The sequence below is a fragment of the Vibrio sp. 1641 genome, from assembly GCF_033339995.1.
Classification (GTDB): Bacteria; Pseudomonadota; Gammaproteobacteria; order Enterobacterales; family Vibrionaceae; genus Vibrio; species Vibrio alginolyticus.
The window spans coordinates 1-57671 of record NZ_JAWOVP010000017.1 but is presented as its reverse complement, the minus strand read 5'-3'; the positions used below and the strand labels follow the sequence as shown (position 1 = coordinate 57671).

The following is a 57671-nucleotide window of genomic DNA, read 5'->3' as shown; positions in this document are numbered from 1 at the left end:
GCGAAGCTGAAGCGTAATTCACGTTTTATAAGTGACGAATAGCCACAGTGCTGACGTCACCGAATCAAATAAAATGCACAGAGCGTCTACCATCCGATGCAATGTGCATTTTTTATTTCTGACAAAAGTTCCTAGTTCCTAATCGCCAGAAGGCGTAAAATTTGACGATTAGGAACTAGATTCTACTAGTAGCAAGACAATTAGGCGGTAGCATGACACAAGCAAATACAAACAATGCTTACGGTAAAGACATCGCAATGACTGTGATTGGCGCAGGCTCATACGGCACCTCTTTGGCAATCTCACTCGCTCGTAACGGCGCGAACGTTGTCCTTTGGGGACACGAGCCAGAGCACATGGCTCGCCTAGAAGCAGACCGAGCTAACCATGCCTTTTTACCAGGTGTTGATTTCCCTGAAAGCTTGATCATTGAATCGGATTTAGAAAAAGCCGTTCAAGCAAGCCGAGATTTGTTGGTTGTGGTTCCAAGCCATGTCTTTGGCATCGTGCTAAACAGCTGTAAACCATTCTTGCGCGAAGACTCTCGCATCTGTTGGGCAACCAAAGGGCTTGAACCTGAAACGGGGCGCCTACTGAAAGACGTCGCTTATGACATTATCGGTGAAAACTACTCACTAGCAGTATTGTCTGGCCCAACGTTTGCGAAAGAGCTCGCAATGGGTATGCCGACTGCAATCTCTGTTGCGTCTCCAGATTCTGAATTTGTTGCGGATCTACAAGAAAAAATCCACTGTAGCAAAACCTTCCGCGTATATGCCAATAGTGACTTTATTGGTATGCAATTGGGTGGCGCTGTGAAAAACGTTATTGCGATTGGTGCGGGTATGTCTGATGGTATCGGTTTTGGCGCCAATGCCCGTACTGCATTAATTACTCGTGGCTTGGCTGAAATGAGTCGCCTTGGTGCTGCGCTGGGTGCACAGCCAGAAACCTTTATGGGCATGGCGGGTTTAGGCGATCTTGTCCTGACATGTACCGATAACCAATCACGTAACCGACGCTTTGGCTTGGCATTAGGCCAAGGTAAAGACGTTGATACGGCTCAAGAAGAAATTGGTCAAGTGGTTGAAGGTTACCGCAATACAAAAGAAGTATGGCTACTTTCTCAACGTATGGGTGTTGAGATGCCGATAGTTGATCAAATTTATCAAGTATTGTATCAAGGAAAAGATGCGCGCTTAGCAGCGCAAGATTTACTTGCTCGTGACAAAAAAGCCGAAGGAAAGTAGCAATCTACCGCCCTTTGCAGCTCATCTGAGAAAAATTGAAGTTGTCGGGTCACGGAAGAACCACTCTGGATATTGAGAATGAAACACTGCGAAAAACAAAAAGTCTGGAACAAAATTGTCTCAGAAGCCCGTGAAATGTCAGAACAAGAGCCTATGCTGGCGAGCTTCTATCATGCCACCATTATCAAGCATGAAAGTTTGTGTGCCGCTCTGAGTTATATTCTGGCTAACAAATTGAACACCGCTTCCATGCCAGCGATGGCTGTGCGTGAAGTGGTTGAAGAAGCCTTTGCGGCTGATCCAACCATCACTGACGGCGCGGCTTGTGATATTTGTGCCACGGTCAATCGCGACCCTGCTGTTTCAATGTACTCAATGCCATTGCTGTACCTAAAAGGCTATCACGCACTGCAAGGCTACCGAGTAGCAAACTGGCTATGGAAGCAAGGTCGTCACGCTCTTGCGACTTACCTACAAAATCAGATTTCGGTAGCATGTCAGGTCGATATCCACCCTGCAGCGCGCATTGGTAGTGGCATCATGCTCGACCATGCAACAGGCATCGTGATTGGTGAAACTGCCGTGGTCGAAAACGACGTGTCTATACTGCAAGATGTCACCCTTGGTGGTACTGGTAAAGAATGCGGTGATCGTCACCCGAAAATTCGCGAGGGTGTGATGATCGGAGCTGGTGCAAAGATTCTTGGCAATATCGAAGTCGGTGAAGGCGCGAAAATCGGATCTTGCTCTGTGGTATTGCAAGCCGTGCCTCCTCACACAACGGTGGCTGGCGTGCCTGCAAAAATCGTCGGACGTCCAAAAACGGACAAACCCTCTCTCGATATGGATCAAGGCTTTAACGGCAAGTCGCAAAGCTTTATCCATGGAGATGGTATTTAATCGTCAACAAACCTTTTTGACAACAACGTGGTAGGTAACTCTCAAGTGCGAAAACAAAATCACCCTGTTCTACGCTCGGCTATTTTATTAACTTGTGCTTTATCTGCCACTTATCCCATTACCTCCTCTGCTGTGAGTCAGCAAGAGCTCAAAGGCGTATCCAGTGAGATAAGCCGTCAGCGCAAATCGCTCTCTTCCCAAGAAAAGCAGCTCAATGAGTTACAGAAATCATTAAAAGATCAAGAGCTTGGAATTTCTAAGCTTGAGCGTGAAATACGACAAACCAAGTCTAACCTCGCACAAGCAGACAAAAACATAGAAAATCTAGAAGAGAAAATTGCCTTGCAAGAAGCACAGCGTCAAGAGCAAGAAGAAGAACTCAAACAGCTGCTGCAAACGTATTACGTAACCGAGCGAGCGAAGGCCAATGGTCACTTGTTAAATCAAGGTGTGGAAGAAGACCGCATGAGCCAATACTTCCAGCATTTAGCTAAAGCACGTGCTGAAGTGATTGATGCGATCACCAAAATAACCCAAGAATTAGCGCACAACAAAAACCAGCTCGAGCTAGAAAAAGAGCAAATCGAGACTCTGCTCAAGCAGCAATCCGAAAAACGTACAGCGCTAGCGAGTACACAATCCAAGCGTAAGCAAACCCTGAATAAAATTCAGAGCAGTATCAAGAATGACAAACGCTACTTAGCCGAGCTGCAACGCAACGAAACCCGTTTAAAAGCAGAGATCGCCAAAGCAGCGAAGCGTAATGCGGTGCCAATGGACGGACTCGGCAAACAGCGCGGTAAGTTGCCTTGGCCACTCAAAGGCAGTGTGTTACACAACTTTGGTACGCGACAAACTGGGCAGGTAAACTGGAAGGGTATGGTGTTGTCTGCCAACTATGGTCAACAAGTGAAAGCCGTTTATCCTGGTACTGTCGTATTTGCTGAGTATCTGCGCGGATACGGTTTAGTGGTACTGCTCGACCACGGAAAAGGTGACATGACCCTCTATGGTTACAACCAAGCGTTAACTAAAAAAGAAGGCGATCGAGTCACCGCCGGCGAAGTGATTGCTCTCGCGGGTGATACGGGTGGTCAAGACAGGCCATCGCTGTACTTTGAAATTCGTCGTAATAGTGAAGCGCAGAATCCGAAATCTTGGTTAAAACGCTGATTATCTGACTCATCGACTTATAATAAAAAAGGAGCCACTCGGCTCCTTTTTTGCATTCATATTTTGGAAAATGCTATGCGTAGTAGGTTTCTACCGCATCAATAAAAGCATGCACATCATCTTTGCTTAACGCGTTGATTCCTGCCGCCGCCTCTCGCCCCCCACCTGTCGGGAACTGACCACACACGGCCACGGCACCTTGTTTATTGTTTAACGGGGCACGAAGTGAAACCGTATAAGTCCCATCTGCATTTTCAGTAAGTACCGCATGCGCAGAGTCAGGGTTTTGGTTTGCCAGCCAGTTGCCATAAACACCACTGATTCGGCGTGATGCCGCCGTGTTTGGTAACTCAAACAACTTCAGCTTACCACTCTCATGCATGGCAGGCACTGCGAGAGCCGCCTCCATGTCTTGTTGGTAAGCCGATTGCAATTGGTAGTATGGCGAGGCCTTATCTTCAATAGCTTCAAATGGCGACGTGTACTTCAGCAAAGCTCGGTACAGCTCCGCAGGATGAAAGTGTAAATCTTCGACCTTCGATCCGTAGCCGTTGTAGTTAATTAAAGTACCCAGCTCTTTTAGCTGCTCTTTCTGTTGCTGCGACAAGCCCGCGTTATTCGCTAACTCATCGGCTTTAGCAATCATGTTATCGCCATAAGCCGCCGTAATCGCCCAGTCATGAAAACGCCCATCAAGCAACTTATCGACAATCAACGCCGTGCACATGTTGGCATCGAGATCGATGTGCGCATCCAAATTACCATGCTGAGGAATGTCGCCCGCTTTGTGATGATCGGCGTAAAAGACGTGCGCGCCTTGAGCCAAAGCTTGCTCTAGACCTGCCATGTTCTTTTCCATCGAAATGTCTAACACGGTCAGCTCATCACCCGCTTGCACGTCTACTTTTTCCACCAGCTTGATGTCGCGCTTTACACCGGTTATTAACTGGGCATCGACAGGATCAGCCAAACGCAATTGTAGAAGAGCAATGATGCCATCAGCATCACCATTAAAAATGTCGTAATTCATGGGGCGATAGTTCCTTTATCGAGAATCTTATCCCTGCAAGGGTTTTTAGCGTATGGGACTATTGTGCGTGGCATATTTGACAAGTCAACTCGAGCCACGACTCGAAAATGAGAGTGACTCTCGAAATATTAAGCAGTTTGACGTTTAACTGTGTAGATTGCTAACCGCATCTTCTAATAACAGTAGCTGATCTAAGCCCTGCTCAGTTGCTAATGGCTTAACGACATTAAGCATCTGCAACATCCCTTGCTTCACCATTTGCTCGGTAATGTTGGTTTTTGAAGCCATCGCGGATTGATACGCCAACCAACTACACGCAATCAAGTGCAATGTACATACCAATGACTTCAACTGTTGTTGATCGACATTCAACAGCTTCATCGTTACGAACTCTTGCATAATAGCAATGAGGTTCGCTTGCAGCTTCTCTTGCACATCGATGTACTGTTCGTGTAGCTGTTCATCTCGTGACAAGATTTCTGGTAAGTTTGCGTAGAAAAAGCGGTATTTCCACATCAAGGTAAAAATAGAGTCTAGGTAGCTCTTCAGCATTGTCAGGCTCTCTTGCGAACCTTGAATAGGGGTAAATCTTTCTAAAAGTTCTGCTGAATAAAGCGCAAAGATCTCACGAACGATTTCTTGCTTATTGCGGAAGTGGTAATACAGATTACCAGGGCTAATTTCGATGTGATCGGCAATGTGATTGGTGGTGATGTTGCGCTCACCATGTTGGTTGAACAACTCCAGTGCCGCGTAGACGATTTTGTCGCGCGTTTTCATTGTTATCGTGTTCCCTCTTCATTAACGAATCGAGTATAGCGACTTCACCAACCTAGGTCGATAGAGGCTCCAAATACGGTAACATAACAGACCAGTTAAGATGCCAGTTGAGTTGGCGACAAGGTCTAACCAAGAAGTTTGTCGCCCTACATACCCTTGCAACCACTCAATAACGGCGCTGAATAGCAAAATACTAATCGCCACCGCCCAACGTTGACGCCAACGCCACACACAAAAACAACCTAAAAACGCAAAGCCGCTATACGCCATAGCGTGCTGCATTTTGTCGAGATACGCGATATTGCCCCAGTCTTGCAGTTCACCTGAACTCAGAGATAAAAAAGCGATCAATATGGCGTAGCTAAAGATGACGAAACGTGCAGCCGTCAGGTTCATTGGACGTCCTTATGCAATTGGAAATGGAAAGGCCGTCACTTGATCAATGTGGTCACAGCCTAGCGCCAGCATGATCAAACGATCGATACCCAACGCGACCCCTGCACAATCTGGCAACCCTGCTTCCAGTGCAGAGATCAGATGATAATCGATCGGCTGTGGTTTTAAACCCATTTCGATACGCTTTGCGTTATCTTGTTCAAAGCGCGCTAATTGCTCTTTCGGGTTATCCAGTTCATGAAATCCGTTCGCCAGCTCTATCCCCTTAAAGTACACTTCAAAACGATCCGCGACGCGATGATCTTGAGGATTGATTTTCGCAAGCGCCGCCTGTGATGCAGGGAAGTCGTACACAAAAGCCGGCACGTCCTGACCAATTTTGTTTTCTACTCCCACGCTAAATAGTAGTTGCAGCAGCGTATCGCGATCTTCTTCTGGCTCAGCAATGTCACTCAAACCCAGCTTGCTTGCCGCCGCTTTCAGCTCAGCCATCGAGCCTTCCAGTGGACACACACCCAACACATCAATGAAGGCTTGCTGATACGTCATGCGCTGCGCTGCGCCACACTTCAATACCAGCTGCAACAGGTCATCCATTTCATCCATCAATTTATGATGGTCAAAGCCAACGCGATACCACTCCAACATCGTGAATTCAGGGTTGTGGTAGCGACCATTCTCTTCATTACGAAATGCTTTGTTGATTTGATAAATACAACCGCTACCCGCAGCCAAAAGGCGCTTCATATGGAATTCTGGGCTGGTCATAAAAAACAGCTTACTGCCATCGGCATAGCCTGGGCCAACAAACTCGGTTTGGAAAGTATGCAAATGAATGTCAGTCACGGTTGCGTGACTCATGGCTGGCGTATCGACTTCCATCACCTGTCGGTCAGCGAAGAATTGTCGAATCGACGCGATTAACGTCGCACGTTGACGAAGTTGGTCAATGGAAGCAGTAGGTTGCCAGTTGGTTTGCATAACAAATCTCTCAAACTTTAATTCAGCGAGGAAAGTCTCATTCTACATGCTTTTTACTCTTCAAGAAGAGAGGAATATCCCTTCTTCTTTTTACTAATGAGCTCGCCAATTTGAGGCAAGCATTACTCGTGCCGCAGAACAAAAAACACTCAGTTAAAATCCTATTATCCATGCGGTTAATGTCACGCAACACAGGCTTAACATCCCTAATGTTAATGCTTGAGGGCCAAAACCTCGATGCCGTGATAGCAGTCACATAACCTATAAATTCTATGCCCTTAAGTGCATTACCGAAGCAAAAACCCAATTACATCAATTTTTCTGCCATGTGGCTCATCTACACTAACCCTACTACTTTTGGGGAGTTCTTTTTAAAGAGCGCCTCGTAATGACAATAACAAGCGGATTTCCGCAATCACACACTGGAGGATAACTGTGCAAATTATCACCACAGATATCGCAGTCATCGGCGCAGGCGGCGCTGGTCTTCGTACTGCTATTGCAGCGGCTGAAGCAAACCCAGACTTAGAAGTCGCTCTGATTTCTAAAGTTTATCCAATGCGCTCCCACACGGTCGCTGCAGAGGGTGGCTCAGCAGCAGTTATCAAGGATGAAGATAGCTTAGACAACCACTTCAACGACACTGTTGGCGGTGGTGACTGGCTATGTGAACAGGATGTTGTTGAATACTTTGTAGAGAACGCGACTCGCGAAATGATCCAAATGGAGCAATGGGGTTGCCCATGGAGTCGTAAAGAGAACGGTGAAGTCAACGTACGCCGCTTTGGTGGTATGAAGGTTGAACGTACTTGGTTCGCTGCAGACAAAACTGGCTTCCACATGCTTCATACGCTATTCCAGACATCAATGAAGTACAGCAACATCAAACGTTTTGATGAGTACTTTGTGGTGGATCTACTTGTTGATGAAGGCGAAGTTCAAGGTCTGATTGCTATTCACATGTCTGAAGGCGAGCTTGTTACTATCAAAGCAAAATCGGTTGTTCTAGCAACAGGTGGCGCGGGCCGTGTTTACCACTGTAACACCAACGGCGGTATCGTAACGGGCGATGGTATGGCAATGGCTTACCGTCACGGCGTTCCTCTACGTGATATGGAATTCGTTCAATACCACCCAACAGGTCTTCCTGGTACAGGTATCCTGATGACGGAAGGTTGTCGTGGTGAAGGCGGTATCATCGTTAACAAGAATGGCTACCGTTACCTACAAGATTACGGCATGGGCCCTGAAACTCCAGTTGGCCAACCGAAGAACAAATACATGGAACTGGGTCCTCGTGACAAAGTTTCTCAAGCTTTCTGGCACGAACAACAGAAAGGCAACACCATCAAACACCCACTGGGTGACGTGGTGCACCTAGACCTTCGCCACCTTGGTGAAGAGTACCTACAAGAACGTCTACCGTTCATCTGTGAGCTAGCAAAAGCTTATGTAAACGTGGACCCTGCAAAAGAGCCAATTCCAATTCGTCCAACCGTTCACTACACCATGGGTGGTATTGAAACGGACGGCGGATGTGAAACTCGCATTAAAGGCCTATTCGCGGTGGGTGAATGTGCGTCTGTTGGTCTTCACGGTGCAAACCGTTTAGGGTCTAACTCACTGGCTGAGTTCGTGGTATTTGGCCGCGTAGCGGGTGAAAACGCCGTGAAACGTGCGGCAGAATTCAAAGGCTGGAACGACGCGGCAATTGACGCGCAAGTAAAAGCGGTTGAAGAACGCATCGCTAACCTAATGAACCAAGAAGGCGACGAAAACTGGGCAGAAATCCGCACGGAAATGGGTCACACCATGGAAGCGGGTTGTGGTATCTACCGCCAAGAAGATTTGATGCAAGCGACTATCGACAAGATCACTGAGTTGAAAGAACGCTACAAACGCATCAGCATCAAAGACAAAGGTAAAGTGTTCAACACTGACCTTCTATACGCAATCGAAGTGGGTTACGGCCTAGAAGTCGCAGAAGCGATGGTTCACTCTGCGATTCTACGTAAAGAATCTCGCGGTGCGCACCAACGTCTAGACGACGGTTGTACAGAACGTGATGACGTGAACTTCCTAAAACACTCACTTGCTTTCTACAAGCCAGAGTCAGCACCAAGTATCGATTACAGCAATGTGACCATCACTAAGTCACAACCAAAAGCTCGTCTATACGGTGAAGCAGCAGAAAAAGCCGCGGCTGAAGAGAAGAACGCAGAGGAGCAAGCATAATGTCAGCAAATCGCATTCAAAAAGTAGACATCCTGCGTTACGACCCAGAAAAAGATGCAGAACCATACAAGCAAACATTCGAAGTACCATTCGATGAAACCATGTCTGTGCTTGACGCACTTGGCTACATCAAAGATCACCTAGACAAAGATCTGTCTTACCGTTGGTCTTGCCGTATGGCGATCTGTGGTTCTTGCGGCATCATGGTGAACAACGTACCGAAACTTGCTTGTAAGAGCTTCCTACGTGACTACCCAGACGGTGTGACTATCGAGCCTCTAGCGAACTTCCCAATCGAGAAAGACTTGATTGTTGATATGACGCCATTCATCGAGCGCCTAGAAGCAATCAAACCATACATCATTGGTAACGATCGTAAACCAGAAGACGGTACGAACTTGCAAACGCCAGAACAGATGGCGAAATACAAGCAATTCGCTGGCTGTATCAACTGTGGTCTGTGCTATGCAGCATGTCCTCAGTTTGGTCTTAACCCAGAGTTCATCGGTCCTGCTGCACTAACGCTAGCCCACCGCTACAACCTAGACAGCCGTGACAACGGTAAAGATGAGCGCATGAAGCTTATCAACGGTGAAAACGGTGCTTGGGGTTGTACGTTTGTTGGTTACTGTTCTGAAGTTTGTCCGAAGAACGTTGACCCAGCAGCGGCAGTAAACCAAGGCAAAGTGGAGTCTTCTATGGACTTCGTGATTGCTATGTTGAAACCTGATGGTTCACCAAAGAAAGTGGAGGCATAAGGATGAGCAATCGTAAACCTTACGTTCGTGAAGTAAAACGCACTTGGTGGAAGAACCATCCTTTCTACCGCTTCTACATGCTACGCGAAGCTACGGTGCTTCCGTTAATCCTATTCACTCTGTTCCTAACTTTCGGTTTAGGTTGCTTGGTGAAAGGTCCTGAAGCATGGCAAGGTTGGTTAGCATTCATGGCGAACCCAATCGTAGTCGCAATCAACATCGTTGCACTACTCGGTAGCCTATTCCACGCTCAAACTTTCTTCAGCATGATGCCACAAGTAATGCCAATTCGTTTGAAAGGCAAACCAGTGGACAAGAAGATCATCGTATTGACTCAGTGGGCCGCTGTTGCGTTTATCTCACTGATCGTTCTCATCGTGGTGTAAGGAGCTGAGCAATGAAACCGAATTATAGTGTAAACACATCACCAAAACGTTCTGATGAGCCAATCTGGTGGGGTCTGTTTGGCGCAGGTGGTACTTGGTTCGCGATGATCACGCCAATCACGGTATTGGTGCTGGGCATCTTGGTCCCACTAGGCGTGATTGATGCAGAAGCGATGAGCTACGAGCGTGTCTCCGCATTCGCAACCAGCATCATCGGTGCGCTATTCATCATTGGCACGCTAGCATTGCCAATGTGGCATGCAATGCACCGTGTACACCACGGCATGCACGACCTTAAGTTCCACACTGGTGTGATTGGTAAAATTGCATGCTATGCATTTGCAGGCCTCATCACTGCACTAGCAGTTATCTTTATCTTCATGATTTAAGAGACTGACCAAAAAAAGAAAAAGCTGGCTAAATGCCAGCTTTTTTATTGCTTTGGGTTACCTATGATCTTTTTGCTTTTTAAGCTTTTGACCACCCATGATCTTATTGCTGTGCGACCTTCTTTGTCTGGTCCATAAGACCCAGAGCACCAAAGCCAGTAATCACATCTAGGTTTGTTTTCAAGCCCGTTTCGTCACTTCCACCAATGTAATTTTGTGGCATCTGAACTTGGAAGTTTTGCAAATTGTTGTACAGCGAGTTCGCTACGTCTCGATTCAATTCTGCCAAGTAAACTTCACGGTTTGCTCCTAACGCCGCATACTTACCTTTTAGGACTTCAGATTCTGCGCGACCTTTCGCTAATATCGCTTTCGCTTCAAACTCAGCAGAAAGTGCGTTCGCTTTTTGAATCGCTAAGTTAGCCTCTGCGATAGCTAGCTCTTTCTCCTTCTCTACTTCAGCAAGTCGTTTGGTTTTTTCCACTTCAACGATTTCACGCTCTGCAATCTGACGCGCCACTTCCACTTCTTTTTGTTGAGCAATAATTGCGAGTTCTTTACCACGCTGGGCGTCTTGCACCTCACGTGTTCGTTGAATCTCTTTGCGTAACTGCTCGGTCTCTGCCTGTGCTTTCGACGTTTCTTGTTCCTGAATCGCGCGAATACGATCCGCCACTAAACGCTTTTTATCTGCCAATAGCTGATCTAATTGCTTTTCTGGCTGCGGGTCACCAATGGTCACCTGCGTCACTTGAATACCGTATTGTTGTAACGGATTGTCTTGACGAATTGGTTGCCCGGTTTTGTCTACGACTGGCACAGTTTTCCATACCAGTTGATTGGTGCGCTGTAATTGGTTCGGATTAGCTTGATTCGCCCCAACAGGCGCAAGATCCAACTCTTCCACTTCAACCTGACGTCGCTCTGTTAGATAAATCCCCTCTCGTAACTGATCGCCAAGTTTCGATTTGAACTGGTTCAAACCACCTTGGAAAAACTCTTCACCCGTGTATTGGGTTGCGGTAATCACCGTTACGTTACGTGCGTTCTTTACAAGCAGCGCATCGATCAAGTTACTGTTGTTGCGGAACTCTTTATGCATCTTCTTCACCGCTTCAGGGTCATTACTGAGCTTAAAGCGGAATGTTACGGGGATCTGACCAATATAGGTGTCGGCAAATCGAACCTGAATCGCATCAAGACGTTGATAAAAATCTTCGCCCTTGCTGTTACCGAATGACACGGTGATCACTTGGTCATACTTGGTGATTTTGGACAGAAATGGCATACGAAAATGAATGCCAGGTTCAGTAAACACATCCAACTCACCAGTAATATTATTCTGATGCACGTAGCTGTAACCCGCATCGGTCATCAGCACCGAGCTATTAATCGTTAAGCCTATTGCCAACAGCGGTACGCCAAATACGGCTGCTTTTAATCCTTTATGTAGTAACTGACGTCTTTCTTCCACCTTTAAACCCCTTCCTAAACCTCTGCTTTCCATTTTGTTCTCCTTTTTTGGATTGTTACTGAGTTAAATCGATAAAAATCAGATTGCTATGCAACTCAGCAACAAGTACTAATGTATCAAAATGTTACATTAAGGAATAATCGACAGATTCATGGAATAAATAAGATTTTTACGAATAATACAAAATCATCAAAAATTTGCGGAGGATATCGATGTTTTACGCAGAGGGATTAAAAGAGAAGAATCACAGGCAATAAAAAAGGCCGCCGAAGCGACCTTTCTAACAATCATATAAAGTGCTTACTTCACACGACCTACGTATTCAGCAGTACGAGTATCTACGCGAATCACTTCACCAATTGAGATGAACAGAGGAACACGAACAACAGCGCCAGTTGATAGCGTCGCTGGTTTACCGCCAGTACCTTGAGTATCACCTTTCAGGCCTGGGTCTGTGTCTACAACTTCTAGCTCAACGAAGTTTGGTGGAGTAACAGTAATTGGGTTACCGTTCCAAAGAGTGATCATACAAGTGTTGTTTTCTACCAACCACTTAGCGTTTTCACCTACCGCTTTTGCATCCGCTGCGATCTGTTCAAACGTTTCACTGTTCATAAAGTGGTAGAATTCGCCGTCTGAATATAGATAATCTAGGTCGATATCCATTACGTCTGCCACTTCACAAGTGTCACCAGACTTGAATGTTTTCTCTAGCACTTTACCAGAAAGAAGTTTACGAATTTTAACACGGTTGAACGCTTGGCCTTTACCTGGTTTAACGTATTCGTTTTCCAGAATTACACAAGGCTCGTTATCAAGCATTAACTTAAGACCGCCTTTAAATTCATTGGTGCTAACTGTAGCCATTTTTTCCTCTTACATTCTTAGAGCTAAATTCAATGCCGCACATAATAACCCGAAAAGTCGAATCTGTTGAGCAAAACTGGCTCAAACAGTTGGCGAATGGGATCTCTGATCCTGCAAAATTGCTCGAAATACTGGAAATTGATCCTTCACCGTGGCAAGACGGGTTTGCCGCGCGCAAGCTGTTTGCACAGCGTGTACCGCAAAGTTTTGTCGATAGGATGGAGAAAGGCAACCCTAAAGACCCTCTTTTACGTCAGGTTTTACCACTGAGCGACGAATTTGAGGTGCATCCGGGTTACTCCAATGATCCATTGGAAGAGCAGGACAATGAAGTCCCTGGCCTGCTACACAAGTATCGCAACCGCGCCCTGATGATTGTCAAAGGTGGCTGCGCGGTAAATTGCCGTTACTGTTTTCGTCGTCACTTCCCTTATCAAGAGAACAAAAGCGGGAAACAAGCCTGGACCAAGTGCTTAGAGTACATGGCACAACAACCAGAGTTGAACGAAGTCATCTTCTCAGGTGGTGATCCATTAATGGCAAAAGACGATGAGATTTATTGGCTTTTAGAGCACATTGCTCATATTCCTCACATCAAACGTCTGCGTATTCATAGCCGTTTACCTGTGGTGATTCCAGCTCGAGTCACTGATGAACTATGCCAACTGCTGCAAGCATCAAGGTTACAAATCATCCTCGTCACTCACATCAACCATGCCAACGAAATCAATGACGAATTTGCTGAACAGATGTTCAAGCTCAAAAGAGCGGGCGTTACGCTTCTAAACCAAGGCGTTCTGCTGAAAGGCGTGAATGATTCGGTAGAAGCTCAAGTGGCGTTAAGTGAGGCCTTATTTGACGCGGGTATCTTGCCTTATTACCTCCACGTTCTTGATAAGGTGCAAGGCGCAGCGCACTACTTTATTTCGGACGAAGAAGCGAAAGCTATTATGCGCGGACTCATCACGCGTGTATCGGGTTATCTGGTACCAAAACTCACACGAGAAATTGGTGGCAGGCCAAGTAAAACGCCGTTGGATTTGCATTTAGAGTAAGCTCTGACGCTCAATTAAATTTGTCGTCTAGATTGATTATTTTTGTTCGCTTTGCACGGTAAGTCTATGCATACTCCGCACTTTTGGAGGTCAAGATGCATACAGCATTCGAACAAATTTTCGATCTTGGCCCATTCAGTTGGCCTGCCCTACTATGCTGCGCCATTAATGGGCTCATGATCGGTATAGAGCGCCAAACTCGTGGTAAACCGGTTGGCATTCGCACAGCAATATTAATTATTTCAGGCACCTACCTGTTTATGTCGATGGCAGTGTCGTTATCGCCAAATACACTTGATCAAGCACGAGTGCTTGGTCAGATCATTACTGGCGTCGGCTTCTTAGGCGCTGGCGTTATGATGACACTTGATGGAAAAATCCATGGCGTAACATCCGCGGCTGTAATATGGGTGCTAGCAGGTTTAGGTTTGATGATAGGTTTGGGTTATTTAACGCAGTCGGTGGTTATTACTCTCCTGACACTAACCGTGTTGTTAGGTGTGGATAAAGCAGAAAACCACATCAAAGCATTACGCCGCGGTGTTCATCAAAGAATTCAACAACGCAAAACTTCATCACGATTAATTAAATAGTTAACGCTCCGAGAAACTCACTTCATCTCATCAGTAATTAAAGAGCCCTCGACGAACATCGAGGGCTTTCTGTATATAAAGATTCTGACTTTCTCAGGGATTACTTAGCAAAGTTGATGAGTGGGAAACACTTGAAGAAACCGTTATCCGCACAGTTCAAAAGACCAATTTGCACGCCATCGATTTGATCGGTCATGTTGAAGAAACCAAACTGGAAATTAGACTTCTTAGAGATACTCGCTAAGCCCACATCCGCCATGGTGTAGCCTTCAGAATAGTTCACCGCGCTCCAGTTCAAGCCTTTTACGTTGTTCGTAATGTTAACAGCACCCAAGTTAACACCCGTCGTCTGACCTTGGTTCCAGTTAACTAAACCTAAAGACGCGCCTTTCATTTCTTGATTTACTTTTGCTGCGCCAAAAAACAGACCGAAGTTCACACCTGTCGTACGATCCGTTTCTGACATACCAAGCAGTGAAAAGTCGACACCTTTAACCTCATTTACCTGTCCATGCAACACAGCTAAACGAACACCACCAACTGAAGAATTCGAAGGTGCGTTTGTGTTATCGATAGTAGAGAACATCACAGGTGTACTGTCGGCAAAAGCAACAGGTGATGCGATAGCGGCTGCAACCGCCAATGACGTCATAAGCTTTTTCATTTTCATCTCCATGATGGGAAGCAACAATTTACAACATAGTGTAATGTTCAGATTTTGCTCTGTCCCCGTTCAAAAAGTGTTAGCAATAGGTCAGATTTAACCATCTGACTCAAAAGAAAAAATATTTCTCTTCGATTTTTTGCTTCTGAAATGGCGCTTTTTACGCTCAAAAATCTCATGATAAGCCACTCCAGAACGTCATGTTTCTCAGGTGACACGCATAAAAAAAGTCGAGGCATCTGCCTCGACTTTTAAAGGTTTGGTCGGTTATCTTTCCGCTATAAGGGCTCCCTTAGAGCGATGAGATAAGCTGGCTTACATCATGCCGCCCATACCGCCCATGCCACCCATGCCGCCCATGTCAGGCATCGCTGGCGCGTCTTTTTGCGGTAGGTCAGTAACCATCGCTTCAGTAGTGATCATCAGACCTGCAACCGATGCTGCGAATTGTAGTGCAGAACGAGTAACTTTCGTTGGATCTAGGATACCCATTTCTAGCATGTCGCCGTATTCGCCTGTTGCCGCGTTGTAGCCGTAGCTACCTTCACCCGCTTTCACGTTGTTCGCAACAACTGAGTCTTCCTCACCTGCGTTCTTCGTGATTTGACGGATTGGCGCTTCCATTGCACGTAGTGCAACGCGGATACCAACGTTTTGTTCTTCGTTGTCACCCGTTAGGTGAGCAATCTTAGATGCCGCGCGGATAAGTGCAACACCACCACCAGCAACAACACCTTCTTCAACCGCTGCGCGAGTTGCGGCTAGCGCATCTTCTACACGGTCTTTCTTCTCTTTCATTTCAACTTCAGTCGCAGCACCAACTTTGATTACTGCAACACCGCCAGCCAGTTTAGCTACGCGCTCTTGTAGTTTCTCTTTGTCGTAGTCTGAAGTTGCGTCTTCGATTTGTTGACGAATCTGAGCAACACGGCCAGAGATCATCTCTTCTTCACCGATACCATCGATGATAGTCGTGTTTTCTTTCGTGATAGAAACACGCTTCGCTTGACCTAGATCTTCTAGTGCAACTTTTTCTAGCTCTAGACCGATCTCTTCAGAAATCACAGTACCGCCAGTTAGGATAGCGATGTCTTGTAGCATTGCTTTACGGCGGTCACCGAAACCAGGTGCTTTCACAGCTGCAACTTTTACGATGCCACGCATGTTGTTCACAACCAATGTTGCTAGCGCTTCGCCTTCTACATCTTCTGCAATGATAAGCAGTGGACGAGATGCTTTCGCGACAGCTTCTAGCGTTGGAAGAAGCTCACGAATGTTTGAGATCTTCTTATCAACAAGAAGAATGAATGGGTTTTCTAGATCAACACTGCCTGATTCTTGGTTGTTGATGAAGTAAGGAGACAGGTAACCGCGGTCGAACTGCATACCTTCTACTACGTCTAACTCGTCTTGTAGCGCCTGACCTTCTTCAACCGTGATAACGCCATCACGACCCACACGCTCCATTGCTTCTGCAATGATATTACCTACGCTTGCGTCTGAGTTTGCAGAGATAGTACCAACCTGCGCGATCGCTTTTGTGTCGTTACATTCAACAGAAAGCTCTTTTAGTTGCTCAACTGCCGCAGCAACAGCTTTGTCGATACCACGCTTAAGATCCATTGGGTTCATGCCCGCTGCGACTGCTTTTAGACCTTCGTTAACGATAGATTGTGCTAGTACCGTTGCTGTTGTTGTACCGTCACCCGCTGCGTCGTTTGCTTTAGACGCAACTTCTTTAACCATTTGTGCGCCCATGTTCTGGAATTTATCTTCCAGCTCGATTTCACGCGCTACTGATACACCATCTTTAGTGATAGTCGGTGCACCAAAAGATTTGTCTAGAACGACATTACGTCCTTTAGGACCCAGTGTTACTTTTACTGCGTCAGCCAGAACGTTTACACCTTCCAGCATTTTAACTCGTGCGTCATTACCAAATTTAACGTCTTTAGCAGCCATCTTTGATTTCCTTTCTAAAATTCTTTGTGTGTAATTTCGTAATTGAATCTGAGCAAAAAATTACTCAATGATTGCTATTATTCAACGATCGCCATGATGTCGTTTTCAGACATGACAAGCACTTCTTTACCGTCGATTTTTTCAGTTTTTGTACCGTAACCTTCAGCGAAGATAACGGTATCACCGACTTTAACGTCTAGTGGCAGTACGGTGCCGTTTTCTAGGATGCGGCCTTTACCCACAGCTAGAACAACACCGCGAGTCGATTTTTCTGCAGCAGAACCAGTCAGAACGATGCCACCAGCAGACTTAGATTCAACTTCTTTACGTTCAACGATAACTCGGTCATGTAATGGACGAATGTTCATCGGTCGTCTCTCCTGAAAATTTCCATGTTTATTTGATAATTGTCCTTAGGGACTGTAGCCCCAGACACGTGATCCCTATATAAGGGGTCGAAGCAGCGATCCCAAGGGGGTGGCACAAAATTTTTGTGACTTAGTTAAAATAACGAACAACTAGGCAACGGTTTGCGTTAGAAATGCTCACTCGCTCGGCATCTCGCTTTCTTGTATCCTTGCAGTTTGCTCACCAGATAGTTGTCACACATGCAGGAAAATAACAAGCTGGAACCCCAAGCGACCGATAAGCATGGTTTGTTGACCGCACCCATTCCTGAAACGCTGCGGAAAATGACCGTACCCATGACCATGGGCATGATCGCAATTTTGATGTTTAACTTGGTGGACACGTTTTTTATCTCGTTGCTTGGCACTCAAGCGCTAGCGGCTATCAGCTATACCTTCCCTGTAACCTTTGCGGTTAACTGCATTACGATGGGGATTGGGATGGGACTATCGACCAATATTGGTCGCTTGCTTGGGCAAGGTCATGCACCACAAGCTGCACGGTTCACCACCCACGGTTTGTTATTAGCCGTGTTACTTGTGGCTATCGCGTCTTCTATTGGCTTTACCACCATTGCGCCATTGTTTCGTTTTCTTGGTGCGTCTGATGATCTCACCCCTCTTATTGAGCAGTATATGCAGGTCTGGTATCTCGCCATTCCTCTGCTAGTGATCCCAATGGCGGGCAACAGTGCTATCCGAGCTACTGGCGACACAAAAACACCAGCAAAAGTCATGATGTTGGCTGGTTTGATTAATGGCATGCTCGATCCATTGTTGATTTTCGGTTATGGCCCTTTTCCGGAACTTGGCATTCAAGGCGCAGCCATAGCAAGTGCCTTTAGCTGGTTAGGTGCTTTGTGTGGCTCATTCTATGTGCTAATTAAACGGGAAAAATTGCTTGCTCAACCCCAATGGGCTTTGCTGAAACAAGACTGGCAACAGACACTAAAAATTGGTACCCCTGCAGCGCTATCAAACGCGATGAATCCGTTGTCCGGTGCCATTCTGATGATGCTGTTATCCAACCACGGTACAGCGGCGGTTGCTGCTTACGGGGCAGCGCAGCGTATTGAGTCCATATTGATTTTAGTATTGATGTCGCTGACCTCTGCCCTCACACCGTTTATGGCACAAAATTTAGGAGCCAAACAACCGCAACGAGCCTTTTCCGGTTTATTTATTAGCATGCGTTTTGCAGTGGTATTCCAAGGGTTTATCTTCTTGATGATGGTACCGCTGAGCATTCCTCTGGCTGCGCTGTTTTCTCAGGAAGATGCGGTGAAAAACCTGCTTTGGCATTATTTACTGGTGGTGCCATTTAGTTATGGCTTCCAAGGCATCGTAATGATGTTAGTCAGTGGTTTGAATGCGATGCACAAGCCATTGCGTGCATTCCAGTGGAGCTTTATGCGGCTGTTCATTTTTACCTTGCCTTCGGCGTGGGTCGGGAGCCAAATCTACAGCATTGAAGGCTTGTTTATCGGTATCGCGGTTGGGAATACGTTGGGTGGGCTACTGGGCTACTTGTTTGCGCTGCGCGAGCGAAAATTAACGCTCATAGAGCAGAGCAGCGTGTCTTAACACTCGTCTATCGCTAGTTTCTTTTTGTTGATTCTCAAATACAAAAAAACCGCGGAAAGCCGCGGTTTTGTTTATCTATTTCAAGCTTGCTTAGAACAGTTCTTCAGCAACTTTGTATAGATCGTTGCGTACTGGACGCTTCATGTTTTCGATTGCGTCGATGATATCGTGGTGAACAAGTTGCTCTTTCACGATACCTACACAACGACCACCATGACCTTCGATCAATAGGTGAACAGCGTAGTTACCCATACGAGATGCTAGGACGCGGTCAAATGCAGTTGGACGACCACCACGTTGGATGTGACCAAGTACTGTTGCACGAGTTTCACGACCTGTCGCGGCTTCGATGTCACGTGCTAGTTCATTAGCATCCATCATTAGCTCAGTAAGCGCGATGATCGCGTGTTTCTTACCTTTAGCGATACCATCTTGGATGTTGCTGATCAGCTTGTCTTTGTCTAGACCAGTTTCCGGAGTGATGATGTATTCACAACCGCCCGCAATTGCAGACATCAGAGTCAAATCACCACAGTGACGGCCCATGATTTCTACAATTGAAATGCGTTGGTGAGATGAAGAAGTATCACGTAGACGGTCGATTGCATCGATAACGGTGTTTAGTGCACTTAGGTAGCCCACAGTGTAATCCGTACCTGCGATATCGTTGTCGATTGTGCCCGGAAGACCGATACATGGGTAACCCATTTCAGTCAGTTTCTTCGCACCCATGTACGAACCATCACCACCGATTACCACTAGTGCATCGATACCATGTTTTTTCAGGTTCTCAATCGCTTTTTCACGAACTTCCACTTGTTTAAATTCAGGGAAACGTGCAGAACCTAGGAACGTACCACCTTTGTTGATCACATCTGAAACGCTAGAACGATCTAGCTTCTCGATGCGGCCTTCGTATAGGCCTAGGTAGCCGTCGTACACACCGAATACTTCCAATCCTTCGGATAGTGCTGTACGTACTACGCCGCGTATCGCAGCGTTCATACCAGGTGCGTCACCGCCACTTGTTAAAACACCGATCTTCTTAATCATGCTCACCCTCGATCTTTGGTAATCAATTATTTAATTTTCTTTTAGGCCCCTTGTTACCAAGCAACCTGCATAATCCAGAACTGTGCGTTATGTTACATTTCCTCTACAGGATTACCAATGAAAACGCACTTTTTTATGTAACTTTTCTACTTATGTAAGAGTATTACAGTTTCTCTATGAAACTTTGTTGATTCATATCAGGATCACGAATCTTAATAAGTATTGATGGAAAGATAGTCAATAAGTACCTGTTTGTCGTCGGGCACTGATGGATTTTTCAAGCCTACCAATCTTGTGCTTTCTGCTCTTTCTCTGGTCCGAAAACGACAGACAATGGATCTTGATGGATCAATACATCCGCATCAGGAAACAGAGCCAATAAATTATCTTCCACTTTATCAGCAATGTAATGCGCCTCAATTAATCTTAAGTTATCGTCTAGCTCTAAATGCAACTGGATAAAGCGCGTCGGTCCTGACATTCGCGTTCGTAACTGATGCACGCCCAATACCCCTTTTACGCTCAAACAAGCTTGGTTAATTTGCTCAAGCTCTTCATCGGGCAACTTTCTATCAAGTAAGGTTTGAATCGCTTCGCTGACCATTTTGAAAGCGCTATAAAGAATGAAGACACCAATACCAATCGCAAACACAGCATCCGCTTGAGTCACTCCAAAATAACTGAGCCCCAGAGCAACCATGATCGCAGCATTCATATACAAGTCAGTCTGATAATGCAGAGAATCCGCCGCTATTGCTTGGCTCCCCGTCACGCGAACCACATGTTTTTGGAACATCACCAAGCCAAGTGTGACCACAATCGCAAACAGCGATACATACACACCTAACTCCGGTGCGTGTAAAGCATGTGGGCGGAAAAATCGGTCAATCCCGTTAAGAATCAAAAATACTGCCGAGCCCGAAATAAACATTGCTTGGGCTAGGGCCGCTAAGGACTCAGCTTTACCATGTCCAAACGTATGTTCGCGGTCTGCCGGTTGTAAGGCGTAACGAACCACCACAAGATTCACAACCGAAGCCGCGATATCTAACATGGAGTCAATCAATGACGCCAATAAGCTCACTGAGCCGGTTACCCACCACGTGATGACTTTTACTATCAGAAGAAGCGTCGCCACAATGGTTGCAGTCCAAGCGGCGGTCGTAACTAAACGTGCGTATTGCTGTTTCATAATCAAAGAGTTAACTAAAACCATACGTTGAGTATATTGAATGACCATGAAATAACCAGATCAAAAAGAGGCAACCAATGGCTGCCTCTTTATATAACATCAATTCATGACTTAATTATTGCGCGACTTTTCCATGCGCTTGTGCATTCTGTCGCCACACTCTTGCATACGTTCATTTTGTAGCTCAACAAATTTCGCTTTCTGCTCAGGTGTTAATACACTAAGCATTTGGTGCTTTCTTTCTAGCATTTGCACGCGACGTTCCGTTTGGCGCTCAACCATCTCTTTTGCTAATTCGCTAGCTTGAGCTTCATCAAAGTTATCCGCCAGCAAAAGCGATTGTACTTTTGCGTGATGCGCTTGACGCTCAGCCATACGTGCTTCTTTGCCATCAGCGAATTTTGCTTTCATTTCTGCTTTGTTTGCTTCACGCATTTCTTTTAGCTGATCTTTTTGTGCATCAGTCAGGTCTAGTTGACGCATGACACCTCGGTCCATACCCATGCCGCATTCGTCACGAGGACCTTTATGATGGTTTTTACCACCGTAAGCGAATGCGCTTGCGGCGCCAAGAGTAAGAGGTAGAACAACAGCAGCTAACACAAGTTTTTTTGCAGACTTCATAATACGATTCCTTACACAGGTGAGTGGTTCTTCTGAGCTGTTCTCACAGCGCTTGAGTATAGAATACGACCTACTAGGTAAAGCGACGTATAGGGAGCGTAAAGAATCGTAAAGAGTGATTTTTCTCCTCTTCGTTGCGCATCATTCCAATGTAATATTAGGCTATCGGTAACTTACTATAGGTGCCCCCATGGCAAACATTCTTTTAATCGATGACGATATCGAGCTAACCAGCTTATTAAAAGAAGTACTCAGTTTCGAAGGGTTTGACGTCAGCGAAGCAAATGACGGTGAAGCCGGCTTAGCCGCGGTCAATGATAAGATTGATTTGATTTTGTTGGATGTCATGATGCCAAAACTCAATGGCATGGAAACGCTGAAACGCTTACGTGAAAATTGGGAAACTCCCGTCTTGATGCTGACCGCTAAAGGGGAAGAAATTGATCGCGTGATCGGCTTGGAACTGGGCGCGGATGATTATTTACCAAAACCTTTTAGTGACCGAGAGCTGTTAGCGCGTATCCGCGCGATTTTACGCCGCACTAGCAGCACACAAAAAAATACCAAAAACAGCGATTGCATTGAGTATCAAGAAATCCGCCTCTATCCCGGTAAGCAAGAAGCGTACTGTGAGCAACAGCTACTCGATCTCACGGCAACCGAGTTTGCGCTACTCACCCACTTCGTACAAAACCCAGGACAAGTGCTGACCAAAGAGACACTGAGCTTAGATGTGCTTGGTAAACGACTCGCTGCTTTTGATCGCGCTATCGATATGCATGTCTCGAACTTACGTAAAAAATTACCAGATCAAAGCAATGGCAAGCCGCGAATTAAAACCCTGCGTGGTCGTGGCTACATGCTGCTTGAGGAGGATTAATGCGCCTATCACGCATCAAACTGCCAAACATCAATAGCCTGTATGGACGCATCTTTGCCATTTTTTGGTTCACCATGTTATTAGTATTGATAGCCGTGCTATCACTGCCACATTTGGACCCACGCAAAGCTCGCGATATTCCAGAAGAACACTACAAACGTATGGTAGAAACGCGTGACTCAATCCAACAAAAATACAGCCAGCAAACTGATTTAGGCCGCATACTTTTTCGTATCGAGGGCAACCGCCACGGCAAGCACGACCCTCGCCCACGAGTGTTTTTTTCTGACTACAGCGGTAATGTTCTTACGACAGAAAAACGCAGCAATTTTCAATTGCGTGCCATGCAAAACTTTGTCACCAGTATCGAAGATTACAATAATCCAAAGCAGAAGCTGTATGGTCGATACATGATTGCGGGCCCAATTCCTATCACTTTGGCAGATTCCGATATCTTGATGTACGTGGGCTTCAAGTGGAATGAGCCACCACCTCTACTCCTGCGTCTGTTTGATCACCCATTCCAGCTCTTGCTTGCGGTCATGTTGGTTAGTACACCATTGCTGTTATGGCTTGCTTGGGCTTTGAGTCAGCCTGCACGTCGTCTTGAAGCCGCTGCTCAACGTGTGGCGAAAGGTGAATTTGTCACAGACCCAAATTTAGAAAAAGGCACGGCGGAGTTTCGTCAAGCAGGTAGCAGCTTCAACCAGATGGTCGAAGCGGTTAATCAAATGATTTCAGGACAACAACGTTTGCTATCCGATATCTCTCACGAGCTGCGCTCACCTTTAACTCGTCTGCGCATGGCAAGCGCATTAGCGACGCGTAAACAAGGCGAAAGCCCAGAACTGACTCGTATCGATACCGAAGCGCAGCGCTTGGAACAGATGATCAGCGAACTATTAGAGCTTTCTCGCATGCAGGCGAACAGTCATATGACTCGCGAAACACAGCCACTAGAAAGTTTATGGGAAGAAATCATTAAAGATGCGCAGTTTGAAGCAGAGCAAATGGGCAAACAGCTACACTATTCAGAATTACCTAAGCGCAATATTTCCGGTAACCCTAAACTACTGATGAGTGCGGTGGAAAATATCGTTCGTAACGCCATTTACTACGGAAAAGATGAGGTACAAATCGACATCAAAGCCGATGACGATACGCTTCGTATCACGGTTGACGATAATGGAGAAGGTGTACCAGAAGAGGAACTGGCCGCGATTTTTCGCCCGTTCTATCGCGTTTCCACGGCACGCGATCGCCACTCTGGCGGCACAGGTCTCGGCCTAACCATTACCGAAAGTGCCATTCGCCAGCACAGTGGCACGATCGCAGCCAGCCGAAGTCCTTTAGGCGGATTGCGTATGAGTATCACCTTACCGATCAATTGTTAGTCTCAATTTGATGAACTAACAATAATTCGCACCATATTTCTAGAGTGAGTGATTCACAGCCCCACCCTCACTTTAGAAATTGGCGAGGCTTCTTAGAATACCCTTACAAAGATCAAAGTTGATAATAATTATCGTTAGCATTAAAGTAAATTTTCCAGTTAAGGAGGATTTACTATGTCACATACATTTCCCGCTCTGCCTTACCCGTACGATTCACTAGAGCCGTACATCGACGCGAAAACCATGGAAGTGCATTACAGCAAACACCACAAGACGTACTTTGATAAGTTTGTAAATGCCGTTGAAGGGAGCGAGCTCGAAACTCAGTCATTAGACGAGATCTTTGACAATATCTCTAAGCTCAGTCCAGCAGTACGTAATAATGGTGGCGGCTATTACAACCACATCATTTATTGGAATTGCATGTCACCAAACGGTGGCGGAGAGCCTCAAGGCGCGCTTGCTCAAGCAATTAACGATAAATTTGGTAGCTTTGCGCAATTTAAAGAGGCGTTTGCCCAAGCAGCCATCAATACCTTTGGGTCTGGCTTTGCATGGCTGATCGTAAAAGATGGTGAGATTCACATTACGTCCACCAGCAATCAAGATAACCCTCTGATGGACGTAGTGGATGTGCGCGGTGAACCAATCCTCGCATTAGACGTGTGGGAGCACGCGTATTACATCAGCTACCAAAACCGTCGCCCAGAATATATTGATGCGTGGTGGAACGTCGTCAACTGGCGAGCAGTTGAAGAAAACTATGCTCACGCTCTCTTATAAAGAGCATCGCTACTTACGGTATTAACATCCGCGCTAATGCCTGCTTTCATACCCAGGTCAATCTTGCTTGAATCTCGCATATTTCGGTGACTTGGGTATATACTGCCCCTCTCTTTGACCAACTCTATTTCAATACCATGTTTGATATCGCTTTATACGAACCAGAAATCGCGCCGAACACCGGCAACATCATTCGACTATGCGCCAACTGCGGTGCAAACCTTCACTTAATTGAACCTCTGGGTTTCGATCTTGAAGAGAAAAAAGTCCGCCGCGCTGGTTTGGATTACCATGATTTAGCTCGCGTAACGCGTCATAAAAACTATCAAGCGTTCTTAGAATATTTAGAGAAAGAGAAGCAAGGTAACTACCGATTGTTTGCCTGCACCACCAAAACCACAGGTCACCACGTTGATGCACAATACCAAACGGGTGATGTTTTGATGTTTGGTCCAGAAACTCGTGGTTTGCCTGCTGAAATCATCGATAGCTTGCCAATGGAGCAGCGTATTCGCATTCCAATGATGCCAGATGCGCGCAGCCTAAACCTTTCGAATGCCGTTGCGATCATTGCTTTTGAAGCATGGCGTCAAATGGGCTTTGAAGGCGCATTGTAAGCGGCACGAATTCCAAATACAGAAAAGGGCGCTTGGTGCGCCCTTTTGTTTTCTTTGCTGACTAACTCAATCAGCTGAGCTTGTTGCGATCATCATCGTCTTTACGCTCGTATTCCCCTTCGAAGGTATTGCCATTATCTGACTGGGAATCAAATGGGTCACGACGGAACGGGTCTTGCTCAAATGGCCCCTGGTTAGAGAAACCACCTTGGAAGCCACCGCCATGCATGGTTTTCACCACCATTTTGCTCATCAAGTATTTAGCTATCGCGGCGCGTGGCGCAGGAAGCAATACCAACATACCAAGGGCATCGGTCATAAAGCCCGGGGTTAACAGTAGCACGCCAGCCACCGCTAGCATTACGCCTTCAAAAATTTGCTGGGCTGGAATTTCACCTTGTTCAAGACGCCCCTGTACTGACATCAGTGTTTGTATACCTTGGCTACGAACCAACGATGCACCAACAAATGCCGTGATTAAGACTAGTGCAATGGTCGGCCATAAACCTAAAAAGCCGCCCACCTGAATAAATAAGCCGATTTCAATGATCGGAACAAAAATAAACGCTAATAATAAGATAGGAAACACACGCCCTCCTTTGTTTAATTCAGTGTAATGGTAAAAGCAGACTAAGCTCAAACGAATCGTTGTAAAAAAGCGTGTTCATACTGGTCTCCTTCTCTTTTAGACAAAGTAGCGGGAGCGCGTTTCATTCAATTGCGTACCGATTTTTTCGTGCTTTTAAAGTGCTAATTTCGAACTCTAAAAACTCATGTTTGTCGAGGAAAATCGAGTACCCATAAAGGGTTATTAATAACCCGTTCATACTTTGCAAATTATTGACTCATTAAAAACGAAAAAGGTGATCTAGTTACTATTTTTATGCGCTAGGTGCAGTATCATGTGCCACATAAGTCAGGACGGATTTTCCAGCCAAAAATTCTGATGAATGGATTCTAGATTGCAGAAATGGCTAATAAATAACTTTATTATCAGAATTATCATCTAAGGATCCTGCTATGGCTACCCTATCTGATGCTCCAAAAACAGCAAACCCAGCCACTCGTATTGAAGAAGATCTATTAGGTCAACGTCATGTCCCTGCAGATGCGTACTACGGTATTCATACGCTACGTGCGATCGAGAACTTCAACATCTCTAATATGACCATCTCTGACGTACCAGAATTTGTACGCGGCATGGTAATGACCAAAAAAGCAGCCGCGTTGGCAAACAAAGAACTTGGCGCTATTCCAAAAGACGTTGCAAACTACATCATCGAAGCGTGTGATTTGATCCTAGAAACTGGCAAGTGCATGGATCAGTTCCCATCAGACGTATTCCAAGGCGGTGCAGGCACTTCAGTTAACATGAACACGAACGAAGTGATCGCAAACGTTGCGCTTGAGTTGATGGGTAAAGAGAAAGGCCAATACGAATTTGTTAACCCAAATGACCATGTAAACAAGAGCCAATCAACCAACTGTGCGTACCCAACAGGTTTCCGTATTGCGGTATACAACAGCGTACACAAGCTAATGGAAGCAATTGAGTACCTAAAAGGCGCATTCGAACTAAAAGCCGTTGAGTTTAAAGATGTACTGAAAATGGGCCGTACTCAGCTTCAAGACGCAGTACCAATGACAGTAGGTCAAGAGTTCCATGCATGGGCGGTAACACTAAACGAAGAGATTCGTGCTCTAGATTACACATCTAAACTCCTCCTAGAAATCAACCTAGGCGCAACCGCAATCGGTACTGGTCTAAATACACCAACTGGCTACCAAGCGCTTGCAGTAAAACACCTAGCGGAAGTAACAGGCCTTGACGTTGTTGCAGCAGAAGACCTTATCGAAGCAACGTCTGACTGTGGTGCATACGTAATGACTCACGGCGCGCTAAAACGCCTAGCAGTGAAACTATCGAAGATCTGTAACGACCTTCGTCTACTTTCTTCTGGTCCTCGTGCGGGTCTAAATGAATTGAACCTACCTGAAATGCAAGCAGGCTCTTCAATCATGCCAGCTAAAGTAAACCCAGTTATCCCAGAAGTAGTAAACCAAGTTTGCTTCAAAGTTCTCGGTAACGACAACACGGTTTCTTTCGCAGCAGAAGGCGGTCAGCTACAGCTAAACGTAATGGAACCTGTGATCGCACAAAGTGTGTTTGAGTCTATCTCTCTACTACACAACGCGTGTGTGAACCTACGTGATAAATGTATCGACGGCATCACTGTGAACAAAGAAGTTTGCGAAAACTACGTTTACAACTCTATCGGTATCGTCACTTACCTAAACCCATACATCGGCCACCACGAAGGTGACATCGTAGGTAAGATTTGTGCAGAAACTGGTAAGAGTGTTCGTGAAGTCGTGCTAGAGCGCGGTCTGCTTACAGCAGAGGAGCTTGATGAAATCTTGTCAGTAGAAAACTTCATGCATCCTACTTACAAAGCAAAACGTTACGAGTAATAACGAATCCGAAGGGGGCCACTCAGGCCCCTTTTTTAGGCTCTCATACGGTTAACCACATTTTTTATATGCTTTTATTGCCGCTAAACCACTAGGTTCTCATTCTCTGAGCATTTACTCCTGTTCCTGAGTGTTCAAAAAATCAGAATCAAATAAAAAACTAAAGAGGTATCAATATGGTCATGGTCGAACTCTTCGTGGTTCTGCTCTTCATCTATTTGGGGGCAAGAATCGGTGGTATCGGCATTGGTTTTGCCGGTGGTGCTGGGGTCATTGCGTTGTCTTTGATCTTGGGCGTACCAACAAGCCAAGCTTACATTCCCGTTGACGTAATTTTGATCATCATGTCTGTAATCACCGCTATCGCAGCAATGCAGGTAGCGGGTGGTTTAGACTGGATGGTGCAAGTTGCTGAAAACTTTTTGCGCAAGCATCCTGAGCGCATCACCTTTTATGCGCCTATCGTAACTTACCTAATGACATTAATGGCGGGTACTGGCCACACGGCATTCTCTACTTTGCCAGTGATTGCAGAAGTAGCGAAAGGCCAAGGCGTGCGCCCTTCTCGTCCACTGTCTATCGCGGTCGTAGCATCGCAAATCGCTATCACCGCATCACCAATCTCAGCGGCTGTTGTAGCGTTCGCGGCAATGCTGCACCCATTTGGCGTTGACTACCTAACACTACTAGCAATCTGTATCCCAACGACGTTCATCGCGTGCATGATCGGTGCGTTCGTGGCGAACTTCATGGGCTGTGAGCTAAAAGACGATGCTGAATACCAAGAGCGTCTAGAAAAAGGCTTAATCAAGCTAAATACAGAAGCAAAACGCGAAATCCTACCAACAGCGAAGAAAGCAACCTTCATCTTCCTAGGCGCAATCGCATTTGTCGTGTGTTACGCAGCAGCAATTTCTGGCTCTGTGGGTCTTATCGAGAACCCTGCTCTAGGCCGTAACGAAGCTATCATGACGGTAATGCTAGCAGCTGCGGCAGCTATCGTAATGAGCTGTAAAATCGATGCTGGCAAAATCCCAGCAGCAGCAACATTCCGCTCTGGTATGACAGCGTGTGTGTGTGTTCTTGGTGTGGCATGGCTAGGTTCTACGTTCGTTAACGCGCACGTTGACGGCATCAAAGAAGTGGCTGGTGCGCTACTAGCAGACTACCCATGGATGCTAGCACTTGTTCTATTCTTCGCTTCAATGCTGCTTTACTCACAAGGTGCAACCACTGTTGCGCTGATGCCAGCAGCACTAGCAATCGGTGTCGCACCACTTACCGCAGTTGCATCTTTCGCAGCAGTAAGTGCGCTATTCGTGCTGCCAACTTACCCAACGCTACTTGCCGCGGTTGAGATGGACGACACGGGTTCAACTCGTATCGGTAAGTACGTATTCAACCACCCATTCTTTGTACCTGGTGTGGTAACCATCGCTTCTGCGGTAGCACTTGGCTTCGCATTCGGTGGTCTACTGATCTAGTAGAAACAGAGTCTTACTCGGGGAGCTTCGGCTCCCTTTTTTATTGCCTGTTGTCTTGATTTATGCTCAATAAATCTTCATTTTCATGAAACTTATTGACTCGCCTCCGGGTCTGATTGAGTTACACTAACGGCAATTATCTAAGATGAATTGACTCTTTTATGCGCGCATTACTTTCCGTTTTACTCTTAGGGCTCATTACCTTTTCCACTCCGTCTTTAGCTTTATTTGGCAAAGACCAGTTTAACAGTAGCCAGAACAACAGTTTTGGTAGCAGCAGCGACAGTTTTGTTCCTGTTGATCAGGCGTTTCCATTTAACTTCTACCAGCAAGATGACAAATTGATGCTCGATTGGCAGGTACGTGACGGGTACTACCTATATCAAGAGCGCTTGTCTGTAGCTGGTGAGAAAGTATCGCTAGGCGAACTGCAAATGGAAGACGGCACACCGCATAAAGATGAATTCTTTGGTGACGTGCATATCTATACTCAACCTCTCTTCGTTAATGTACCAATGCATGATTGGCAAGACGGTGCTCGCGTAGTCGTGCAATACCAAGGTTGTGCGAAAGCAGGCTTCTGTTACCCGCCAGAAACTCGCGTGATTCCTATCAGCGCGTTTACTTCGTCGAACTCAGATTCAACAACGGCGACAACTGCATCAAAAGCAGAACAGACACCAACAGCAACGCCACCAGCGGCGCAATCATCTACGTCTGGTGACACATCATCAGCGCCAGTAACACAGCAAGATAGCCTTGCAGCCAACCTTGCTGATAACTGGTGGACACCACTTCTGTTCTTGGCGCTTGGTGTGGGCTTGGCGTTTACACCTTGTGTGCTGCCTATGTACCCAATTCTGACCAGCATAGTGCTTGGCAGTGGCAAACTAAGCCAACGCCGTGCGCTAGGCTTGTCATTCGTCTACGTGCAAGGCATGGCGCTGACTTACACTCTACTCGGCCTTGTGGTGGCATCTGCAGGTATGCAGTTCCAAGCGGCAATGCAGCACCCTTATGTGCTGATTGGCTTGAGCGTACTGTTCATCACACTCGCTTTTTCTATGTTTGGTCTGTACTCATTACAGCTACCAAGCAGCGTGCAAACGTGGCTGAATAACTTAAGTAACAAGCAGCAAGGTGGTAGCAGTGCTGGCGTGTTTGCCATGGGGGCGATTTCTGGACTGGTTTGTTCTCCTTGTACCACGGCACCTCTGTCTGGTGCGCTACTTTACGTGGCACAAAGCGGCGATTTGCTGACGGGTGGTATCGCGTTATACGCGCTGGCGATGGGCATGGGTATTCCGCTTATTCTTGTTGCAGTCTTCGGCAACAAACTGCTACCAAAAGCAGGTGGTTGGATGGACCGAGTGAAAACACTCTTCGGCTTTATTCTGCTTGCCGCACCTATCTTCTTACTAGAACGCATCATGCCAGAAATGTGGTCAACGATTCTGTGGTCAGCACTGGGTATTGCTGCTTTTGGTTGGCTATACCACATCAAAAACAGTCTAGAGTTTGGTGGCTGGAAACAAAGTGCCGTGGGCATAATCGCCGTCTTAGGTTTGCTAGCCTCAGCACAACCTATCTTAAATTACTGGTTTGGCAACAGCACAACACAAACTCAGCAAGCCACTGTTAGCTTTACTCGCATTGCTAACGTGGCGGATCTTGAAGAACAACTGGCACTTGCGAAAGCGGCAGGTAAACCCGTCATGCTCGATTTCTACGCCGATTGGTGTGTAGCATGTAAAGAGTTTGAAAAGTACACCTTCCATGACCCAAGCGTCGAAGCCAAACTGCAAGACTTCATTCTTCTGCAAGCGGACGTGACCAAAAACCAAGTGCAAGACATCAAACTACTGAAGCACATGAGTGTGCTTGGTTTACCAACAATTGAGTTTTGGGATGCCAGTGGTGAACACGTTTCAAACGCTCGTTTGACGGGCTTTATGCAAGCCGAGCCTTTCTTAGAGCATATCAAGCAGTTCTGATAACCAGATATTCAAACGCCAGTGATGTCCACTGGCGTTTTTTATTGCTCAGATTTGAATAAGAACATTGCGTTTATATGCAATTTTCCTAATAAAAGTCGATTTGGTTCAGACTTTTAGCGAATAAATATTGTCCACTCTCTCAAAGCTGGACAATAATAAATTTAACGAAATAGTCAAAAGTGTTTAACGTCATGGATTCGACCTACACCATCATTATTGCAGATGATCACCCACTCTTCCGGAATGCCTTGTTTCAATCTATCCACATGGCTATTAGTGGTGCAAATTTGCTGGAAGCGGACTCACTCGACGCACTTCTGGCTTTGTTAGAACGAGAGGAAGAGCCAGATTTAGTGCTATTGGACCTCAAAATGCCAGGAGCAAATGGTATGTCTGGCTTGATTCATTTGCGAGCAGAGCATCCAGATTTACCTATCGTCGTCGTTTCAGCGAGTGAAGAGCCGGCGATCGTGACGCAGGTGAAAAGCCATGGTGCATTTGGTTTTATTCCCAAGTCCAGCGACATGCGCGAATTAGTGAACGCGCTCAATCAAGTGCTGAATGGCGACCCATACTTCCCTGAAGGGTTGATCACCAATAACGCGGCATGTAATGACTTAGCGGAAAAGATTGCTGCGCTAACACCGCAGCAATATAAAGTGTTGGGAATGTTGTCCGATGGCTTGCTGAACAAGCAAATCGCTTACGAATTGAATGTTTCAGAAGCCACCATAAAAGCGCACATGACAGCGATTTTCCGTAAGCTCGGTGTAAAGAACCGCACGCAAGCCGTGATTATGCTGACGGAAATGAGCGACTAGATTGACGTCTTATCGTCAGACTTACTTTTTTCGTTTGGCAATCGGATACCGACTTTAGTGACCTGCTGATCAACAACATCAGCGACGATCCAATGCAAACCTTGCCACTCGAAATGGTCTCCCAATACTGGCGTGCTACCTAATTGCTCTTCGACAAGGTTTCTCAAACTTTTATCCAGCGGTTCATCCCCCAGATTCAAACCATACATCACGGCAATATCGGCAAGCTTCACTTCAATATCGAGGAAGAAGTCACCGAAGAATCGCGCTAGCGACGCTTTCTCTGGGGCTTCACTAAACAGTAAGCTCAGTGCATCTAAATCCTTTTCTTGAGCTAATACACACAAGGTATCATCTTCCTCAAGACGCGTACTGCCGGATGGGTGCAATAGCTCTTTACTGCGAAATACAGCGGCGATACGCGTTCCTTCCGGCATCGAAAGACTACGTAATGGCTCACCAATGCACCATTTATCTGCTTTAAGTCTATAGATAAAAAGCTCCCACTCACTGGTCGGGTAAATCTCTACACCCGTACGCGAAATTGGCTCAGGCTTAGAAGGTAGCTCGACCTTTGCAAGAGACATCGCCTTAGTCAACGTGCCCCCTTGTACTATCAAAGACACCATTACTACAAAGAATGCCAAATTGAAGTACAGTTGAGCATCTGGCAACCCTGCCATCATCGGAAATACCGCGAGGATGATAGGTACAGCACCACGCAGTCCTACCCAAGAGACAAACCACTTTTCACGTGGCGTGAAACTCTTGAATGGCAGTAAACCAATCCAAACTGAGATTGGTCGGGCAAACAAAATCATCCCGAAGGCAAGCGCAAGACCTGGCAACGCAATAGAGAGTAAATTAGATGGTGTAACCAACAAGCCAAGCACCAAGAACATACCAATTTGAGCTAGCCACGTCATACCATCTAAAACATGAAGAATAGAGTGTCGGCTGCGTGTTGGACGGTTACCTAATAAAAGACCAACAAGGTAAATCGACAAAATACCACTGCCACCCAAAGTGTTAGATAAAGCGAAAATAAGCAAGCCACCACTGACCGTTAAAATAGAATACAGCCCATCTGGTAATTGATTGCGATTGATAACTTTCCATAAGATCCAACCACCAGCGAAGCCAAGTAACGCGCCGATACCAAACTGCTTAAGAAAACTGAACGCCAAAAAGCCCGCACTTAAATCTGCGCCAGGGTTCGCTAAAATAGCAATCAGAGTTACGGTCAGAAACACCGCCATAGGGTCATTGGTGCCGGATTCAATTTCCAGCGTTGAACCAACACGTTCGTTCAGGCTACGACCTTTGAGTAGAGAGAAGACCGCGGCAGCATCGGTGGAACCAACAATCGCACCAACCAATATGCCTTGCAATAAATCTAAGTCGAATAACCACGTTGCCATCAGCCCGGTCAAAATGGTGGTGATCGCAACGCCAAATGTCGCCAAAGAGACCGAGGGCCATAACGCAACCCTAAAGCTGGCGACCCGCGTTCTCATCCCACCATCAAGCAAAATGATGGCTAATGCGAGGTTACTAACCAAATAAGCGATGGAAAAGTTATCGAATAAAATGCCGCCTAAGCCGTCTTCCCCCGCCAGCATTCCAACGGCTAAAAATACCAAAAGAATTGGGATCCCCAACTTAGAAGACACTGGGCTTAAAAGAACGCTAAGTGCGATTAACAACGCACCTATTAGAAAAAAACTGTTAATGGTGTCTGCGTCCATTCTCACCCTCCCTTAATGAAAAACGATAATAATTGTGATGAGCAAGGCTACTTCGTTAATGAGGTAATGCCCTAATCTGCCTCCCCTTTACACCGTCTCAAAATGCGAGGTTGTACGAGAATGACTCAGTTATATTACTTTATTGTGCGTTAAAACGGTGATTTGATGCGAAAACTTTATGTAAATAAATTACTTGAGAGCTTTCTTATCTACGCCTTCTCTCTTTAAGAGCCACAAGATCACCACCAATATTTACACAGCATCTCCAAGTTCAATGAAGAAAAGATTAATGGCCAGTCTTAATCATGCTTGTTTATCCAATCAACCTTTAGACCTTTGGCTAACTTAACAGTTTATTAACATAACATTTTACCCCTTTGTTCGCTGCAAAAGCCCATAGCATGGGGATTCTTCATTTTTAACACCCCGACTAAAGTTGAAAAGAGTTATTGCCAACACCTTGCTAATGTACACATTGAAACATTTCATTAACAACAATACCAATCGTAAGGAGACGGCAATGGCATTTGAAAGCGAAGAAAGAGCCAAAGCCTATTGGGACAAAAACGTGAAGCTCATGATCGGCCTAATGGTCATCTGGTTCGTCGTGTCTTTCGGCTGCGGCATTTTATTTGTCGACGTACTAAATCAATTTCAACTAGGCGGTTACAAACTCGGTTTCTGGTTTGCTCAACAAGGCTCCATCTATGCCTTCCTAGGAATTATTTTCTATTACGCATGGAAGATGCGCCAAATTGACCGTGAATTCGGCGTGGACGAATAAGGAGTCACTCAGATGGATTTGAAAACTATTACCTACCTGGTCGTTGGCGCCACGTTCATCCTGTACATCGGGATTGCTATTTGGGCTCGCGCCGGCTCAACCAAAGAGTTTTATGTTGCTGGTGGCGGTGTAAACCCGATTGCAAACGGTATGGCAACCGCAGCCGATTGGATGTCCGCAGCGTCGTTTATCTCAATGGCAGGCTTAATTGCCTTCATGGGCTATGGCGGCTCAGTATTTCTAATGGGTTGGACTGGTGGTTACGTTCTGCTTGCGCTGTTGCTAGCACCTTACCTACGCAAATTTGGGAAGTTTACGGTGCCAGAGTTTGTTGGTGAACGCTTTTACTCCAATACCGCACGTATCGTAGCGGTTGTTTGTCTTATCATCGCATCAGTGACTTATGTTATCGGTCAGATGAAAGGCGTAGGTGTTGCGTTTGGTCGCTTCTTAGAAGTGGACTACTCCACTGGCCTATTAATTGGTATGTGTATCGTTTTCATGTACGCGGTTCTTGGCGGCATGAAAGGCATCACTTACACGCAGATTGCTCAATATTGCGTACTCATTCTTGCTTACACTATCCCTGCAATCTTTATCTCTCTGCAACTCACTGGTAACCCAATCCCACAAATTGGTCTGGGGAGTACCATGGCTGGTACCGATGTCTATCTACTCGATCGGCTTGACCAAGTTGTGACCGAACTCGGATTCAGTGAATACACGACCCAAGTACGTGGCGACACACTTAATATGTTTGTCTACACCATGTCACTGATGATTGGTACTGCCGGTCTACCACACGTAATTATCCGTTTCTTTACGGTGCCGAAGGTTCGCGACGCACGTACATCAGCAGGCTGGGCTCTGATCTTCATCGCAATCCTTTACACTACTGCACCAGCGGTATCAGCGATGGCTCGCCTCAACCTAATGAATACGGTAAATCCAGCTCCGGGTCAGCACCTAGCGTATGACGAGCGTCCTGCGTGGTTCAAAAACTGGGAAACAACTGGACTACTCGGTTTTGACGATAAAAATGGCGATGGCAATATCCAATACACTTCAGATGCGTCCACCAACGAACTGCGCGTTGATAACGACATCATGGTATTGGCTAACCCAGAGATCGCTAAACTACCAAACTGGGTGATCGCACTTGTGGCAGCAGGTGGTCTTGCAGCTGCACTATCTACCGCAGCAGGTTTACTACTCGCCATTTCTTCAGCTATTTCCCATGACTTAATCAAAGGGGTTATCAATCCGAACATATCCGAGAAAAAAGAGCTACTTGCTAGTCGAATATCAATGGCAGTAGCGATAGCAGCCGCAGGCTATCTCGGTTTAAATCCGCCTGGATTTGCCGCAGGTACGGTAGCACTCGCCTTTGGTCTTGCCGCTTCATCCATCTTCCCTGCATTGATGATGGGCATCTTCAGCAAGAGCATCAACAAAGAAGGCGCAATCGCCGGTATGATTGCAGGTATCAGTATTACGCTGTTCTACGTATTCCAACACAAAGGCATCCTTTTCGTTGCTGATTGGAAATATCTAGAAAGCTGGGGAACAAACTGGTTCCTGGGTATTGAGCCAAACGCGTTTGGTGCTATTGGCGCACTATTTAACTTCATCGTCGCATTCGCTGTCTCCAAAGTAACAGCAGAAACGCCACAAGAAGTAAAAGACCTAGTCGAACACGTTCGCGTGCCAGTAGGTGCTGGTAGTGCAGTGGATCACTAAAAACTAATCAAAACCACAAAAGCCCCGTTTGGAACCAGCCGTCCGGGGCTTTTTTATTCTCACTTTTCAGTTACCATATTCGCAGTATGTCGTTGCAAGGAAGCCAAGATGTTCAAAAACAAGCACTTTATTCTCGCTCTACTGATTGCGCCAGTTCTCTCTTTGATCGCTTACTTCGGTACCGATATGGCCCTCAGCGAGAAGCCCCACGCGGCGCAAGAAGGGGAAACTTACAAACTCGCGAGTAAGTCTAATTGTCGTTACACCAGCGGTCTGTGTGATATGGAAAATGGCGATTTTAAAGTGAAATTTCGCTCGGAAAAACTCACTAAAAATAACTTAGAATTGTCACTCAACGCCGCTTACCCACTCGAAGGGGTTAAAGTTTCTATTGTGAGTGACAAAGAGAAAAACGCTCAACCGATTGATATGAAGCCCGCCGATCAAGCAGGCCAAAGCTGGTACATCACCTTACCAAAGCCTGCATCTGCAGAAAGCTGGTTAAGAGTCGTCATTCAATCAGGCGGCACACTGTATTATGGTGAAACGCAAACCGCATTTGTGAAGTACGAAACCTTATTTACTGAATAACGCTGACAAGCTAATTCACTGGTCTTCAAATGACAGTGACTTAGTTTCACTCAGCATAAATGAACTCCTACTCAGCCGACGCCTTTGCGTCGGCTTTTGTTTCCGTAAGTCTTTCTTCAACAACCTCTTACTGTAAAAAGGGTTGCCAACTCACAAGTTAATTGATAATAATTATCATTACATTTAATGAGAGGTGGTTATGGACAACAAACGGGACATCTTTAACGCATTTTTTAAAGCCCAAGATAGATTCCTTCTCGCCGCACCACATGGCTTTGAGCCAGACGTGATTCATGACTATATTCATTGGGGAATGGTGTTGTCTTCCTGTTATGAACACGATGCCGATGAAGAAAATCTATTGTTGTGTGAGCTGTTTTTACGTCAGGTTTATTTCCATTTACTAGACGCAATTCAAGACTCAACTCGCAGTCGTATCTTCCGTCGTGTCTGTCTCGATTCTATCCATACGCCATTATTTTGCCTCAAACGCTATTACTACCAGTTTGAACAAGGCGACGTGAAATTTCTCGCACTACAACAACAATTACGCCTGATTCAAATCTCACTCGATTAACCAAAAGGATCCCTACCATGAGCACCGAATTCCGCATAGAAACTGACAGTATGGGCGAAGTAACGGTCCCTGCAGATGCTCTCTACCAAGCCCAGACTCAACGCGCCGTCGATAACTTCTCATTCAGTCAACATAAAATGCCATCTGGTTTTATCAAAGCGTTAGCACACATCAAGCAGACTGCGGCACTCACCAACGCACAGCTAGGGCTGCTTGAGGGAGATATTGCCAACGCGATTGCTGACGCAGCTCAAGCAATTATCGAAGGCAATCATATTGAGCAATTCCCAATTGACGTGTTCCAAACGGGATCAGGCACTAGCTCAAATATGAATGCGAATGAAGTAATTGCAACACTGGCCTCCCAGCATCTAGGCGGCACTGTCAGCCCTAATGATCACGTCAACATGGGGCAAAGCAGCAACGATGTGGTACCAACGGCCATTCAAGTTAGCGCAGCATTAGCCATCGAAAAACAGCTCTTCCCGGCCCTGTCACACCTCAGCCAAACACTAGAGTCTAAACAGCAAGCATTGAAAGATGTTGTAAAAACCGGTCGCACCCACTTAATGGACGCGATGCCAATTACCTTTGCTCAAGAACTTGGCGGTTGGCAGTTCCAAATCGAGCATGCAAAACAAGCGATTGAACAAGCTCTTCCTGCTGTAAAAGCCTTAGCCCAAGGTGGTACGGCGGTTGGAACGGGGATCAATGCTGATCCACGCTTTGCAGACTTATTCGCTAGCAACCTAACCCAGTCAACTCGTATTCAGTTCACGGCCAGTGATAACTTCTTTTTCAATTTAAGCAGTCAAGATGCGATCGTCGCTCTGTCGGGACAGCTCAAAACAGCAGCAGTTGCGATCATGAAGATCGCAAACGATCTTCGTTGGATGAATTCAGGCCCATTGGCTGGTTTAGGTGAAATTGAATTACAAGGCTTGCAACCGGGTTCTTCCATCATGCCTGGCAAAGTAAATCCTGTGATCCCAGAAGCCGCAGCTATGGCATCAGCGCAAGTCATTGGTAATGACACCACCATTACCGTCGCAGGCCAAGCGGGCAACTTCCAGCTTAACGTCATGCTGCCAGTTATTGCTCATAACGTATTGGAGAGCGTCGAGTTACTCTCTAACAGCGCAACCGCTTTAGCTGACAAAGCCATTGCGACGTTTGAAGTTCGCCAAGATAACTTGGATGTAGCACTCGCCAAAAACCCAATTTTGGTCACGGCTCTCAACCCGGTCATTGGTTACCTAAAAGCGGCAGAAGTCGCGAAAAAAGCCTACAAACAGGGACGCGCGATTATTGATGTCGCGGAAGAAGAAACTGATTTGGATAGAGCCACACTAGAGCGATTGCTTAATCCAGCCAAACTGACCCAAGGCGGCGTCGCAGAATAAACGGCAAACTCAGCCTATCAACTAAGATTACAAACATCGAGACCTCCATTCGGAGGTCTCTTTTATAGCGATTTTTCAAACACTCCAATCCTAAGCGACTCGATTGAGCACCGAACGCAACTTAAGCGGCTTAACTGGCTTAGCAATAAAGCTGAACCCATTTGCTTTGATGCCATCAAGCATATCATCGGTACGATCTGCACTGATGATGACGCCTTCGAAGCTGTGGCCTAATCTCAGGCGGCATTGCTGTAGCACTTCTAAACCAGTACGACCATCATCAAGTCGGTAATCGGAGAAAATTACATCCGGAATCCAACCATCCTCAAGCGCTTGTAGACTTTCAACTAAATCAATCGCAACTCGTGTATCGCAACCCCATCGGGAAAGTAAGTTTTCCATGCCGACTAGAATGTCAGGCTCATTATCGACACAAAGGATTCTCAGATGACCAAGTTCAGATTGCTTACTCATTGCCACGTGAACTGGATGAGGCTGAACATGATCAGCTTTATCTAGGGTGATGGAAAAAACACTGCCTTTTCCAACCCAAGAGCGCATCGAAATTTCATGCCCAAGTACCTGAGCAATTCCTTTCGAAATCGCCAAACCAAGCCCGAGACCTTGGTCGGAACGAACTTGAGTTCCGCGATTAAACTCTTCAAAAATCTCTTGCTGCTTCTCTTCTTCAATCCCCACTCCATTATCCCATACATCAATACGCACTCGCCCTTTCACACGGCGAACACCGAGTGCGACTTTGCCATTCGGGTTGTAACGAAACGCATTGGTCAGGAAGTTTTGCACCACACGGCGCAGCAGTTTGGGATCCGACTTAACCATGAGTGAGGACGGAATCATGGTGAACTCTATACCTTGCTGTTTGGCTAACGCACTAAACTCAGCATTCAAATTCGATAACACATCATTTAACGCAAAGCCATGCACGTTGACTTCCAACTTGCCCGATTCCAAACGCGAGATATCCAGCAAATCTCCAATTAAGTCTTCGGCAGCCTCTAAAGCACTTTCAATGTGTGCCGACAGCTTTTTGGCTTCACTGTCTTTGGCGACTTCCGACAGTGAAGAAGCGAATAGACGCGCCGCGTTGAGCGGTTGCATCAAGTCATGGCTTACTGCCGCCAAGAACCGTGATTTGGACTTCGATTCCAAATCCGAGCGCTGCGTCGCTTCCACCAGCTGCTTGTTAAGTTGTTCTAATTCTCGAGTCCGCAGACGTACCCTTTCTTCCAATGTCTCGTTGGCGTCTTTCAGTGCTTGCTCTGCATCACGGAATACGGTGATGTCGGTAAAGCTCATCACAAAGCCACCACCTGGCATTGGGTTACCTTGCACCTCTATCACGCGACCATCGGGACGAACCCGAGAAGAGGTGTGCCGAGTCCCTTGCTCAAGGTGATAAACACGGCGACGGACGTGGTCATCAGGGTCACCAGGGCCACACAACCCCTGCTCTGCATTGTGCCGAATCACATCCGCAATCGGTCGACCTACTTGAATCAGGCCTGGCGGAAATTCAAAGAGTTCTAAATAGCGTTGGTTCCACGCTACCAAGCGTAGTTGCTTATCGACGACCGCAATACCTTGTCCAATATGCTCAATCGCGCCTTGGAGTAAACCCCGACTAAAATCGTACAGTTCAGAGGCTTCATCGACGATAGTCGCCACCTCTTCAAGCTGCATGTTTCTACCTTGCAGAGCGGAAGTAAGTACTAACTTAGCAGAAGATGCACCAAATACCCCTGCTAGCACACGCTCCGTATGCCGAATCAGAGAAGATGGCGCTTGTTGATTCGGCATCAACTCTTCTCGTTGCTGGCTCCAGTAGGCTTGAAACGCCGCTTTAACTCGCGTTCGTCCTACAAATCTGGACGCTAGCATTTCCAGTTCTGCAACCGTAACGCGGCTCTGGTACAGACTCATATTTTCGCTTTCAGGCAACGGTGTACCAACGAATGATGCCGATTGTAAGCGCTCACTTAGGCTTGGTCGGGTAGCCATAGAAACCACAACAAAACACACTGCATTAGCGACCACACTGAGGATCATCCCCCAATCTGAAATCGCGATATCAAAACTAGCCAATACCTCTGGTGGCGTAATCAACCAGATCAGGAAGTTATTGCTGGCGTCTCCGGCAAGCATGTCTGTTTGGCTCATTAACGTAATCAGCCAGGTAGCAAAACCCACCGCGAGGCCGACATACACACCTTTCTTATTCCCTTGACGCCAATACATACCGCCAACCAGCGCAGGAGCGAATTGCGTGATAGCCGCGAACGAGAGAAAGCCGATAGCAGAAAGTGAATGAATGGTGTCCAACGCTTGATAGAAACACCACGCGCCAATCAACAAAACTAAAATCAAACCACGGCGGATCCGCAGTAATAATTCAGAAAAATGGTGATGGTTACGCTGCGTCAGTCGCATGCGACGCAATAGCAATGGCATAACCAAGTCATTCGAGACCATGATCGCTAAGGCAATCGTCGATACGATAACCATGCCACTTGCCGCTGAAGTACCGCCTAGAAACGCAAGCAAGGCGATTTCACTCGCCCCTACCGACATCGGCACACTGATGACATAAGTATCAGGCGAAGCGCCACTCAAGAGACCTTGCCCTACCCACGCAATAGGTAAAACAAAAATCCCCATTAAGATCAGATAAATGGGGAACAACCAACGAGCCACATGCAAATCTTGAGCACGTTCATTTTCCACCACCATCGTATGGAATTGTCGCGGAAGGCAAACGATCGCCAGCATCGTGAGTACAGTATGAATCAATATAGTCGGGATATTTGGTGACTGATACGTCTGTGCGGCAACATCAATTAAGCTCAAATTCTCGGTGTTCATCGCCAACCAAACAATGAAGACACCAACCACTAAAAAAGCCAGCAGTTTGATAATGGATTCGAAGGCAATTGCCATCATCATCCCACGATGGTGTTCCGTGTTATCAATGTGGCGGGTACCGAATAGCATCGTAAAAATCGCCAATGCGACCACAACAAACCACGACACGCTACCGTTTTGATAACCAAAATCAGTAGCCAGCTCCGGAGCAATAATTTCAAGCCCCATAGTGATACCACGCAGCTGTAAAGCGATGTACGGCAAAATTCCCGCAACCGCTATGAGCGTAACAACCACGGCCAAACCTTGGGATTTACCGTAGCGTGCTCCGATAAAGTCAGCAATCGACGTGATGTGTTCCCGTTTAGCAATCAAAATAAGCCGAGCTAAAACGCGCCATCCGATGGTAAACACTAAAATGGGAGCAATATAGATGGGCAAGAAAGACCAAGGATTACTGCTGGCCTGCCCGACCGTGCCGTAGAAGGTCCATGATGTACAGTACACCGCAATGGAAAGGCTATAAATCCAAGGCCGCCAGCGCGCTAGCCACCTTTTCTGAATATCGCCGTACCACGCGATGATAAATAAAGCTCCCAAATACGCTAAAGAAACGGGAACCACCAGCCATCCTTGCATCCGATATCCTTTCTTGCCTTTCTTGCTACTTTTAAAGCAAGAGAATAAAAAAACCTCTCCATGAGGGAGAGGTTTCATTTAACACTGCTTTGATAACGGAGACAAAGCTTAGTTTTTAACCTTTGTTACATAAGTCTAATTCTGTGTTTCAAGTGGCTTGTCTGATACATCAACCACCTGATGTGGGTCTTGCGAATCAAGCTTGATGAACAGAGCCAATAACCCCATCGCGGCCATGCCCCAGAACACAAGAGGTCCCCAGTGCTCATAACCCCAGCCACTCAATACGGTCATTAACGCGATAAATGCGCCCAACGGAATCGCGTTATACAACGCTTGCAACGCTACGATCTTATTTTCTTCGGAGTTTTGGATATATTGGATCGCGGCAATGTGCGCGGTAGCGAAAGTCACACCATGCAATAGTTGAACAACCACCAAAGCAATAATTGATGTTGTCGACGCCGTAATACCCCAACGCATCATTACACCAACGGCAGCAGCAATAAACAGCGCGCGTATTGACCAACCTACGAATAAACGCTTACTCAGTGCAAACACTGCCACTTCTGCGGCCACCCCCAAGCTCCATAAGTAGCCAATGACATCTTCCGAGTGACCAGCGGCCTTCCAGTGAATCGCACTAAAGCCGTAGTAAGCCGCATGACTGCCCTGAATTAGTGACACCAACACTAAGAATTTTAGTATCGGCTTGTCGGTCAAAAGAGCGGTCAGCTTTGGACGTTCTCCGCTTTGCCCACCGTGCGTTACAGGCATTGGGTTAGTCGGTCGCATAGCAAACAGCAACGAGATAAACACGCCGAACATCGCAGTGTACAAAATCATATCGGAGCCAAATTCAGCCACCAGGTAGCCCACTGCCGTCGAGCCTGCGATAAAGGCGATCGAACCCCATAGCCGCGTGCGGCCATAATCGAGCATTTTCAGGCGAGCGTAGTAATTTGCCATCGCGTCCGACAACGGAATAATCGGTCCACAACAAAGATTGAACAACACTGTCGCTAGTGCCATTAACCAAAAGCTACCACCCGTAAAAAAGTGAAATCCAACAAAAAGGAGGGCAGCGAAACTCAACCAACGTAAAGCAGGCATAAGATGTTCGACTTTGTGTACTCGTGGGGTGATCACGATATTGGCAACACAACGTGTCGCAAGGCCTAACCCGACCAGCAAACCGATATCTGTCGAAGATACGCCCTGCTCCTTAAACCAAAGTGACCAAAATGGCAGATACACGCCATACGCAAAGAAGAATCCGAGAAAGTACTGGGAAATCCAGCCATACGGAGAAGGTTTCAACATTACTAATATCCTAAAACGGGAACACCAACGTTCGAGCCGGGAATTATGGATCGCCATGCGTATTATAAAAAGGGAAGAATAAGAAACTTATCGTTTCCTCGATGGAATACTAACTTTGCGACATTTGGCATCTTCAAGCGAAAACATCGTAATTTAGACCAAAGTCGTCTGGCTTCCGGTAAGAAATTTGTCAGACTTAGAGAGTGTTCCTTCCATCATTATTGGGTGTTCTCATGCCTGACAAATTTAACATGCAATCTCCACCGTTCGATCGCTTAACTGAAGCACAACAAACGCGACTGCGATCGTCTCTGGACGTCGCCTACTATCGAGCTCGAGATGTTATTTTATCCTGCGGACAGAAGAACCCCCACTTACATATTCTGATCAAAGGCGCGGTAGAAGAGCGCTCCAACGATCAACAGGAAGTGTTCGCACATTATGCCAACGACGATATGTTCGATGTACGCTCGTTACTTGAAGACAAGGTACGTCATCACTACATCGCGCTTGAGGACACGCTCTCTTACCTACTGCCGAAAGAAATTTTCCTTGCCCTTTACAACGAAAATGGCCAGTTTGCAGCCTATTTCGATAACAATTTATCGAAACGGCAAGAGCTCATCGAAGCAGCCCATCAACAGCAAAACTTAGCGGAGTTTATTCTCACTAAAGTTGACCGCAGCATTTATCACCCACCGATGATCCTCGAACCAAATACACCAATTAACGAGGTAACACGTTCCTTAAAAGAAAATAGGATTGACGCTGCATTGGTTCAACTCCATGGCGATGATCCACGATTGGAAAAATGGCCATCAGCCCACCCGTACGCAATAGTGACTCGTACTAATATGCTGCATTCTGTGATGTTGGATGGTTGCGCGCTCGACACACCAGTGGGTGAGATCGCGAGCTTTCCTGTTTATCACGTTGATGATGGTGACTTTCTATTCAACGCCATGATCACAATGACCAGAAACAGAATGAAACGCCTCATGGTATGTGAAGGTAACAGAGCCGTTGGCATGCTGGATATGACCCAAATTCTTAGCGCGTTCTCAACCCACTCTCACGTGTTAACGCTCAGTATTGCTCGAGCAAGCAGCGTGGAAGAGCTCGCTTTGGCCTCAAACCGCCAACGTCAATTGGTCGAGAGCTTATTGAAAAACGGCATCCGCACTCGCTTCATCATGGAGCTGATCTCAGCCGTAAACGAGCAAATTATCGAGAAAGCGTTCGAGTTAATAATACCACCAGCCTTGCACGACCATTGTTGCTTGATCGTACTCGGCTCTGAAGGCCGAGGAGAGCAAATTCTCAAAACCGATCAAGACAATGCCCTGATTATTCAAGATGGTCTGGAATGGCCTCATTGCGAACAAGTGATGCGATCCTTCACACACACCCTACAACAGCTCGGTTATCCACTTTGCCCTGGTAAAGTGATGGTTAACAACCCGAAATGGGTCAAAACACAGCAAGAATGGATAAGCACCCTAAACCACTGGATAGCTAAAGCCGAACCAGAACAAATCATGGACTTAGCCATTTTCAGTGACGCCCATGCTGTTGCTGGGAATTGCGAGCTGCTGGCCCCAATTGCGGCACATCTTCGTGACACAATGAAAGATCGCATGTTGATATTGTCTGACTTTACTCGCCCTGCCTTGCAGTTTTCGGTGCCCCTAACTCTATTTGGCAACGTAAAAAGTGCTAAAGACGGATTGGACATTAAACGCGGCGGTATTTTCCCAATTGTACACGGCATTCGCGCCTTGTCTTTGGAGTATGCCATTGAAGAGAAGAACACGTTTGAACGCATTGAAGCTCTGAGAAATAAGCGCATCTTAGAATCCGAAACGGCAGATAATCTCAACGAAGCACTTAAATTGTTCTTTAAACTTCGTCTTAATCAGCAACTCAAAAAGCAAGAAGCGTTGAATAACATTGATATTAAACAACTGGATAGAACTGAGCGTGATTTGCTTCGCCACAGCTTACATGTGGTGAAGAAATTTAAGCAATTTTTAGGCTTCCATTATCAAATTCGTGATTAACCCTGATTTTCATAAATCACAGAGGCGTAAGCAATGAACTGGTTACAACGCAAATACTGGCACTACAAACTGAAAGGTTCGCCTTATCAGTCGCTGTTTTGCACGCCAGATAAAACAGAATACGTCTCTCTTGACTGCGAAACCACCAGCCTTGACCCAAATCGCGCCGAGCTGGTGACTATTGCAGCCACCAAGATCATCGACAACCGCATCATCACCAGTCAACCATTTGAAGTCCGCTTACGCGCGCCGCAATCGCTCGACTCAGGCTCGGTCAAGATCCATCGAATTCGCCACCAAGACTTAGTCGATGGCATCAGTGAAAAAGAGGCGCTGCTCGAGCTGCTCGACTTTATCGGCAACCGACCACTTGTGGGCTATCACATTCGTTACGATAAAAAGATCTTAGACCTTGCTTGTCTGCGGCAACTTGGCTTCCCACTTCCTAACCCACTTATCGAGGTCAGTCAGATTTATCACGATAAGTTGGAACGACATTTGCCGAATGCCTATTTCGACTTAAGTCTGGATGCCATTTGTAAACACCTCGAACTTCCTATCCAAGACAAACACGACGCCTTGCAAGACGCGATTTCTGCCGCTTTGGTCTTTGTCCGCTTAACGAAAGGCGATTTACCCAACCTAACCGCACCGTATACATAAAAATCAGTTGACCTAGCTCCCAGAAATACTTTTGTTTCAGCGATTTCCCGGCGCTTCTATCACTCTCATCCTAAAGTCTAATTGTGGAAATACGCGCGGTGACTGACAGTTATAAGCACAACGTCGTCATTACCACGACCAAGTTATTTAGAACCAAAAAACAGCCCTACAAAAATATATTCAAAATCTTATCTAGATTGGTGTAAGGCCGAGAAATAAGGCACAAGGAGAGAAGCCATGAGCGAAGCCCACGTTTATCCGGTAAAAGAAAATATTAAAACTCATACACACGCGGATAATGATACTTACTTAGCCATGTATCAGCAGTCGGTAACCGATCCAGAGGGCTTCTGGAACGAACACGGCAAAATCGTTGATTGGATCAAACCTTTCACCAAAGTAAAAAGCACTTCTTTCGACACTGGCCATGTTGATATTCGCTGGTTTGAAGATGGCACACTGAACGTCTCGGCTAACTGTATTGACCGTCATCTTGCAGAACACGGGGACGACGTCGCCATCATTTGGGAAGGCGATGATCCAGCCGACGACAAAACACTCACTTTCAACGAACTGCACAAAGAAGTGTGTAAATTCTCCAACGCATTGAAAGAGCAAGGCGTACGCAAGGGAGACGTGGTGTGTCTATACATGCCAATGGTGCCAGAAGCCGCTGTGGCTATGCTCGCTTGTACCCGTATTGGTGCGGTTCACACCGTAGTATTTGGCGGTTTCTCACCAGAAGCACTATCCGGCCGTATCATCGACTCTGACGCTAAAGTCGTGATCACCGCAGACGAAGGCGTACGTGGCGGACGCGCTGTTCCACTGAAAAAGAACGTGGATGAAGCACTAACCAACCCAGACGTAAAAACCATCAATAAAGTCGTCGTGCTTAAACGTACAGGTGGTGATGTTGAATGGCATGAACACCGTGATGTTTGGTGGCACGAAGCAACAGCCAACGTTTCTGACGTTTGCCCACCAGAAGAGATGAAAGCCGAAGACCCGCTGTTCATCCTCTACACATCTGGCTCGACAGGTAAACCTAAAGGCGTACTACATACTACAGGCGGTTACCTCGTCTACGCGGCAATGACCTTTAAATATGTCTTCGATTATCAACCAGGTGAAACCTTCTGGTGTACCGCGGATGTGGGCTGGATTACAGGCCATACTTACCTAATTTATGGTCCACTAGCGAACGGGGCCAAAACCATTCTGTTTGAAGGTGTTCCAAACTACCCAAGCACGGCTCGTATGAGTGAAGTGGTTGATAAGCACCAAGTGAACATTCTCTACACTGCGCCAACCGCTATTCGTGCACTAATGGCAAAAGGTAACGAAGCGGTAGCAGGGACATCTCGTTCAAGCTTACGTGTGATGGGTTCAGTAGGTGAGCCTATCAACCCTGAAGCGTGGGAGTGGTACTACAAAACGATTGGTAACGAGAGCTCGCCTATCGTTGATACTTGGTGGCAAACAGAGACCGGCGGTATCTTAATTGCACCACTACCAGGTGCAACAGATTTAAAACCAGGCTCAGCAACTCGACCATTCTTCGGAGTCCAACCTGCACTGGTTGATAACATGGGCAACATCATTGAAGAAACCGCAGCAGAAGGTAACTTGGTGATCCTTGATTCATGGCCAGGTCAGATGCGTACTGTTTATGGCGACCACGAGCGCTTTGAACAGACCTACTTCTCAACCTTCAAGGGAATGTACTTTACTAGTGATGGGGCTCGTCGTGACGAAGACGGTTACTACTGGATCACGGGCCGTGTTGATGACGTACTAAACGTGTCGGGTCACCGCATGGGTACCGCTGAAATAGAATCGGCTCTTGTCGCACATCATAAAATTGCTGAGGCCGCTATTGTGGGCATTCCGCATGATATCAAAGGCCAAGCTATCTACGCTTACATTACCTTGAACGATGGTGAATTCCCGTCAGCAGAGCTACACAAAGAAGTGAAAGATTGGGTGCGTAAAGAGATTGGTCCAATTGCAACACCAGATGTACTGCACTGGACGGATTCCTTACCGAAGACTCGTTCTGGTAAGATCATGCGTCGAATCCTGCGTAAAATTGCAACGGGTGATACCAGCAACCTCGGAGACACATCAACGCTTGCCGATCCGAGCGTTGTAGATAAACTTATCGCAGAGAAAGCAGAATTGGCATAAATTCAACCAACTGTTTTAAAAGCACTTTAAAAACCGCCATCACTCATGGCGGTTTTTTGCTTTAGTGCACAAATTGGCCACACAAAAAATATGGCAATTATGTTGTTTTTGTTAACTTGGTTACAGAAACGAGAGTGGCTATTAGGAGATTAGACCAGTAAATTGCTGCTAATTGCTATGAATTAGCTATAATCTTGGTCGATTTTTTAAAATTTGCTCGGTTTTAACAAAAAAATCGTGCTGAACTATCGTATATTTGGGAATATAAACGTTCCACTCACGATAAGGGAAGATAGCAACACAATGTCTGCAAAGTCACGGATTCTTGTTCTAAACGGACCAAATCTTAATCTATTGGGTCTGCGCGAACCGACACACTATGGTCACAGTACCTTAGCTCAAGTTGTGGATACTCTTACAGAGCAAGCCCATAACGCTGGGGTAGAACTGGAACACCTACAATCAAATCGTGAGTACGAACTGATTGAAGCCATTCACGCTGCCTATGGCAAGATTGACTTCATCATCATCAATCCAGCGGCTTTCACTCATACTAGTGTGGCGCTGCGAGATGCATTACTTGGCGTCGCCATCCCATTTATTGAGGTGCACTTATCAAATGTGCACGCACGTGAACCATTCCGTCATCACTCTTATCTGTCAGATAAAGCAGAGGGTGTGATTTGCGGTTTAGGCGCACAAGGTTATGAATTTGCTCTGTCTGCAGCGATCAATAAGCTACAGGCAAAGTAACCCTAACACTCTGCAACCCTACGAGGGTTGTCTTAATCACAAGATAAAAGAGAAAGAAAAGATGGATATTCGTAAAATCAAGAAGCTAATTGAGTTAGTTGAAGAGTCTGGCATTGCTGAGCTAGAGATCTCTGAAGGTGAAGAGTCAGTGCGCATCAGCCGTCATGGCACTGCAGCCCCTCAAGCACCAATTCACTACGCAGCAGCTCCAGCGGCGGCACCTGCTCCAGTAGCAGCGGCACCAGTAGCGGAAGCGCCAGCAGCAGAAGCTCCAGCAGCAACACCTGCAGGTCACCAAGTTCTTTCTCCAATGGTTGGTACTTTCTACCGCTCTCCAAGCCCAGACTCTAAAGCATTCGTAGAAGTGGGTCAGAAAGTAAATGCTGGCGATACTCTATGTATTGTTGAAGCAATGAAAATGATGAACCAAATCGAAGCGGACAAATCTGGCGTTGTTACAGCAATCCTAGCTGAAGACGGCCAACCAGTTGAATTCGACCAACCTCTTGTTGTAATCGAATAAGCGGGGCTTGCCTTATGCTAGACAAAGTAGTCATCGCGAACCGAGGTGAAATTGCACTTCGTATTCTTCGCGCTTGTAAAGAATTAGGTATTAAGACCGTCGCTGTTCACTCGACAGCTGACCGCGATCTTAAGCACGTACTACTCGCAGACGAAACCGTATGTATCGGCCCTGCTCGTGGTATCGACAGCTACCTAAACATTCCACGCATCATTTCTGCAGCAGAAGTGACTGGTGCTGTGGCTATCCACCCAGGTTACGGCTTCCTGTCTGAGAACGCAGACTTCGCAGAGCAAGTTGAGCGCAGTGGTTTCATCTTCGTTGGTCCAAAGGCAGACACTATCCGCCTAATGGGCGATAAAGTATCTGCTATCAATGCAATGAAGAAAGCAGGCGTTCCTTGTGTACCGGGTTCTGACGGCCCTCTAGACAATGACGAAGAGAAAAACAAAGCATTTGCTAAGCGCATTGGTTACCCAGTAATCATCAAAGCATCTGGCGGCGGCGGCGGTCGTGGTATGCGTGTTGTTCGCGCAGAGAAAGACCTTATCCAAGCCATTGCAATGACACGTGCTGAAGCAAAAGCGGCGTTCAACAATGACATGGTTTACATGGAGAAATTCCTAGAAAACCCTCGTCACGTTGAAGTTCAGGTTATTGCTGACGGTCAAGGCGGCGCAATCCACCTTGGTGAGCGTGACTGTTCAATGCAACGTCGTCACCAAAAAGTAGTGGAAGAAGCTCCAGCACCTGGTATCACAGAAGAAATGCGTAAGTACATCGGTGAACGCTGTACTCGTGCATGTATCGAGATCGGTTACCGCGGCGCAGGTACGTTTGAATTCCTATACGAGAACGGTGAGTTCTACTTCATCGAAATGAACACTCGTATTCAGGTAGAGCACCCAGTAACAGAGATGGTTACTGGCATCGACCTAATCAAAGAACAGCTTCGTGTTGCAGCGGGTCAGCCTCTGTCATTCACTCAAGATGATATTAAGATCCGTGGCCATGCGATTGAGTGTCGTATCAACGCAGAAGACCCTGAGCGCTTCCTACCATCTCCGGGTAAGATCGAGCGTTTCCACGCTCCTGGCGGTATGGGTGTACGTTGGGAATCTCATATCTACACAGGCTACACAGTACCACCTCATTACGATTCAATGATTGGTAAACTGATCACTTACGGTGAGAACCGTGATGTAGCGATTGCACGTATGAAAAACGCACTGGGTGAGATGATCATCGAAGGCATCAAAACTAACGTGCCACTGCAATTCTCCATTATGAATGACGAAAACTTCCAACACGGTGGTGCAAACATCCACTACCTAGAGAAGAAGCTTGGCTTACAATAAGCCTAAGCAAACGTCTTAAAAAATGCCCACTCCCGTGGGCATTTTTGTTTTATATGTACGCAAAGGGCTCAACATATAAATCGGCTTATTTGGGTATATACTCAAACAAATCGTAGAGTTCTGGTAAACTCTGCGCCACTTCATTCACTTTAAGAGCAAAAACCAATGCCTTGGATTCAAATCAAACTCAACGCGACCAATGAAAACGCTGAGCAAATCGGCGATATGCTAATGGAAGAGACTGGCGCGCTGTCTGTTACATTCTTAGACGCGCAGGATACACCTGTATTCGAACCTCTACCTGGCGAAACTCGCTTATGGGGCGATACTGATATTCTGGCACTGTATGATGCAGAAGCAGACACTAACTTCATCATCGACCAAGTTAAAGCGAGCAACATGCTGGCTGACAATTTTGCTTACAAAGTAGAACAGCTTGAAGATAAAGACTGGGAACGCGAATGGATGGAAAACTTCCACCCAATGAAATTTGGTGAACGCTTATGGATTTGTCCAAGCTGGCGCGACATTCCAGATCCTGACGCTGTTAATGTTATGTTGGATCCAGGCCTTGCATTCGGTACGGGTACTCACCCTACAACAGCACTTTGTCTTGAGTGGCTAGAAAGCATGGACTTAAGCGGTAAGACCGTTATCGACTTCGGTTGTGGCTCAGGTATTCTTGCGATCGCAGCGATCAAACTGGGCGCTGAAAAAGTGATAGGGATCGACATTGATCCTCAAGCCCTGCTTGCTTCAAAAGACAATGCTGAGCGTAATGGCGTTGCAGACAAACTAGAAGTTTACTTACCGCAAAATCAACCAGAAGGTCTCGTCGCTGACGTCGTTGTGGCCAACATCCTTGCGGGACCTTTACGTGAACTTGCACCTATCATCAAAGGGCTAGTTAAGCCAAATGGCGACCTCGCTATGTCCGGCGTATTAGACACTCAAGCTGAAGATGTTGCGAACTATTACCGTGACGAGCTTCACATTGACCCGATTGTTGAGCAAAGTGAATGGTGTCGCATCTCTGGTCGTAAGCAAGGCTAGACAAGGTTTTCAGAGCTAATTGTTTGAAATTCATACAATTTACAAAAACAATTTGTAAATGCTCAAATATTAGTCTTTTCACGCAGTGAAAAAATGCGTAAAATGCGCGCCCTTGCTGGTACAGAACTGTGATGACGTTTTGAAAATCGGAAACTATCAACTTAAGAACAATCTAATCGTAGCCCCTATGGCTGGTGTAACGGATAGACCGTTTCGCGAGTTGTGTCTTCGCTATGGTGCGGGAATGGCCGTCAGTGAAATGATGTCCGCTAACCCAAAACTATGGGGAACGTCAAAGTCGAAACAGCGCATGGTACACGAGGGCGAATCGGGCATTCGCTCTGTACAGATTGCAGGTTCCGATCCACAGCTTATGGCGGACGCAGCTCAATTCAGTGTTGAGAACGGTGCACAAATCATCGACATCAACATGGGCTGCCCGGCAAAAAAAGTGAATAAGAAGCTAGCGGGCTCTGCTCTGCTTCAATACCCAAACATTATCGAAGAGATTTTGAAAGCGGTCGTGAATGCAGTGGACGTTCCTGTAACGTTAAAGACTCGAACTGGCTGGGATACAGACAACAAGAACTGTGTCCAGATCGCTAAATTAGCCGAAAACTGCGGCATACAAGCTCTTGCTCTGCATGGCAGAACGAAAGCATGTATGTACAAAGGTGAGGCCGAATATGACAGCATTAAAGCGGTAAAAGAGGCGATTTCAATTCCGGTTATCGCGAACGGTGATATCGATAGCCCGGAGAAAGCCAAATTTGTACTGGAGTACACCGGTGCGGACGCTTTAATGATTGGACGCCCTGCCCAGGGTCGTCCTTGGATTTTCCAGGAAATCCATCACTATTTGGAAAACGGCACCACAATGGAGGAACTTCCAACTGAGGAAGTGAAAACCATTATGCTTGGTCATGTAAATGCTCTGCATGAATTTTATGGGGAGTTCTTAGGTCCACGTATCGCGCGCAAGCACGTTGGGTGGTACCTGAAAGAGCATGAACAGGCAAGTGAGTTTCGCCGTACCTTCAACGCTATCGACGCAGCTCCGCTGCAAATTGAGGCGTTAGAAGGTTATTTTGATAACGTTGCATCATAATTAAGAGAAGAGCTAGACCGAATATGTTCGAACAAAATCTGACTTCAGAAGCATTAACAGTAACTACAGTAACGTCACAAGACCAGATTACTCAGAAGCCTTTACGTGACTCTGTTAAAGCGTCTCTTAAAAACTACCTTGCTCAACTAAACGGCCAGGAAGTAACAGAACTATACGAATTAGTTCTAGCTGAAGTTGAACAGCCACTACTAGATACTATCATGCAGTACACTCGCGGTAACCAAACTCGCGCAGCAACTATGATGGGTATCAACCGCGGTACTCTTCGCAAGAAACTTAAGAAATACGGCATGAACTAAGACCGTTTTTCAAAAAGTATTTGGAACAAGCCGTTACCTTTTTAGGTAACGGCTTTTCTTTATCTACTAAAACACTACGAATAACGCTCACTTTGTTCAGTATTACCAACTGGCTTTAAGATAACTACTGCTGAGCCAAACAATAGCAAAGCCACGAAAGCGACCCATTCATTGCCTACAGAATACGCGAAGCCCGCCAAGGCAGACCAAATCGCGACACCAAAGTGCATCATACTCATTCCAAAAGACATTAACACACCTCGATATTCATCAGATAAGCTTGCGATATGTGCTTGTAATGCCGGAGAACCAACCCCTCCAGCGAGAGACCAGAGCACTAGAGCTGGAAGATAAGCGGTCACCGTACTCATCTCATTTGAGAACACCCATGCACTACAAGGTATGCACACCATTAAGGCCACTCGCATAACGGCTCGAGAGCTACCAAGCCAGCGAGAAGCTCTTGCCACGCACATATTTCCAACCACACTCACGATCCCTAGAGCTGCATAAATAGCGCCCACCCAACCGAGCGCCAAATCGCTGGTATCTCGAATATGAAGGCCTATCAGGTTAAATACACCAATACCTCCCCCTAGACCTAAACACATCGCTAAAATCGCCCTCAACGCGCCAGGAACATGAATTACACCTGTTATAGGTGGCAGAGCATCTGACATTTGGGACTCATCATGCTGGTCATTCATGAACACTACGCTCATAGCACTGACAAGAAGAGCCGCAACGCCCAAAATAATAAAAGCGGCACGCCATGATAAAAGCTGGGTCAACAATGCTCCGATCGCAGGGCTAGTTATCATACCTAGCGTTAATCCCGCCTGAACCATCACAATTTGACGCATCGCTCTATTACCCTTCGCGTCTCCCGCTAACGCGAATGCAATTGGTAACATGCCTGCACTTGCAATACCAGTGATCACTCGAGTTGCAATAGCAAGTTCAAAATCATGAACTATGCCCGTCGTAATAGACGCAACCCCAAATACAAAGCAAGCAGGCACCATGATACGAATACGCCCAACTCGGTCTGATAAACGGCCCAAGTAAGGAGCGCAAATTGCTATGGCTAAACTATATGCCGTAATAAATAAGGTCACCTGACTCGGTTGAACACTTAAATCATTTCCGATGGGTTCAAGAATAGATCCAAGCATCAACTCATCAGCACCAACAAGAAAAGCAACGAGAAATAGGATCATGGACTGCATCATAGCTCCACCTCCTGTTCTGTTTTCGATTCAGCACAAGTGAGCAACGAAATATCTAAAACTCTATCAGGCCAAGATTGCAAAAATGCCTTCTCATGAGATACCACAATCACGCTACCGGAAAAGCGCTGGAGAGCCTCTTTAAGCGCATTTTTGCTGCTGCTATCCAAATGTGTTGTTGGTTCGTCCAACAGCAAAACATTGCATTTCTGAACCGATAAACAACACAGTTTCACCCGAGTTTGCTCACCACCGCTCAATGTATCTAAGTGGCGCTGCGTCTTATCCCCCGTGATCCCAAAGCGAGCTAATAGCTTGCGTGACTCTTTGCTTGAGATTGTTGGCGCACAAGAGCACAGCTCCTGTTCAGGCGTGTTCTGAGGATGGCGCCAAGACAAATCTTGAGAAAAATAACCAATCATTGCACCTTTTGCCAATACCACCTCACCAGAGAGTGGCTCGATCTTCCCCATCAGGGTTTTAAGTAAGGTCGACTTACCCACGCCGTTAAAGCCAGCAACAACCAACTTTTCCCCGCGCGCTAACGTGATATCAAATACTGGAAGCAGAGGCTGCTGATAACCGATCATCAACGCTTTTGCCTCAACCACATTCGGTTGCTCAATGGGCTGGTAAGCAAAGTCAAACGTCGATACTTTCTCTACATGATTCAGTTGAATACGTTCGATTTTATCCAGTCTCTTCTTACGCCCTTTAGCAAGACTGGCGTTAACTCCTGCACCATTTTGGGCAATAAATTGCTCTAACTTTCGAATTTCACTTTGCTGAGCCTTATATTGCTTTTCTAATAAAGCACCGTCGTGCTGCTTTTGCTGCATTGCTTTGACATAAGTACCGCTGTATTTTCGAACCGTTTGATAATCAATATCACAAATACTGGTCGCTACTTGATTAAGAAAATCAACATCATGAGAAACCAGTAAAACGGTACCAATGTAATCATTGAGAAACGTGACTAGCCATTCAATGTGCGGAGCATCAAGATAGTTTGTCGGCTCATCAAGAATTAACACATCGGGGTTGCGAAGTAACAACCTGCCTAAAAGGACTTTGTGCCTTTGACCGCCACTTAGCGAGATAAGCGGTGTATCTAAGCCAAATTGATAAATACCAAGACCTACAGCAACTCGTTCAATTTTGGTATTAATTGCATAGAAGTCTTCATCTTCTAAATATGCCTGTAGCCGAGCGACTTGGCTTAAAAGAGATGTAGAGTGAGACTCGGTCATCGCATGATACAAAGTCCAAAGCTTTTGCTCTGCAGCGTATAAACTCTCAAAAGAGCCCTTTAAACACTCATGAACTGTCAGCACATTATCGATCTTAAAATGTTGTTCTAAATACCCCACCTCAAGGTTTGGTAACCATTCAATGCAGCCCTTATCTGCAGATAATTCACCGAAAAGCAGTTTCAATAAGGTGCTTTTTCCAACACCATTCGCTCCGGTGATACCTATTTTCTCTCCCACGTTAATACGAAAGGTCACGTTGTTGTATAACGTCTTATCAGCTATCTGATAAGACAAATTTTTAACTTGTAAAATACTCATGTTTTCAACCAAATAAAAAAGGGCCGGTGATCAATACCGGCCCTTATTTCAATACTGGGTAATGCTTTGTAGCTGCTTAACAGATACAAAAAGGCCGATGATGAAATATCACCGGCCATCTCTTCTCTTTTATCAGGTGTACAAGCTCCTGCGTATAACTTCAGCGAAGCTACCCACACATAAAACACCTGATGAAGATTAATTTAAGACTCCGAGCAACACTTCATCGCGTTTTTTGCATGGAGTTCAGCCTTCTTACAAAGCTTTTAAACAAGAGATATAACATGATTTACTGTCGAAAAAATATTCGATGTGAAGCGTACACCTTTAGAATAAAAAGTACCAGATAATTATTAAAACTATCGTGACTTACACGAAGGTCCACAGAAAGAAGACTTTTCCTCAGTCAATGTGCCAGGTGAACTGCTTACTCAGCAAACACAGCTATGAAAGCACCTATACCGCTCACGTTATACGTACGTAGTGGTGGCTTTGAAGGTTGGAGAGGGTTAGAGGGAAGAAGTAGCGAATATACTTTAAGACACTGGCTTAAATAGATCGACAAAACAAAATCCATGTTTGGAAAGTTTTAAATGCGCTGAGTTTATATTAATAAGCGCCTATGGCTAAATCAAAACATCTAAAGCAGAGAAATCTCCCCCGAAAATAACATAACCTAGTGAATAAATTCTCTAGGTAATAATAAAGGAAGCTTTGGTAAGTTAAGCACAGGGGCTCAAAAGTAGCGCTCGAGACTGCAGAAACCACACAAAACTGCGTTCCACTTCACTCATAACAGGGCTTAGAAAGCATCGCCAGAGGGAAGCCGGCCTCTCGATGCAAGGTTTCAATATGAAAGTGGGTTTAAGGTAAGTCGGGTAACCAAAACGAAAAAAGCCTCAGTCTTTCGACTGAGGCTTAATATAAGTGGCGGAGTGGACGGGACTCGAACCC

Annotated in this window: 51 protein-coding genes (1 of these 51 running past the window's edge); 33 read left to right on the top strand and 18 right to left on the bottom strand. The window is 46.2% G+C overall.

The window, feature by feature from the left end:
* From secB to R7Z47_RS21480, 4 genes are all read left to right on the top strand, one after another.
* Nucleotides 1-17, top strand: the 3' end of a protein-coding gene (gene secB, locus R7Z47_RS21495; protein WP_005386410.1) for a protein-export chaperone SecB. Its footprint begins 448 nt before the window's first position; 17 of the gene's 465 nt are visible here — the last part of the coding sequence; its start codon lies beyond the left edge, outside the window; the stop codon is at nt 15-17.
* 195 nt (nt 18-212) lie between these two features.
* A complete protein-coding gene (gene gpsA, locus R7Z47_RS21490; protein ID WP_005381474.1) occupies nt 213-1250 on the top strand; it encodes an NAD(P)H-dependent glycerol-3-phosphate dehydrogenase in 1038 nt (345 codons plus the stop codon).
* A gap of 78 nt (nt 1251-1328) precedes the next feature.
* Nucleotides 1329-2150 (top strand): serine O-acetyltransferase, encoded by an 822-nt coding sequence (cysE, locus tag R7Z47_RS21485; protein ID WP_005381475.1) that lies wholly within the window; start codon nt 1329-1331, stop codon nt 2148-2150.
* A 27-nt stretch (nt 2151-2177) separates the two neighbouring features.
* Nucleotides 2178-3323 carry a murein hydrolase activator EnvC family protein gene (locus R7Z47_RS21480; RefSeq protein ID WP_005381476.1) on the top strand — a complete coding sequence of 382 codons (1146 nt, stop codon included), beginning with the start codon at nt 2178-2180 and terminating at the stop codon, nt 3321-3323.
* A 73-nt stretch (nt 3324-3396) separates the two neighbouring features.
* Here R7Z47_RS21480 and R7Z47_RS21475 read toward each other — a convergent pair whose 3' ends face one another.
* The 4 genes from R7Z47_RS21475 to epmA all read right to left on the bottom strand — a co-directional run bounded on the left by R7Z47_RS21475 (nt 3397) and on the right by epmA (nt 6510).
* Entirely contained in the window at nt 3397-4353 is a 957-nt protein-coding gene (locus tag R7Z47_RS21475) for an acetyltransferase (protein WP_042523718.1), read from the bottom strand.
* 144 nt (nt 4354-4497) lie between these two features.
* On the bottom strand, nt 4498-5133 hold the full coding sequence (locus tag R7Z47_RS21470) for a TetR/AcrR family transcriptional regulator (RefSeq protein ID WP_262607109.1): 636 nt from the start codon (nt 5131-5133) through the stop codon (nt 4498-4500).
* Nucleotides 5134-5154: 21 nt separating this feature from the next.
* Nucleotides 5155-5529 (bottom strand): VanZ family protein, encoded by a 375-nt coding sequence (locus R7Z47_RS21465; protein ID WP_017635567.1) that lies wholly within the window; start codon nt 5527-5529, stop codon nt 5155-5157.
* A gap of 9 nt (nt 5530-5538) precedes the next feature.
* Nucleotides 5539-6510 (bottom strand): elongation factor P--(R)-beta-lysine ligase, encoded by a 972-nt coding sequence (epmA, locus tag R7Z47_RS21460; RefSeq protein ID WP_262607108.1) that lies wholly within the window; start codon nt 6508-6510, stop codon nt 5539-5541.
* Nucleotides 6511-6945: 435 nt separating this feature from the next.
* Between epmA and frdA the strand changes: the two genes are divergently transcribed.
* Genes frdA through frdD form a run of 4 tightly spaced genes read left to right on the top strand, consistent with a single transcriptional unit; the run spans nt 6946 to nt 10278 of the window.
* Nucleotides 6946-8745 (top strand): fumarate reductase (quinol) flavoprotein subunit, encoded by a 1800-nt coding sequence (gene frdA, locus R7Z47_RS21455; RefSeq protein ID WP_115386347.1) that lies wholly within the window; start codon nt 6946-6948, stop codon nt 8743-8745.
* A complete protein-coding gene (locus R7Z47_RS21450) occupies nt 8745-9503 on the top strand; it encodes a succinate dehydrogenase/fumarate reductase iron-sulfur subunit (RefSeq protein ID WP_005381489.1) in 759 nt (252 codons plus the stop codon). The genes frdA and R7Z47_RS21450 overlap by 1 nt, the downstream gene beginning before the upstream one ends.
* Before the next feature lie 2 nt (nt 9504-9505).
* Nucleotides 9506-9889 carry a fumarate reductase subunit FrdC gene (gene frdC, locus R7Z47_RS21445; protein WP_005381491.1) on the top strand — a complete coding sequence of 128 codons (384 nt, stop codon included), beginning with the start codon at nt 9506-9508 and terminating at the stop codon, nt 9887-9889.
* An 11-nt stretch (nt 9890-9900) separates the two neighbouring features.
* Nucleotides 9901-10278 (top strand): fumarate reductase subunit FrdD, encoded by a 378-nt coding sequence (gene frdD / locus R7Z47_RS21440; protein WP_005381493.1) that lies wholly within the window; start codon nt 9901-9903, stop codon nt 10276-10278.
* A gap of 103 nt (nt 10279-10381) precedes the next feature.
* On the opposite strand, the gene R7Z47_RS21435 is transcribed toward frdD, so the two are convergent.
* Both R7Z47_RS21435 and efp read right to left on the bottom strand, forming a co-directional pair.
* Entirely contained in the window at nt 10382-11785 is a 1404-nt protein-coding gene (locus tag R7Z47_RS21435; RefSeq protein ID WP_005386397.1) for an SPFH domain-containing protein, read from the bottom strand.
* A 267-nt stretch (nt 11786-12052) separates the two neighbouring features.
* Nucleotides 12053-12619: an elongation factor P gene (gene efp, locus R7Z47_RS21430; RefSeq protein ID WP_005381500.1), complete on the bottom strand. Its 567-nt coding sequence runs from the start codon at nt 12617-12619 to the stop codon at nt 12053-12055.
* A 32-nt stretch (nt 12620-12651) separates the two neighbouring features.
* Between efp and epmB the strand changes: the two genes are divergently transcribed.
* A complete protein-coding gene (epmB, locus tag R7Z47_RS21425) occupies nt 12652-13674 on the top strand; it encodes an EF-P beta-lysylation protein EpmB (protein ID WP_065274938.1) in 1023 nt (340 codons plus the stop codon).
* A 95-nt stretch (nt 13675-13769) separates the two neighbouring features.
* The gene (locus R7Z47_RS21420) at nt 13770-14267 is read left to right on the top strand and encodes an MgtC/SapB family protein (RefSeq protein ID WP_005381504.1); all 498 of its coding nucleotides are present in this window, start codon (nt 13770-13772) and stop codon (nt 14265-14267) included.
* 100 nt (nt 14268-14367) lie between these two features.
* Here the strand turns inward: R7Z47_RS21420 and R7Z47_RS21415 are convergent, their stop codons facing one another.
* The 3 genes from R7Z47_RS21415 to R7Z47_RS21405 all read right to left on the bottom strand — a co-directional run bounded on the left by R7Z47_RS21415 (nt 14368) and on the right by R7Z47_RS21405 (nt 17261).
* On the bottom strand, nt 14368-14931 hold the full coding sequence (locus R7Z47_RS21415; protein WP_005381507.1) for a VC2662 family protein: 564 nt from the start codon (nt 14929-14931) through the stop codon (nt 14368-14370).
* A 315-nt stretch (nt 14932-15246) separates the two neighbouring features.
* On the bottom strand, nt 15247-16893 hold the full coding sequence (groL, locus tag R7Z47_RS21410; RefSeq protein WP_005381509.1) for a chaperonin GroEL: 1647 nt from the start codon (nt 16891-16893) through the stop codon (nt 15247-15249).
* 77 nt (nt 16894-16970) lie between these two features.
* A complete protein-coding gene (locus R7Z47_RS21405) occupies nt 16971-17261 on the bottom strand; it encodes a co-chaperone GroES (RefSeq protein ID WP_005381516.1) in 291 nt (96 codons plus the stop codon).
* A 240-nt stretch (nt 17262-17501) separates the two neighbouring features.
* On the opposite strand from R7Z47_RS21405, the gene R7Z47_RS21400 reads away from it, so the two are divergent.
* Entirely contained in the window at nt 17502-18884 is a 1383-nt protein-coding gene (locus R7Z47_RS21400) for an MATE family efflux transporter (protein WP_262607107.1), read from the top strand.
* A gap of 90 nt (nt 18885-18974) precedes the next feature.
* On the opposite strand, the gene pfkA is transcribed toward R7Z47_RS21400, so the two are convergent.
* The 3 genes from pfkA to R7Z47_RS21385 all read right to left on the bottom strand — a co-directional run bounded on the left by pfkA (nt 18975) and on the right by R7Z47_RS21385 (nt 21753).
* Nucleotides 18975-19937: a 6-phosphofructokinase gene (gene pfkA / locus R7Z47_RS21395; protein ID WP_005381521.1), complete on the bottom strand. Its 963-nt coding sequence runs from the start codon at nt 19935-19937 to the stop codon at nt 18975-18977.
* A 283-nt stretch (nt 19938-20220) separates the two neighbouring features.
* On the bottom strand, nt 20221-21129 hold the full coding sequence (gene fieF / locus R7Z47_RS21390) for a CDF family cation-efflux transporter FieF (RefSeq protein WP_025768809.1): 909 nt from the start codon (nt 21127-21129) through the stop codon (nt 20221-20223).
* 111 nt (nt 21130-21240) lie between these two features.
* Entirely contained in the window at nt 21241-21753 is a 513-nt protein-coding gene (locus tag R7Z47_RS21385) for a CpxP family protein (RefSeq protein ID WP_005386388.1), read from the bottom strand.
* A gap of 190 nt (nt 21754-21943) precedes the next feature.
* On the opposite strand from R7Z47_RS21385, the gene R7Z47_RS21380 reads away from it, so the two are divergent.
* The 4 genes from R7Z47_RS21380 to trmL all read left to right on the top strand — a co-directional run bounded on the left by R7Z47_RS21380 (nt 21944) and on the right by trmL (nt 25427).
* Complete coding sequence (locus R7Z47_RS21380) at nt 21944-22633, top strand: response regulator (RefSeq protein ID WP_054577277.1); 690 nt, start codon at nt 21944-21946, stop codon at nt 22631-22633.
* Nucleotides 22633-24027 (top strand): envelope stress sensor histidine kinase CpxA, encoded by a 1395-nt coding sequence (gene cpxA, locus R7Z47_RS21375; RefSeq protein WP_170894109.1) that lies wholly within the window; start codon nt 22633-22635, stop codon nt 24025-24027. Before R7Z47_RS21380 ends, cpxA begins: the two co-directional genes overlap by 1 nt.
* Before the next feature lie 174 nt (nt 24028-24201).
* Complete coding sequence (locus R7Z47_RS21370; protein ID WP_005382382.1) at nt 24202-24810, top strand: superoxide dismutase; 609 nt, start codon at nt 24202-24204, stop codon at nt 24808-24810.
* 137 nt (nt 24811-24947) lie between these two features.
* On the top strand, nt 24948-25427 hold the full coding sequence (gene trmL / locus R7Z47_RS21365; protein WP_025768811.1) for a tRNA (uridine(34)/cytosine(34)/5-carboxymethylaminomethyluridine(34)-2'-O)-methyltransferase TrmL: 480 nt from the start codon (nt 24948-24950) through the stop codon (nt 25425-25427).
* Between the two features lie 70 nt (nt 25428-25497).
* Here trmL and R7Z47_RS21360 read toward each other — a convergent pair whose 3' ends face one another.
* The gene (locus R7Z47_RS21360) at nt 25498-26016 is read right to left on the bottom strand and encodes an FxsA family protein (RefSeq protein WP_053303024.1); all 519 of its coding nucleotides are present in this window, start codon (nt 26014-26016) and stop codon (nt 25498-25500) included.
* 431 nt (nt 26017-26447) lie between these two features.
* Here R7Z47_RS21360 and aspA point away from each other — a divergent pair, with 431 nt between their 5' ends.
* The 4 genes from aspA to R7Z47_RS21340 all read left to right on the top strand — a co-directional run bounded on the left by aspA (nt 26448) and on the right by R7Z47_RS21340 (nt 32201).
* The gene (gene aspA / locus R7Z47_RS21355) at nt 26448-27899 is read left to right on the top strand and encodes an aspartate ammonia-lyase (protein WP_005382379.1); all 1452 of its coding nucleotides are present in this window, start codon (nt 26448-26450) and stop codon (nt 27897-27899) included.
* A 176-nt stretch (nt 27900-28075) separates the two neighbouring features.
* Entirely contained in the window at nt 28076-29383 is a 1308-nt protein-coding gene (locus R7Z47_RS21350) for an anaerobic C4-dicarboxylate transporter (RefSeq protein ID WP_005382378.1), read from the top strand.
* 161 nt (nt 29384-29544) lie between these two features.
* Nucleotides 29545-31377: a protein-disulfide reductase DsbD gene (locus R7Z47_RS21345; protein WP_262607106.1), complete on the top strand. Its 1833-nt coding sequence runs from the start codon at nt 29545-29547 to the stop codon at nt 31375-31377.
* 194 nt (nt 31378-31571) lie between these two features.
* A complete protein-coding gene (locus tag R7Z47_RS21340; RefSeq protein ID WP_005382375.1) occupies nt 31572-32201 on the top strand; it encodes a response regulator in 630 nt (209 codons plus the stop codon).
* Here the strand turns inward: R7Z47_RS21340 and R7Z47_RS21335 are convergent.
* Nucleotides 32198-33949, bottom strand: coding sequence for a potassium/proton antiporter (locus tag R7Z47_RS21335; protein ID WP_005382374.1), 1752 nt, complete (start codon nt 33947-33949; stop codon nt 32198-32200). The genes R7Z47_RS21340 and R7Z47_RS21335 overlap by 4 nt on opposite strands.
* Nucleotides 33950-34469: 520 nt before the next feature.
* On the opposite strand from R7Z47_RS21335, the gene R7Z47_RS21330 reads away from it, so the two are divergent.
* From R7Z47_RS21330 to R7Z47_RS21310, 5 genes are all read left to right on the top strand, one after another.
* The gene (locus R7Z47_RS21330) at nt 34470-34733 is read left to right on the top strand and encodes a DUF4212 domain-containing protein (protein ID WP_005382373.1); all 264 of its coding nucleotides are present in this window, start codon (nt 34470-34472) and stop codon (nt 34731-34733) included.
* Nucleotides 34734-34745: 12 nt separating this feature from the next.
* On the top strand, nt 34746-36473 hold the full coding sequence (locus R7Z47_RS21325; RefSeq protein WP_005382372.1) for a sodium:solute symporter family protein: 1728 nt from the start codon (nt 34746-34748) through the stop codon (nt 36471-36473).
* A 108-nt stretch (nt 36474-36581) separates the two neighbouring features.
* Entirely contained in the window at nt 36582-37064 is a 483-nt protein-coding gene (locus R7Z47_RS21320) for a hypothetical protein (RefSeq protein WP_005382371.1), read from the top strand.
* A gap of 199 nt (nt 37065-37263) precedes the next feature.
* The gene (locus R7Z47_RS21315; RefSeq protein WP_005382370.1) at nt 37264-37641 is read left to right on the top strand and encodes a hypothetical protein; all 378 of its coding nucleotides are present in this window, start codon (nt 37264-37266) and stop codon (nt 37639-37641) included.
* 17 nt (nt 37642-37658) lie between these two features.
* Nucleotides 37659-39044, top strand: a complete 1386-nt coding sequence (locus R7Z47_RS21310) for a class II fumarate hydratase (protein ID WP_176311193.1) — start codon at nt 37659-37661, stop codon at nt 39042-39044.
* Nucleotides 39045-39134: 90 nt separating this feature from the next.
* On the opposite strand, the gene R7Z47_RS21305 is transcribed toward R7Z47_RS21310, so the two are convergent.
* On the bottom strand, nt 39135-42566 hold the full coding sequence (locus R7Z47_RS21305) for a PAS-domain containing protein (RefSeq protein WP_253657672.1): 3432 nt from the start codon (nt 42564-42566) through the stop codon (nt 39135-39137).
* Between the two features lie 135 nt (nt 42567-42701).
* Nucleotides 42702-43889, bottom strand: coding sequence for a 3-phenylpropionate MFS transporter (locus tag R7Z47_RS21300; protein ID WP_318130625.1), 1188 nt, complete (start codon nt 43887-43889; stop codon nt 42702-42704).
* A gap of 233 nt (nt 43890-44122) precedes the next feature.
* On the opposite strand from R7Z47_RS21300, the gene R7Z47_RS21295 reads away from it, so the two are divergent.
* The 9 genes from R7Z47_RS21295 to fis all read left to right on the top strand — a co-directional run bounded on the left by R7Z47_RS21295 (nt 44123) and on the right by fis (nt 53917).
* On the top strand, nt 44123-45949 hold the full coding sequence (locus tag R7Z47_RS21295; RefSeq protein ID WP_262607105.1) for a DUF294 nucleotidyltransferase-like domain-containing protein: 1827 nt from the start codon (nt 44123-44125) through the stop codon (nt 45947-45949).
* Between the two features lie 33 nt (nt 45950-45982).
* On the top strand, nt 45983-46612 hold the full coding sequence (locus tag R7Z47_RS21290; protein WP_005382363.1) for a 3'-5' exonuclease: 630 nt from the start codon (nt 45983-45985) through the stop codon (nt 46610-46612).
* Nucleotides 46613-46849: 237 nt separating this feature from the next.
* Nucleotides 46850-48802, top strand: a complete 1953-nt coding sequence (gene acs, locus R7Z47_RS21285; protein WP_005386359.1) for an acetate--CoA ligase — start codon at nt 46850-46852, stop codon at nt 48800-48802.
* Between the two features lie 303 nt (nt 48803-49105).
* Nucleotides 49106-49555: a type II 3-dehydroquinate dehydratase gene (gene aroQ, locus R7Z47_RS21280; RefSeq protein ID WP_005382360.1), complete on the top strand. Its 450-nt coding sequence runs from the start codon at nt 49106-49108 to the stop codon at nt 49553-49555.
* 61 nt (nt 49556-49616) lie between these two features.
* Nucleotides 49617-50078 carry an acetyl-CoA carboxylase biotin carboxyl carrier protein gene (gene accB, locus R7Z47_RS21275; RefSeq protein WP_005386355.1) on the top strand — a complete coding sequence of 154 codons (462 nt, stop codon included), beginning with the start codon at nt 49617-49619 and terminating at the stop codon, nt 50076-50078.
* 14 nt (nt 50079-50092) lie between these two features.
* On the top strand, nt 50093-51436 hold the full coding sequence (accC, locus tag R7Z47_RS21270) for an acetyl-CoA carboxylase biotin carboxylase subunit (protein ID WP_005382509.1): 1344 nt from the start codon (nt 50093-50095) through the stop codon (nt 51434-51436).
* Between the two features lie 165 nt (nt 51437-51601).
* Nucleotides 51602-52489, top strand: a complete 888-nt coding sequence (gene prmA, locus R7Z47_RS21265) for a 50S ribosomal protein L11 methyltransferase (RefSeq protein WP_047010245.1) — start codon at nt 51602-51604, stop codon at nt 52487-52489.
* A gap of 139 nt (nt 52490-52628) precedes the next feature.
* Complete coding sequence (dusB, locus tag R7Z47_RS21260) at nt 52629-53597, top strand: tRNA dihydrouridine synthase DusB (RefSeq protein ID WP_005382505.1); 969 nt, start codon at nt 52629-52631, stop codon at nt 53595-53597.
* Between the two features lie 23 nt (nt 53598-53620).
* Complete coding sequence (gene fis / locus R7Z47_RS21255) at nt 53621-53917, top strand: DNA-binding transcriptional regulator Fis (RefSeq protein WP_000462885.1); 297 nt, start codon at nt 53621-53623, stop codon at nt 53915-53917.
* A gap of 74 nt (nt 53918-53991) precedes the next feature.
* Here fis and R7Z47_RS21250 read toward each other — a convergent pair whose 3' ends face one another.
* Together R7Z47_RS21250 and R7Z47_RS21245 are read right to left on the bottom strand one after the other, a co-directional pair.
* Nucleotides 53992-55149: an MFS transporter gene (locus R7Z47_RS21250; protein WP_262607104.1), complete on the bottom strand. Its 1158-nt coding sequence runs from the start codon at nt 55147-55149 to the stop codon at nt 53992-53994.
* Complete coding sequence (locus R7Z47_RS21245) at nt 55146-56717, bottom strand: ABC-F family ATP-binding cassette domain-containing protein (protein ID WP_213886886.1); 1572 nt, start codon at nt 56715-56717, stop codon at nt 55146-55148. Before R7Z47_RS21245 ends, R7Z47_RS21250 begins: the two co-directional genes overlap by 4 nt.
* Nucleotides 56718-57671 lie beyond the last annotated feature (954 nt).

Bases quoted from the DNA above. Each gene is read 5' to 3' on its own strand.
- gpsA (WP_005381474.1), top strand. From the start codon at position 213: ATGACACAAGCAAATACAAACAATGCTTACGGTAAAGACATCGCAATG.
- cysE (WP_005381475.1), top strand. From the start codon at position 1,329: ATGAAACACTGCGAAAAACAAAAAGTCTGGAACAAAATTGTCTCAGAA.
- R7Z47_RS21475 (WP_042523718.1), bottom strand. From the start codon at position 4,353: ATGAATTACGACATTTTTAATGGTGATGCTGATGGCATCATTGCTCTT.
- R7Z47_RS21470 (WP_262607109.1), bottom strand. From the start codon at position 5,133: ATGAAAACGCGCGACAAAATCGTCTACGCGGCACTGGAGTTGTTCAAC.
- R7Z47_RS21465 (WP_017635567.1), bottom strand. From the start codon at position 5,529: ATGAACCTGACGGCTGCACGTTTCGTCATCTTTAGCTACGCCATATTG.
- epmA (WP_262607108.1), bottom strand. From the start codon at position 6,510: ATGCAAACCAACTGGCAACCTACTGCTTCCATTGACCAACTTCGTCAA.
- R7Z47_RS21450 (WP_005381489.1), top strand. From the start codon at position 8,745: ATGTCAGCAAATCGCATTCAAAAAGTAGACATCCTGCGTTACGACCCA.
- frdC (WP_005381491.1), top strand. From the start codon at position 9,506: ATGAGCAATCGTAAACCTTACGTTCGTGAAGTAAAACGCACTTGGTGG.
- frdD (WP_005381493.1), top strand. From the start codon at position 9,901: ATGAAACCGAATTATAGTGTAAACACATCACCAAAACGTTCTGATGAG.
- R7Z47_RS21435 (WP_005386397.1), bottom strand. From the start codon at position 11,785: ATGGAAAGCAGAGGTTTAGGAAGGGGTTTAAAGGTGGAAGAAAGACGT.
- efp (WP_005381500.1), bottom strand. From the start codon at position 12,619: ATGGCTACAGTTAGCACCAATGAATTTAAAGGCGGTCTTAAGTTAATG.
- epmB (WP_065274938.1), top strand. From the start codon at position 12,652: ATGCCGCACATAATAACCCGAAAAGTCGAATCTGTTGAGCAAAACTGG.
- R7Z47_RS21420 (WP_005381504.1), top strand. From the start codon at position 13,770: ATGCATACAGCATTCGAACAAATTTTCGATCTTGGCCCATTCAGTTGG.
- R7Z47_RS21415 (WP_005381507.1), bottom strand. From the start codon at position 14,931: ATGAAAAAGCTTATGACGTCATTGGCGGTTGCAGCCGCTATCGCATCA.
- groL (WP_005381509.1), bottom strand. From the start codon at position 16,893: ATGGCTGCTAAAGACGTTAAATTTGGTAATGACGCACGAGTTAAAATG.
- R7Z47_RS21405 (WP_005381516.1), bottom strand. From the start codon at position 17,261: ATGAACATTCGTCCATTACATGACCGAGTTATCGTTGAACGTAAAGAA.
- R7Z47_RS21400 (WP_262607107.1), top strand. From the start codon at position 17,502: ATGCAGGAAAATAACAAGCTGGAACCCCAAGCGACCGATAAGCATGGT.
- pfkA (WP_005381521.1), bottom strand. From the start codon at position 19,937: ATGATTAAGAAGATCGGTGTTTTAACAAGTGGCGGTGACGCACCTGGT.
- fieF (WP_025768809.1), bottom strand. From the start codon at position 21,129: ATGAAACAGCAATACGCACGTTTAGTTACGACCGCCGCTTGGACTGCA.
- R7Z47_RS21385 (WP_005386388.1), bottom strand. From the start codon at position 21,753: ATGAAGTCTGCAAAAAAACTTGTGTTAGCTGCTGTTGTTCTACCTCTT.
- R7Z47_RS21380 (WP_054577277.1), top strand. From the start codon at position 21,944: ATGGCAAACATTCTTTTAATCGATGACGATATCGAGCTAACCAGCTTA.
- cpxA (WP_170894109.1), top strand. From the start codon at position 22,633: ATGCGCCTATCACGCATCAAACTGCCAAACATCAATAGCCTGTATGGA.
- R7Z47_RS21370 (WP_005382382.1), top strand. From the start codon at position 24,202: ATGTCACATACATTTCCCGCTCTGCCTTACCCGTACGATTCACTAGAG.
- trmL (WP_025768811.1), top strand. From the start codon at position 24,948: ATGTTTGATATCGCTTTATACGAACCAGAAATCGCGCCGAACACCGGC.
- aspA (WP_005382379.1), top strand. From the start codon at position 26,448: ATGGCTACCCTATCTGATGCTCCAAAAACAGCAAACCCAGCCACTCGT.
- R7Z47_RS21350 (WP_005382378.1), top strand. From the start codon at position 28,076: ATGGTCATGGTCGAACTCTTCGTGGTTCTGCTCTTCATCTATTTGGGG.
- R7Z47_RS21345 (WP_262607106.1), top strand. From the start codon at position 29,545: ATGCGCGCATTACTTTCCGTTTTACTCTTAGGGCTCATTACCTTTTCC.
- R7Z47_RS21340 (WP_005382375.1), top strand. From the start codon at position 31,572: ATGGATTCGACCTACACCATCATTATTGCAGATGATCACCCACTCTTC.
- R7Z47_RS21335 (WP_005382374.1), bottom strand. From the start codon at position 33,949: ATGGACGCAGACACCATTAACAGTTTTTTTCTAATAGGTGCGTTGTTA.
- R7Z47_RS21330 (WP_005382373.1), top strand. From the start codon at position 34,470: ATGGCATTTGAAAGCGAAGAAAGAGCCAAAGCCTATTGGGACAAAAAC.
- R7Z47_RS21325 (WP_005382372.1), top strand. From the start codon at position 34,746: ATGGATTTGAAAACTATTACCTACCTGGTCGTTGGCGCCACGTTCATC.
- R7Z47_RS21320 (WP_005382371.1), top strand. From the start codon at position 36,582: ATGTTCAAAAACAAGCACTTTATTCTCGCTCTACTGATTGCGCCAGTT.
- R7Z47_RS21315 (WP_005382370.1), top strand. From the start codon at position 37,264: ATGGACAACAAACGGGACATCTTTAACGCATTTTTTAAAGCCCAAGAT.
- R7Z47_RS21310 (WP_176311193.1), top strand. From the start codon at position 37,659: ATGAGCACCGAATTCCGCATAGAAACTGACAGTATGGGCGAAGTAACG.
- R7Z47_RS21305 (WP_253657672.1), bottom strand. From the start codon at position 42,566: ATGCAAGGATGGCTGGTGGTTCCCGTTTCTTTAGCGTATTTGGGAGCT.
- R7Z47_RS21300 (WP_318130625.1), bottom strand. From the start codon at position 43,889: ATGTTGAAACCTTCTCCGTATGGCTGGATTTCCCAGTACTTTCTCGGA.
- R7Z47_RS21295 (WP_262607105.1), top strand. From the start codon at position 44,123: ATGCCTGACAAATTTAACATGCAATCTCCACCGTTCGATCGCTTAACT.
- R7Z47_RS21290 (WP_005382363.1), top strand. From the start codon at position 45,983: ATGAACTGGTTACAACGCAAATACTGGCACTACAAACTGAAAGGTTCG.
- acs (WP_005386359.1), top strand. From the start codon at position 46,850: ATGAGCGAAGCCCACGTTTATCCGGTAAAAGAAAATATTAAAACTCAT.
- aroQ (WP_005382360.1), top strand. From the start codon at position 49,106: ATGTCTGCAAAGTCACGGATTCTTGTTCTAAACGGACCAAATCTTAAT.
- accB (WP_005386355.1), top strand. From the start codon at position 49,617: ATGGATATTCGTAAAATCAAGAAGCTAATTGAGTTAGTTGAAGAGTCT.
- accC (WP_005382509.1), top strand. From the start codon at position 50,093: ATGCTAGACAAAGTAGTCATCGCGAACCGAGGTGAAATTGCACTTCGT.
- prmA (WP_047010245.1), top strand. From the start codon at position 51,602: ATGCCTTGGATTCAAATCAAACTCAACGCGACCAATGAAAACGCTGAG.
- fis (WP_000462885.1), top strand. From the start codon at position 53,621: ATGTTCGAACAAAATCTGACTTCAGAAGCATTAACAGTAACTACAGTA.
- R7Z47_RS21250 (WP_262607104.1), bottom strand. From the start codon at position 55,149: ATGATGCAGTCCATGATCCTATTTCTCGTTGCTTTTCTTGTTGGTGCT.
- R7Z47_RS21245 (WP_213886886.1), bottom strand. From the start codon at position 56,717: ATGAGTATTTTACAAGTTAAAAATTTGTCTTATCAGATAGCTGATAAG.